Below are 57671 nucleotides of genomic sequence, written 5' to 3' on the forward strand. Positions count from 1 at the left end.
CGGACAATTAAAACTTAAATAAGATGCCAAATCCGAAACGCAGACATTCTCAGCAAAGATCAGCTAAGAGAAGGACGCATTACAAGGCCTTTGCGGATACTTTAAGCACTGATAGCGCAACTGGTGAAGTGCACCTGAGACATCGTGCTCACTGGGTAGAAAACAAACTGTACTACAGAGGAAAAGTAGTATTGGAAAAACAAAGCAGCACTAAATAATTTTACTATTTTTACCCCCGACCAAACAGACAAACCTAAACGTTCATGAGAATCGGGCTTGATATGATGGGTGGCGACTTCGCTCCCCTCGAAGCAGTAAAAGGAGTAAAACTATTTTTAGAAACTGTTGCTAATGAAGCGCATTTGGTGCTGATTGGTGATGAGGCAGCTCTAACGCCTTTGTTGTCAGATGCGCAGTTAGACCAATCAAAATATTCAGTTGTTCATTCATCTCAGGTAATTGGGATGAATGAACATCCTACCAAGGCGCTGAAGGAAAAACAGGAATCTTCTATCAGTATCGGTTTCCACCTGTTAAAGAGTGGTAAGGTCGATGCGTTCATTAGCGCTGGTAACACAGGTGCTATGATGGTAGGAGCCCTCTATTCCATCAAAGCAATGGAAGGCGTGCAGCGGCCAACTATATCCACTCCCGTTCCAAGGGAAGATGGATCTTACGGGCTTTTACTGGACGTTGGTATCAACGCTGATTGTAAGCCTGAAAATCTGTTGCAATTTGCCATTCTCGGCTCCCTTTATTCCAAACACATCCTGGGTGTAGACAATCCAACTGTTGGCTTGTTGAACATAGGTGAAGAAGAAGGTAAAGGAAACCTGCTGGCTCAGGCAACATATCCCTTGCTCAAAGAAAATCCACTGCTGAACTTCATCGGTAACGTTGAAGGACGTGATATCCTCACCAATAAGGCAGATGTGATTGTTTGTGAAGGCTTTACCGGTAACATAGTGCTCAAAATGGCTGAATCTTTCCATACTATCGCCGCAAGACGTGGTATCCAGGATGATTACATGCAGAAATTTGACTTTGAAAGCTATGGTGGTACCCCAGTTCTGGGTGTTTCTCAACCGGTGATCATTGGTCATGGTATCTCTCAGGCTGTCGCCTTTAAGAACATGATCTCTCTGGCTCAACAGATGCTTACTACCAAGCTCCTCGACAAAATGCGCGAGAGCTTCGTGAAATAATTTACATCCTATTTGAAAAAGGTATTGATACCGGATTGTAGTAATACAGCCCGGTATTTTCTTTTTTAATCAGGAATTAGGAATTGAAATGCAGCAGAAACTCATTGCTTACACTTTCTCCAGCGGCAGCCTCACATAAAACGTCGTTCCTACTGTCAGTTGTGTTTCAAACCAGATCTCTCCCCTCGCCTGCTCAACAATATTCTTACACATAGCCAGCCCAAGCCCGGTACCGGAGTTTTTGGTTGTAAAGTTCGGGACAAAGATTTTAGGCTGTATTTCAGGCGGAATACCCTCTCCGTTATCCTCTACACTAACAACCACCCACCCGTCTTCTGCCTGTGTCATAGCAATGGTTACATGCCCCTCTCTTCCTTCCGGTAATGCCTGTACTGCGTTCTGCAACAGGTTCGTAAATAGCCTGTTCATCTGGGTTTTATCCGCAAATACATAGAATGCCCTGCCGGGTGCTGCTAAATGAATATTACAATGCTCATGGCTCTGGTAAAGGTCCTTCAGTGAATGCAGTACTTCGTTCAATAGTAATACTTCGCTGTTAGCTTCATCTATACGCGAAAACGCAGAGAAATCAGAAGCAATGTTCGCCAGGTGCTCTATCTGTTCCACCAGTGTATGCGCAACATTCTTGGAAAGCTGCTTTACGTTAGGTGCATCATTGTCGATAGCACGTTGCAGGTACTGAATGCTCAGCTTCATGGGAGTCAGCGGATTCTTGATCTCATGTGCGACCTGTCTCGCCATCTCTCTCCAGGCACCTTCTCTCTCACTCTTTGCCAGTCTGGCGGCACTCACCTCCAGCTTACGCACCATCTTATTATACTCCTTCACCAGCGCGCCAATCTCATCATCCTTGTCCCACTCTATCTCATCATTCTGTCCCAGATTTACATGACGCAGTTTCTCCGTTACCAGCGAGAAAGATTTGGTAATGGAATTAGTGATGAGCAATGCGAGTAAACCTGCTATCAGGAATATAAATGCGTTGAAATTGATCAGCGCTACGAGGAAATTGGAGATCTGCTGATTCAGTTCTGTCTGCGTAGCGAAATAAGGTACGTTCAGGTAAGCAAATATCTCTCCGTTACTGCCTCTTAAAGGTGCATATCCGGACAGGTATTTCATGCCACCGATCTTCTCTTTCTGTATCCACTGGATCTTGGGTTCCCGGTACAACTGCAGGAAGGCATCCGGGTTAATCTTTTTGGACAACAGCCCTTTCTCTGTGATCAGTGGCTGCGTTGTTACCTGCAGATTGCCATCCCTGTCATAAATATTTATATCCAGCGCACGCTCGTCCGCAATCTCCGCCATTGCCGATGTCAGACTCGCCTGGAATATCGGATCATAGAGGTCTTCCAGGTCATCAAACATGCGTTGGTTCTCAAAGACCTTTTCCACATCACGGGACACCTCGTTAATGGTGCGGCTGAGCCTTTCCTTGTTCTCTCTTTCCGAACGGTCAATAAAGAACAGAATGGTGGTAAGACCCAATATAATAAAGGCAAATACGACAATAAAGATGATCGTACCGTGTACCTTCTTACGTATGCTGATATTGACCAGTGTACGCAGATTACCGATACGCATCCTCGCTTTTACCAGCAGGTCCAGCACCCGGTAGACGGCAATGATCAGCAGAAAAAGACAGAACATCCAGGCAAACAGTGTGATGAACTCGATGAACGTCCTCGTTTCCTTCACCACGATCACCACTTTATCCTTTGAAGCTTTGTAGATCAGGCGGGAATAGCCCTTTTCTGATGCAACCGTGATCTCTTCCTTCGGAATATCGGAAGCATATAGTTTGACCGGAAAAGCAAAATCGTTGTTGTTACTCACCAGTTCTCCCTGGTCATAAATCGCATATGAATAGGCAGTAGATGACTCCTTCTCCGGATCGTAGATATCGCCGTCTACCAGCAGTTCCGGGTAGAGCCGCTGGGTGTTGATCACAGCCGGTGTCAGCTCATATATCAGATAACCAGCCGGCACGCCGTTACGATAAAAATCCTTCCGCCCGATATAACTGTAATCGTTAAAACTGCGTTCATTGTAATACAGCTCATTCCCTATCAGCTCAGACCCCATCAGCATTCTACGGCTAAGGGTCGGAAAGGTAGACGTATCACCGCCATAGATAGGCTCGAAGTATTCATTGAAGGGATAAAAACCTACGTTGAAGCGCCCCAGGTAGCCTTTGAAATATTTCTGTTTCAGCTCATTTTCCAACATACTTCTAGGCACACTTCTGCCGGTACTTTGCTGAAAAAAGAGCTGTAATAGTTCATCTTCTTCCATTTGCCGCGTTACATCGGTAAGCAGCATTTCTACATACGGGTCCTTCTGTTTCGACAATTCCACTGCCATACGTTCACGCAGGCTTACTTCTTTTTTATCATTGTAGTATACCAGTGCCGCAGAAGTGGTGATCGTGAGCAGGAAGAGCCAGAACAGGAAAGGCACCGTAGCCAGACTGTTCTCAAACCGGTAAGACAATACATCCAGCACTACCACATACAGGATCAGCCAGATCACCATCGCTACCGAATAGTAGATATCAGGGTTCTGTAACCGGAAGGCCAGCCATACAACGCCGACAATAGCCAGGAAGAGGTACTTTGTACGATGCCGGAAATTGGTCAGCTCATTCAGCAGATAGTTAATGATCTGTGAGAAAAACAGGAAGCTGAAAGAGATAAAACCGAGTATGATAAAGCCAATGATACTATATTCATTCAGACTAAACGGATTCGCCACATCAAACGAGATCCTGGAGTCGATAACGAGACTCTGTATCAGTTGTGACAGGAACTCTCCTACCAGGTACATAATAAAGCTGGCAAGGATAATGACCACACGCTGTTGCCCCCGGTTAGTCACTTTGGGGGCTTTGATCGTCTTTACGTGTTCCCGGAAGAACAACAGTAGCCAGAAACCCAACAGGACGTTCAGCAACAGGTCGCCCAATGAGCGGAAGACTTCATCCTTGGCATAGATAAGGGGGGTAAAAATGTTAAGTGTACGCAGATTGAACGGGAAGGGATATATATAGCTCAGCGTACGACAGAAGATAATGACGGCAAAGAGAAAAAAGAAGCCGTATAGCGGGTTCTTTTGTCTCGCCAGCATAGTAGCAAAGAGATTAACAAAAATAAGTACACAGATACAACCTAACACGCGCAGTATCACGCTGAGCAGATTAGGTGGACCTGTATCCAGGGTACGATCGTAGTAAAGATAAAACAGGATGAGGTGCTGCGCATTCAGCACAGGGATGCCAGGTGGTTTCAGGTGGATGGTATATTCCATCCCCAGGGCAGGTTTATCAAAGAAATGATCAACCAGGTAATTGTTGCTGAGACTGTATTCCATCATAACAGGAATGACAGCCATAAGGTAGCGCTCATGCCCCTGTTGCCTGGATGGAAGCTTTTTGCAAATCACTTCATAGTAACCGTTTCTGAGCTTCAGGAAACGGATACCCGGCTCCAGGGGCGCCTGCCATTCTTCCGGTAATACCAGATTAGTACTCCAGTAAACGAGCCAGCGGCTGGCAGTGCTGCTGTCATATGCAAAGACATAAAATCCCTGCCGGGAAAGCATTTTTTCCTCCTGTTCATTATGATCGCGGGAAAATATGTGTTCCATCAGGGTCGTATCTTCCGATAATTCCTGAAAAGCCTCTTCCCGGGTATGGATACTTTTCTCCAGACTGCGTTTTACGCCCTGTGGAGAGGAATAATAAGACCAGTAGTTGCTGAACAGGAATGAAAAGGTAAATAACCAGGCAGCAATGATCAGTAAGTATCCATGGCGGATGAAAAAAAATCTTATTTCTTTGATATCCAGCAACTTCTTTATTTTTCTGATTTTTTCACTTCGTCCCAGAGCGCATCCATTTCTGTGAGGGACATTTCATCCAGGGCTTTCCCCTGTGTGGCAGCCATCTGTTCCATCTGCTGAAACCGGCGGATGAATTTCTTATTGGTGCGTTCCAGCGCGTTTTCTGCATCGACTTTAAGGAAGCGGGAATAATTCACCAGGGAAAACATGACATCTCCAAATTCATCTTCAATCCTGTCAGGATTGCTTTCCTGTACCACTTCATGCAGTTCGTCCATTTCCTCTTTCAGCTTATCCCATACCTGTTCTGCATTATCCCACTCAAAACCAACCTTCTGGGCTTTTGACTGAAGCCGCATAGCTTTGACAAGAGCAGGGAGTGATACCGGTACACCGCTAAGCACAGAGTCTTTTCCTTCTTTCAGTTTCAGTTTTTCCCAGTTCTGTTTGACCTCTTCTTCTGTCTCTGCCTTTACGTCGCCGTAGATATGCGGATGACGGTAAATGAGCTTATCACAGATGCCGTTAATGACATCGTCTATTGTAAACTGTTGTTGTTCTTTACCTATTTTAGCATAGAAAACGATATGCAGGAGCAGATCACCCAGTTCTTCTTTGATTGATTTCCAGTCCTGATCAGTGATCGCATCTGTCAGCTCGTATAATTCCTCTATGGTTTGCTGGCGAAGCGTCTGGATAGTCTGTTTCCTGTCCCAGGGGCATTTTTCACGTAAATCATCCATGATTTCCAGCAGGCGATTGAAGGCCGAATTATTTTCCATCTGTCAAATATAAAGAATTCCCGCAGGGGGAAGCCTGTAAGGGATTTTTGTTAATTTCTTTTTATTAAAGGATAGGGCATTTTAGTTACATTTGCCGCCGGTTTTGGTTAACCGGAAAACGATTAATTTTTAGTTCATGAATAGCAAACACATTGCGCTAATTTCAGCGGAGCTGAACATCTCAGCGCGACAAGCGGAGAACACCATGAATTTACTGGCGGAAGGGTCCACCGTTCCCTTCATCAGCCGCTACCGTAAAGAAGTGACCGGTAGTCTGGATGAGGTACAGATCGGAAAGATCGAGGACCTGCAGAAACGCTACAAGGAAGTGGATGAACGCCGCGCTTTCATCATCAAAACCATCACGGACCAGGAGAAAATGACTCCTGAGCTGCTGGAAAAGATTGAAAGCACCTGGGCACTCACCGAACTGGAAGATATTTATCTGCCTTATAAACCGAAACGTAAGACCAGAGGTACGCAGGCTATTGAGAAAGGGCTGGAGCCATTGGCAAAACTGCTGTTTGAGCAGCAGGAAGGCGCGCCACTGACAGCGGCGGAAGGATTCCTGAATGAGCAGGTAGCTTCTACTGACGAGGCACTGAAAGGCGCCCGTGACATCATTGCTGAGTGGATCAACGAAAATGCTGAGGTACGTGACAAATTGCGTAAACTCTTTACCCATACTTCCAAACTGACATCGAAAGTAATTGAAGGAAAAGAGGAAGAGGGAGCCAAATACAAAGACTACTTCGATTTCAGTGAAGAGATTCACGCGATCCCTTCTCACAGGGCGTTGGCGATCCTTCGGGGTGAAGCTGAGGGATTCCTTTATGCGACCATCAATCCGGTGGAAGAAGAAGCAACCGATATCATCAACAAACAGTTCGTCAAAGGCAACAATGAAAGCAGCAAACAGGTAGAGAAGGCTGCTGCTGATTCCTACAAACGACTGCTGCGTCCTTCCCTGGAAAATGAATTCCGTGCGCTGACCAAAGAAAAGTCAGATACGGAAGCGATCGAGGTGTTTGCAGAAAACCTTCGTCAGCTACTCCTGGCGGCTCCGTTAGGACCTAAGCCAGTAATTGCGATCGACCCGGGTTACAGAACAGGTTGTAAAGTTGTAGCGCTGGATAACCAGGGTAACATGCTGGACAACGATGTGATCTACCCGCTGGAAAAAAACTACAAAAGAGACGATGCGGAAGCCCTGCTGAAAAAATGGGTGGAAAGATATGATACCGCTGCCATTGCCGTAGGTAATGGTACTGCTGGTCGTGAAACAGAAGAATTCGTGAAGAAACTCGATTTCGGTAAGAAAGTGAACGTGTTCATGGTGAATGAAAGCGGTGCTTCCGTTTATTCGGCATCGGAAGTAGCGAGAGAAGAGTTCCCTGATTTCGATGTCACTGTTCGTGGCGCTGTATCTATCGGTCGCAGACTGATCGATCCACTGGCTGAGCTGGTGAAGATAGACCCTAAAGCGATCGGTGTAGGTCAGTACCAGCACGACGTCAACCAGTCAAGCCTTAAACAGAGCCTGGACAGAGTGGTGGTAAGCTGCGTGAACAATGTGGGTGTAAACCTGAACACGGCTTCCAAACACCTGTTGGCATATGTATCCGGTCTCGGGCCATCCCTGGCGGAAAACATCGTGAAATACCGCAAGGAAAACGGTGCATTCAGAAACCGTACGCAGCTGAAGAAAGTAAGCCGCCTGGGGGATAAAGCATTCGAACAGTGTGCGGGTTTCTTACGCATTGAAAATGGAGACAATCCGCTGGATAACTCCGCTGTACACCCTGAGCGTTATGCCCTGATCGAAAACATGGCTGCAAAACAACAGTGTACTGTACAGGACCTGATGGCGAAAGAAGAACTGCGCAGGAAGATCAATCCAAAAGAATATGTAAGCGAAGAGGTTGGTCTGCTGACGCTGGAAGACATCCTGAAAGAGCTCGACAAACCAAGCCGTGACCCACGTGATGAGATAGCTATCTTCGAATATGCGGAAGGTATCCACAAGATGGAAGACCTGAAAGTCGGCATGACACTGCCTGGTGTGGTAACCAACATTACCAATTTCGGTGCATTTGTGGATGTTGGCGTAAAACAGGACGGTCTGGTGCATATTTCTCACCTGAGCAACCGTTTTATCAGCAATCCTAATGAAGCAGTAAAACTGAACCAGAAAGTGACTGTGACGGTACTGGAAGTAGATCCTTCCCGTAAGCGTATCTCATTATCCATGAAGGATAACGAAGCGCCACAGGCAGGGGGCGGTCAGCGCAGGGAAAGAAGAGAAGGTGGTAACAACAGCGGCAACAACAGCAAACCTGGTAAGCAGGGGGCGCCGGCACCACTGAACGACTTCCAGGCGAAACTGGCGGAACTGAAGAAGAAGTTCAACTAAGTAATGCAATGAAGCAATAACAAAATAGGCTGTCCGCGATGTGTGGACAGCCTGTTTTCTTTTCAGATAATTTCCGTTAAGTAAGATGCCGTGATCAGGACGGGAACTTCATTTTCCAGCGTTTCAGCTTCTCAGGAAAGGCAGAATCCCCCTTCTCACTATATAGTTTTACGACGCCGTTTACGGCAATACCGATATAAATGATATCCCGGCGCATATCAATCGCCAGCGCTGCTTCGTCGGCTCCGCAAAAGTGGCGACGGCACCCCTGGTTATAGAGCAGGTCATTTTCCAGTTCTACAGGCGGCGTCACATCAAAACGCTCTGTAAAAGCAGGATTTTCTGCATCCAGCAATGCCTTTATACGCGAGCGGAGTGGTTCCTGCTGCAGCATGCCTGTCTCAACAATATATTTACCTTCAAACTGTTCGAATGATTTCCAGGAAGCAACCTGGGTGGGTTCAACGGTATCAGCGATGGTTATCATGGTGTCTGTTGCAGGCGGAGGTGTGTTTCCTTTCTCCTTACTGTCTTTATTGACAACCGGTTCTTTGCATCCTAGAATACAGGCAGCGACGACATATAATACTGCCAGATGTTTGTTCATGGTCATGATCTCAAATACGAATTGCTTGCTGCGCATTACGATGAAACTTCCTGAGCATGATTCGGCTCGTGATACGCAGGTTTATTTTCCTTTAAATACGGGTGTTCTCTTATCAACAAAAGCCTGCATGCCTTCTTTCTGATCTTCCGAGGCAAACAGGAGATAAAAATTTTTACGTTCGAATTGCAGTCCTTCTTCAAGGGTGCTGTCAAATGCTTTCAATACAGATTCTTTAGCCATTTTCACTGCCAATGGACTAAGTGCAGCTACTGCTGATGCCAACCGGATGGCTTCATTCAGGAAAAGTTCCACCGGTACGACCCTGTTGATAAGACCTGCATGTAATGCTTCTTCTGCGGTGATAAAGCGACCTGTTAATACCATCTCCATGGCCAGGGCTTTTCCTACTGCACGGGTAAGCCGCTGTGTCCCGCCGGCTCCCGGCATCACGCCGATCTTTATTTCCGGCTGTCCGAATCGCGCTGTTTCACTGGCTACGATCATATCGCAGAGCATGACCAGTTCACATCCCCCTCCCAGCGCGAAACCGCTTACTGCCGCAATCAACGGCTTTTTCGTTTTTTTTATTGTGTCCCATGTACTGAATTGATCAATATTATACATGTCTATGGCAGTCTTTCCCGCCATTTGTTTGATATCGGCACCTGCGGCAAATGCTTTTTCATTACCGCTGATGACGATCGCACGTACATGATCATCCGCGTCCAGCAACTTTAATGCGTCCCTGAGTTCTGCCATCAGTTCAAGGTTGAGTGCATTGAGTTCTTTGGGGCGGTTTAACTGGATATGAGCCACGTGGGGGGCTACCTGCTGGTGTATGATTATAAACTGTGGTTGCATTCCGTAATTTACGGATTTAATACCGTCATTATTACCATAAATCCGATAAAAACGATCAGGAGTGTAACCAGGTAGGTAAGTGTCATCAGGAAGCCTTTCAGCAATGATTTCCCCCATGACTGACCATATGTATTTTTCAATGCTACTACCAGATATGCAAAGATAACAAGCAGTCCGATATCACTGATAACATGTGTATGGAACAGCCTGTCCAACGCCGCACAAAACAGGTAGAAAATAAAAAAGAACACATGAATATGTATAGAAAAAACGGCATGGTCTGCATAAAACCATTTCTTTTTATCGTACATCCATCTAAGATAGAGGGCGAAGAGTGGTAACAGCACAAACATCATCTTCGGATAATTGTGATGAAACAATTCCTCCTGTACTTCCGCTGCATGTTTACTTTTCTCGTCATCCGCAGTGATTCCGTTGGCTGACTTAAAATAATAAGACGCCATTCTACGTTGAATAATACCATCCCTGTACTTTTCGGGCAATGCTTCCTGCAAGGAGTCGTACTGTTCCAGGGTTGTAAAGGTATAAAGTCTTCTGAACCAGTCTTCTGTGGAAAGGTCGCCTGTTTTTACAGAATCAGGCAGGCTGTCAAAAGATTCCCGGGCCTCCTTGCGGTTGATTTCCAGCTGAACTTTGGTTTTGTCGTCCAGCTTATCTGTATCCCCTTTGGAGGTTAATACAAAATACAGGAAGAAGAATACGAAGGAAGAAAAAATGTACAGCTTGATAGGATGTACGAATTTCACCCTTTTACCGGCGGTATATTCCTTCGTAATATGTCCCGGCCGGGTTAGTAAATACTTGAAAGTCACCAGTGCTTTGGAGTCATAGTGGACCACATCAGCCACAAATTCCTTCACGAGATGAGCGAAAGATTCATGGGGCATAATATTTTCCTGTCCACAGTTTGTACAATATCTGCCGGGAACATCCGTTCCACAGTTGAGGCAGTTTGTTTCTTTCCTGATAGGTTGCGTGTTCAAGTGGTTGATAGGTTGATAGGTGAAAGGTTACAGGTGGTAAATATAAAAATTATCTTTACAGAAATGAACTGCTGAATGTTCCCTAATCATTATTTTTGTATCTAATATGTATACTAGACGAACCATTTTTTCGCTTGTTATAGCATTGTTTGGGTTAAACTTGTCTGTTTCCGCCCAATACTACTACCAGGATATCCTCAATACCGAACGTACAGAGGCTAACATGGAACTGTTAAAGGAAAACAAGATTACAGCCCAGCTGGTACAAAGCTTTGATGCCGGTATGGGAAACGACGATGATTTCCGTTGTACACGTGAATTATCGTCTAATTACCGTCAAATACGCTCAGTAACGGTATCGCGCGCTACTGGTTATTCGGCTATGACCTCGTACTTTAATACAAAGGGGAAATTGACAAAAACCATAGACAGTACCCGGAATATCATTACGACTGTCATTTACATGCGTAATACGAATGATACCAGTGGTAAGCTAAGGGAGGTATATCTGACCTCCTATGAGCCTAAAACCAAGTATAAATTTACCGAAACCCGTCGTTATGTGTATGACAGTTTGGGCCGTTTATCTCATATGATCCATTTCCATGGGGATAAAGTAGAGGATTCCACTACAGTCACCTTCACCCTTGATTCGCTGGGCCTGGTAGCGGAAGAGATCGAAACCGGCAAGGGCGCTAACGGACGCCGTATTTACTATAAATACAACGACCAGCAACTGCTGACGGATATTGTCCGCTACTCTCCTACGCGTAAGAAAATGCTACCGGATTATATCTTCGACTATGATGCACAGAACAGGATTGGCGCCATGACCACCGTAAATGGAGAAACGGCTACCTATACCATCTGGAAGTATTCCTACAATGACAAGGGATTACCCATTCAGGAAGAATGTTACGGTAAGAAAAAGGAACTATTGGGAACTGTCCGGTATAAGTACAGAAAGCAATAAATAAAACGGCCGCATCTGCATTTGATGCGGCCGTTTTATTTAAGCTCACCTGGCAGGAAACCCTTCCGGCTGTGCTTTTCAGTATAAGATCTGGCAATTGGTACAGAAAAAAGTACGTCTTTTCGTTGTGCCGACATAAGCTTTATGAAAGGGTATATTACAACGCGGACAGCTCTTTTTAGTGTGCGCCTCCCAATGCTCCTTTAACCTGTATTCTTTCTTCCAGCGCAGGAACTCAAAACTGTATACAACCACCTCTCTCACAAGTTCCCGCTTCTTTTTCAACGGCAGCGCTCCTACCTTACTTTCAGGATGCACCCTGATACGGAATAGTACCTCATTCTTGATGATATTCCCGGAACCGGAAAAAATATCCTGGTTCAGCAAAGCATCTGCTACCAGCATATCAGGCGCCTGCTTTAACTTAGCCATCGCCGATTTCGGGTCCCAGGCTTCATTCATCACATCTGCCGTCCAGTCATATACTTCATCCAGTGGACCGTCAATAACTTTGACCGCACAGGTATAAAAATTGAGCTCTCCCTGCTGAAAACGGAGATGCAGGGCTGGATTACTATCCTTCTGCTCATTGATCCTGTAGGAGCCAAACATCAGCAGGTGGATCCTGACCGTAAATCCTTTGAAGCAGATAAGAAAATGTTTTCCCCAGCTTTTGAGATCAATGATCTTTTTATTCCGGATTCGTTCGAGATCTATCTTGGCGTATCCAGCCACATCAATGACCTTTTTCCCTTTGAAAGGAGCCACCGCCTCTTTCAGTATAACAATGGATGGACCTTCTGGCATGTTCTATACTGTTAATACTATAACAGCATACAATATCTGCGCCATTCAAAAGATCAGGCGCCCGCTTCCTGTAACGTATGCAGCGCAAAATGGTCATACAGGGCAGCCAGCCGTTCCAGGTGTGCAAGGTTTCTCGTATTGAAGTTCTCTTTCTGCACAACGAGAATATATCCCCCGTCGGCGCGCTTCTCAATCACTTCGAATGGCGCCTCCTTGACCCTCTCTTCTCCCACAGCTTTTACCTGATCTTCATTCCAGTAGTTAAACCAGTAAATGGCCGGTGGTATTTCCAGGGGATTGAACAATTCCGGAGAGATCACGGTGCCGATACGCGCTGTCAGATAATCTGGCGTAGCAAGTACAATTTCAGGCGTAGACACTTCCTCATCCATCTCCACCTCACCATAAAAGGAAGCAAAGGAGACGAGCGTTTCCAGATCGCTATCATATACCGCGGCATACCGGGCTTTGTAAGCGTCTATAGTAGCAATAAAAAAGTCGTGAAAAGCTTCGTAAGAAAAGTGTCCGTGGGGTTTCAGTAATGGTGTGCCGCCATTGAAAGTGAACGCCGCAGTATCCTGACCGGTATACTCAAACGGATCGGTATGTACGAGCGAAAAAAGCGGATGTTCCCTGTCGGTAAAGAGGATCACATCTTTATCATAATCACCTTCATTCCAGTGTTTCTCCAAATCAGTAAAAGCCTGTGACAATGCCGTCGCGGAAGTATAATCATTATAAGCATTCCCATCAAAGACGTATTGCAGCCGGGTAGCTTCACTATGATCATTACAGGTCTGTACAAGGTCAAGGAAACGAGGCAGGGATGCTGCTTCTTTTTTGCGGAACAGTTGTAAGGTGCTTACATGTAACGGCATCGGGCAACGGGGTTGTTTATTGTAAATCTAACTAAAAAGTGCATACAAAAAAGATGGTACGGAAAACTTAACATACGCATGCAGGAGGCCGGGAATTAACATAAAATTGCCTCCGGATTAACACCGGAGGCAATTCATGTTACTGCCAAATATTTAATATCTGTCTGTTACAAAACCAGTTGTTCGTGCAGCCTGGTAAGTGCTTTCAGCGGATCATCACAAAAACCAGGATGCACTTTACCTGCCTGCACAACGGTGCTGCGGGTGGCTGTCAGCCAGCGGAAACGGGAAGCAGCATCCAGTTCTCCGATAGGCCCTGCCTGTTTGCCTCCTTTACAGATGCATTCAAATGCATTGAGGTAAGATCTTACTTCTTCAATATCTATAGCTGGAGAGAAGGCGCGAAGGCGTTCTTCATTGAGCGTAACAAGCGCCTGCAGGAAGCGCTGCTGTTTGCAATAGAGAATGACACCGGCATTGAGAAACTCTTCCCTTTCCACTCTCGGCATAACGCGGATAACGGCGTACTCAAATAAGTGTTTTTCTTGCATTTTGCGCTTCATTTAAGAATATTCCGGTGTGTGCTAACCGGGTGATTAAAAAACCTGCATATACTTCTCTGATCTCTTCTGGTGTGCCATGATGTGATAAGGTCAGCAGCCATTCGTCAGGTATCACGGCAACGATTGCACGTATCTGTTCCGGTGTCAGTATTTGCCGGAAGGCAAGATCTACTTTTTCCAGTTCCGATGCCTGCGGCAATAATACATGATCTTTCACCTGTACAAACGGGCGTTTGGCACTATCTTCCCAGTTCTGCCAGGAGTGGTGAAAATACAGGGATGCTCCATGGTCTATCAGCCAAAGCTCTCTGTGCCACATGAGCATATTCGTATTGCGCGGTGTACGGTCTACGTTGGTCAGCAGGCAATCCAGCCATACGATCTGAGAGGCTGTCAGCGGATCGATCACTGCGACCGTCGGATCATAAGTGATCGCACCTGACAGGTAATGTAGTGCCAGGTTCAATCCAACACTTGCTTTCAGCAGGTCCTGTATCTCCTCATCCGGTTCTGTACGTCCAAAGGCGGTATCCAGACTGGCAAAAACGATTTCAGGAACTTTTATACCTACCCTGCGGGCAATCTCTCCTCCTATCAGTTCAGCGATCAGGGCTTTAATGCCTTGCCCTGCGCCACGAAATTTCAGTACGTACAGGAATCCATCATCTGCTTCTGCAATGGCCGGAAGTGAACCGCCTTCACGCAGCGGCGTCACATACCTGGTCACATTGACGGTTCTCAGTTCGGGTTGTTTAATACTCATTGATACTATATTTATGCAAATGATGACCGGCATACTACCATGCTACCGGCTATCAAAAGACGCGTGAAATTAAGGCTATTTAAGATGACGTACAAGATATGCGGCAGTACGACTCTCCGTATGTTTTGCCACACTGGCCGGCGTTCCGCTCACCACTATACGACCACCTTCCTCGCCCGCGCCCGGGCCAATATCAATAACCCAGTCACTACCAGCAAGTACACGCATATTATGCTCTACCGCAATCACTGTATTACCGGCATCTACCAGCCGGTTTAACTGCATCATCAGCTTTTCGACATCCGCAGGATGTAACCCTGTTGTTGGTTCGTCCAGTATATACAAGGCATTCCCCCGCCCCATCCGTTGCAGTTCGGTAGCCAGTTTAATACGCTGGGCCTCCCCTCCGGACAATTCCGTCGCTGGTTGTCCCAGTCGCAAATAACTGAGCCCCACTTCTCTCAACACCTCCAGGGAATGATATACTGTCGGCTCTTCACTGAAAAATGCCGCGGCCTCATTGACAGTCATCTGTAATACATCAGCAATAGATCTACCCCGGTATTTGACCTCCAGTGTTTTCGCATTATACCTGGAGCCTTCACAAACAGGGCAGGGAGCATATACACTGGGCAGAAACAGTAATTCTACCATGACAAATCCCTCCCCGTTACAGTTTTCACAACGTCCTTTTGCGATATTGAAAGAGAACCTGCCGGCATCGTAGCGGCGGGCCTTCGCCATTTTTGTAGCGGCAAAGAGTTTTCTTACATGATCAAACAAACCGGTATAGGTCGCCAGGTTGGATCGTGGCGTACGACCAATCGGCTTCTGATCGACCAACACAAGTCGTTTGATATGCTCCATGCCTCCGGCGATATACCCTTCGAGTGTGACAGGCGCTTCCTGTTCTAACAGGTCAGCATCCTCCTCTTCTCCCTGCTGATTTTGTCCGAGCTTTTCCAGTACCAGTTCTACCAGTGCCTGGCTCACCAGACTGGATTTACCGGAACCGGAAATACCGGTAACAGTGGTGAAGACACCTAATGGAAAGTCAGCCGACAACTTATGCAGGTTATTACGCGTGATATCTTTCAGTTGCAGCCAGCCCTTTGGCTTACGTGGCTGATGTGCAACAGCTGTATTTTCTTCGAACAGGTATTTACGGGTAACAGAATCTGCTATGCCGGCAAGTCCTTCCGGCGGACCACTGTACAGGATTTGTCCGCCGTGTTCTCCGGCCGCCGGCCCCACATCGACGATCCAGTCAGCATGCCTGATTACGTCCAGCTGATGCTCTACCACAAACAGAGAGTTCCCCCCGGTTTTCAGTCTGTCAAGTGCACGGAGCAGGGCTTCCGTATCAGCTGGATGCAGACCGGCGGAGGGCTCATCCAGCACATACACCACACCGAACAGATTAGACCGGACCTGCGTGGCCAGGCGCAACCGTTGCAGTTCTCCTGGAGATAAAGTAGGTGTGCTGCGTTCAAGCGTAAGATAGCCTAGTCCCAGTTCCATCAATACTTCCAGACGGGCTGCCAGATCGGTGGCAATACGTTGTGTGACGAGGGCTTTCTCCGGATGACTATGATCCGTCGTTCCGGAACCGGCAGATGTTGTATAAGGTTGTATAGTAGCATACAGACGGGCCAGCGGCAGTCTTGACATCTCCGTAATGTCCATCCCTGCAAACTTTACAGAAAGGGATTCTTTCCGCAGTCTTTTACCTTCACACAGCGGACAATCTGTTCCGAGCATATACCGGGTAACGCGCTTTTTCATCATGGCACTCTGTGTATTGGCAAATGTGTGCATGACATAGCGTTGTGCACTCATGAAGGTGCCCATATAGTTAGGTTCTTCTTTGCGTTTCAGGGCGGCTTTCACTTCCTGCAGCGTATATCCGGGATATACAGGTACAACAGGTTGGTCTTCCGTAAAGAGTATCCACTGACGATCTTTTTTTGATAACTCCCGCCAGGGTTTATCCACATCATAACCAAGCGTTGTCAGGATATCACGAAGGTTCTGGCCCTGCCAGGCAGTGGGCCAGGCAGCAATGGCCCTTTCCCTGATGGTCAGGGAATCATCAGGCACCATAGACTGTTCGGTCACATCATAGATACGTCCCAGACCATGGCATTGCGGGCATGCGCCTTCGGCAGTGTTGGGAGAGAATGCTTCAGCATAAATGACAGATTGTCCAGGCGGATAATCACCCGCCCTCGAATATAACATGCGCAGCAAATTAGATAACGTGGTCACACTTCCGACAGAAGAACGGGTTGTTGGTGTACCCCGTTGCTGTTGTAGGGCTACCGCAGGTGGCAATCCATCTATTTCATCTACTTCCGGCACAGGCATCTGGTGAAACAACCGGCGGGCATAAGGAGATACGGACTCGAGATATCGGCGCTGCGCCTCTGCGTACAAAGTACCGAAAGCCAGGGACGACTTGCCCGAACCGGATACACCAGTAAAAACGACCAATGCATCACGGGGGATCTGCAGATCGACATTCTTGAGATTATGTTCCCGGGCGCCTTTTACCTGTACGAAACCGCTCATGCCTGAACGGTCAGGCTGTATAGATTTATCTGACATGCCTGAACCGCACAAAGATTATGCCCTGACATATTTGTCAGGTTATTTCTGGAAGCGGCTTTTCAGGTAATCGTAGATCTGCTTTTCTTCTGTGGTCTCACCTTTATACAGCTGAATATAACGCTTATAATACCGGGTAGCCTGGGCTTCATTTTTCAGGTGTGCATCATAGATACGACCGATGCTATACTGCTTCAATGGCTGATGGAACATGTAGTAGGCAGTATCCAGGCTAGCAATAGCAGGTTTGTACTGTTTCATGGCTTCGTAGTTGACCGCCATGCCGGAATAATAATTATCCAGGCTGGCCGATTTAGCCATATCTATGCAGCTCTGAAGCAGTTCATTGCTTTCTTTATATTTTTTTAATTGAGTAGAGGCCATAGCAGCGTAATAGATGATACTCTCCGAGTTAGCCTTACGTACCACGAGGTATTCATATGTGGCGAGACAGTCCTGATATTCGCGGAGATTGTAGGCAGCAGCAATGATGTAAAGGAACGCATTAGGAGCAGCCACATTCAGCTGTTTGAGTTTATTCCCCATTGTCAGTGTACGCTTATAGTCTTTCAGCAGATATGACACCCGGGCCCCTGTCATCAGAATAGTGGCGGTTCCGGAATCATTCGCCAGATATGTATTGACCAGTGTATCTGCCCTACCGATACGTTTCCTGTCAATCCATTCCTCTGCCAGCCTTGATACCACTTTGGCATCCAGCGGATTAAGCGCATATGAATTATTGAGCCATATAAAGGCAGAATCAGGCAATTGGGCATTGAAACCAGCCAGGCCCAGTTGTTTCCATGCAGCAGCGTTCTGTGGTCGTAACTGTACGATTTTCTGGTAATGTGCAATAGCAGCTAGTGGTTGCTCCTGTTGCATGTAGGAAGTCGCAAGGTACTGGTGGGCGGTGATGTGATTACTGTCCAGTTGTAGTACCCGCTGGTACCGGCTGGCAGCATCACTGGTCCTCCCTGCCTGGTAATAAGTATAGGCCAGCAGGGACAACTGCTGGATATTATTCGTATCCACTATGGGCTGTAAATAAGTAATGGCCTCATCATACTGCAGGTTCTGAAGATGCTCCATCACGCGGTCTTTATCTACAGCAGATTGAGCTGTGAGCCTGCCAGCGATGCTACCTAGTGATAACAGGCATAAAATAAATCTCAGGTTATTCATCTGGTCACCTATTTTTCGTTAAAACTAAGTATTTAGTTTTAAAAAGAAAAACTTAGTTGATATCATTTAAGGAGATTCATTCCGAGGTGAGGCGGTTTATTACCTATTATCAAGAGGGCCTTACAATATTAGCATCATACAGATCCAGGGTATCAAAGCATTCACAGCAATAACCGTAAGTATTGCAGTGATCCATAAAGTGTGGAGTGCTTTCATACCATTGCATATAAGCGTATCACTTCCTCCCTTTATAGATGAAAAACCAGTTTAAATTCTTTCAACATGAAGCAACCAAATGGCTGATTCATTCGTATTAATTAATAAAAGTCTCCCCAGACATTAAATCTCACGATATGAAAAAAAGCAGCTGGCTACTAGCTATGATGTGTGCGTGTGTCATGTCATGCAGCAACAATGATGACAATAATCCTACGCCAACAATCGATCCTCAGGCACCTACAACAGGCACATGGCGGGTGACTTTATTTACCGACAGTGGTAAAGATGAAACCAGCGATTTCACTGGTTATTCATTCACATTTGACAGTAATGGAACGGCCGTCGCGACCAAAGGAAGCACAAGTAAAGACGGCACATGGAGCATTGGTAGCAGTTCCAGAGACTTTAATCTGAATTTTGGCGCAAAGAGCGATGCAAATAAGCCATTGGGCGAGTTGACTGATGACTGGGAAATCATTTCTGTTACGGCGACAGAGATCAAATTAAAAGACGATAATGACGACAGTGACGAGTTTTTGACCTTTAACCAGAACTAAGAACCCCACCTATGTCTAATCAGAAACAGGCTGCTTAAAAAATAGTAGCCTGTTTTCTGCGTATGGACTAATTTTTGGAGTAAATTCAGAAAACCAAATTTTTTATGCACATTATACTTGGCGCATCAGGACGTGTTGGTTCTGGTATCGTTGCGCATCTCAGAAAAAAAGGCGACTCCGTTAAAGGTATTATCAGAGATGAAAAGAAAGCCCCTCTACTTGAAAAGCTTGGAGCAAAAACAGCAATTGCAGATGCAAATGATCTTCCTGCGCTGGTAGCTGCCTTCCAGGACGGCAGCACATTGTTTGCCATTACTCCGGAAACAGGACATGAGCGCAATGTACTCGGTGAAACAAGCGATATTCTGGAGAATTACAGAAAAGCACTGGCCAACTCTCCCATTAAAAAAGTGGTAGGTCTCTCTTCTATTGGTGCACAGTACGAGTCGGGCACTGGTAACCTGGTGATGTCCTATCTGCTGGAGCATGCATTTACAGCGATGCCGGTAAAGCAGGTCTTTGTACGTCCGGCCTATTATTTCAGCAACTGGCTGATGTATATGGATACTGTAAGGGAAACTGGCGTCCTGCCAACATTCTTTCCGGTGGATCTTTCTATTCCGATGGTGGCACCTGAAGAGGTTGCAGCATTTACAGCTGATGTCATACACAAAGAGGACGAAGATGGCGTGATATATGAGCTTACCGGTCCGGCATCCTACAGCAGTAATGATGTGGCAAAAGCCTTTACGGCAGCACTGGGAAAAGAAGTAAAAGCAGTACAGATACCAAGAGCTGACTGGGAAAATACATTACGCGGTATTGGTTTCACGACCGATGCGATCAGGAACTTCGTGGAAATGACGCAGGCCGTTATCAGTGGCAAGGCTATTCCGCAAAAAGAAGGCACTGTGCAGGTTGAACTGAAGGCAACATTATCCACATATATTCAGGAGCACATACCAGCACAACAACTGATCGTCCCTCCGGTAGCAAAGACAAAGACCAGAAAGAAAACTGCCAGCCAAAAAGCAGCCTGATAAGCACACCTTTCTTCTTTTTTCCGCCAACCTTCAACTCCATCGTCTGAATAAATAAACTGAAAACGCCTGTAGCAAACAGGTAAAGGCATTGTTATGTACCTGCGTTTCCATTCACTTATGATCAGGATATGTATATCATCAGGGAAAGTAAAATAACGCTACTCTACCTGATGATATGTTTTACCAATGCCTGAGGCGCATGTATCATCATCGTACCAGCACACTACGATCTTTTGCGATAGCACTCAGCAAATGCAGGTCTTCTGCTTTCGCCTCTGTGAGCAGGTCATTAGTGTCGAATAAGGATTTGGTAGCTGTTGGCCGTTTCAGAATAACGGTCTGCAGTCCATAGCGGATGTCCAGTGAATAATCTTCTGAACTGGTATATAGCGATCCGTTCAGATTCACTCCAAACGCCCCCCCTTTGGCACCAGCAGTGAACTTGGTGTATTTGCGGCGGATGATATACTTCTGCACAAAACCAATCACAGCATATACATAACACACTGCAGGATCATCGATCACACTGACTTTATTATCTGTCATCCAGGACTGTACTCCCTTGTTCCAGCTGTCATCATCACGATTCACAAGCCCGGTGGCCTGGTCAAAGACCATAAGACTAAAGGAGGACTCTCCGGAAAATTCAGCTGTCAGGTAGTTCAGGAAGCTCACCTCTATCGCCAGCTTCTGGTCCACAAGAATAGACTGTCTCTTAATAGGCTCTTTTATCTTCGATGATTCATCCACCTGGATACCGGGAATCTTAAATGGAGAAAACTCAATACTGGAATTTTCGGTATTGGCAATGGTCGGACAATCAGCAGTTGTCTTTCTTACCTCCAGGACCGTTCCCAATAAGGCATACGGATTGCCAACATAGGCATCTGCCCCGATATACAGCATGTTATTCTGTAAGGCCAGTAATTTCTGCGCCTCGGCGACAGAAGGTACTGTCTTAGATTCAGCAACGTCCTTATTCATTGCTTCATTAATGTGTTCTGTGGAATTATTTCCCATGATGAAATGGTTTAAATGTGTCAAAAGGGGCTACCCCGTGGCCGGGTATCATTGATTTTGGGGTGAGACTAAAATACGGTTTTCTGATGGGGTATCCAAAAGGAGCGAACGCCACTCAATATTTGTCTTTCCGTCGTTGCTGATCATCGATCTCCCTTTCTACCGGATCATCCCGAAATAATTTCTGTCTGTCTTTACGGTTTCTGATGATGATAAAGACGATCAGTGCTAGTGCAAGGAACAGGATAATAACGAGTGTGATCATGTGAATGTGTTGCATGACTAGGTTATTAACTGTGACAATATACCAGATAACCTGCCAAAAACCATATTATGCTTATATGACCAACTGCGGACATCGCTGGTGTTTATTCGCTGGCTCCTAACTAAAATGGGGGGCTATTGAGTAACTTCATATCCTACCCTCATTAATACCTTATGCCATGCATCCATTATTCGTGACCCTTTGTTGCCTGCTGAGTCTTTCATCTTTTGCTCAGCCACCGGCTGACACCCTCCATGAACAACAATTGAAAAAGATCTTCCATGAGGAGGTTCTCCCCTATCTGCAGGCATGCGACAGTACGCCGGACTGGGCTGGCCTGGGCAAACGCCTGATCAGTCGTTATGGCGACCACGGAGAAGAAGCCGTATTACTTAGCCAGACGCTCTACAGTATGCAGCGGGATGACTGGGCCAATTTCTCTGCTGCCATCATCCCCTATGCAAGAAAATATGGTATGGGTATTCCAGCTAAGCAACGGTATGCGTTCAGCGATTATATGGTGCGTAATGCGCAGCTATTATATCAGTCCGGTTATAAGGAGGAAGGACTCCGCTGGGAGATCCTGGCTTTACCGCTGGCCAGAGCCGGGGATCATGCCGGTATGCTCGAAACGATCGAGCGGATGAAAAAGGGAGAGTAAAACACACTGACAGGATGTACACATCCACTAAAATTTTGACAGTTTTTCTGAAAAAAAAGCAGTTAGAACCTTGCTGGCATTGGGTTTGAAAATTATCAACCAGATAGGTTGGCCAACCTGATTTAAGTTAAAAATATTGTTTTACTTATCTAAAAGGAGGTTTATTATGTCACTCATTAAAAGAAATGGAAACTTATTCCCAGGCGTACCATCCCTGTTCGACGACTTTTTCAGCCGTGAATTCTTTAACTGGGGCAACAATAACTTCTCAGCAACCCAAACGACAGTCCCCTCAGTAAATATCAGGGAAAGTGCAGATAGCTATGAAGTCGAAGTAGCAGCTCCCGGCATGGAAAAAAAAGATTTTAACGTCACCCTTGATGGTAATCTCCTGACCATCTCTTCTCAGAAGCAACAGCGCCAGGAGAAGAAAGAAGAGAATTACACGAGAAGAGAATTCAGCTATCAGTCATTCCAGCGCAATTTTGAACTGCCTAAAGATGTGGTTGATGCAGATAAAATAAACGCCCGCTATGAGAATGGGCTGCTTCACCTGACTATTCCGAAAAAAGAGGAAGCTAAACAGCAAGCGCCACGAATGATTGAAATTGCTTAAAAATTATCACATAGGGCTGCGGTTATGGCAGCCCTTTTTCTTAACTTGTGGTAGCAATGGGATTTTCTACAGATATTTTCTTGCTAAGACTTGCTGCTACAGGGCATTTACATCTGCAGATTAAAATAAATTCAAAAAAAGTTCGATGACTTTTTGGTTAATTAGAAACAAATCCTATCTTTGCAATCCCAACGAAAAAACAACGGTTCGCTCGAAGGGAAAAGTTCTTACACATTAGCGGAAGTAGCTCATTTGGTAGAGCACGACCTTGCCAAGGTCGGGGTGGCCGGTTCGAGCCCGGTCTTCCGCTCAGTAACAAGAGTTCCAAATTGCAACGCAGTTTGGAATTTTTGTTTACAGGATACCTAGGTGGTGGAATTGGTAGACACGCCGGACTTAAAATCCTGTGAGCCGCAACGCTCGTACGGGTTCAACTCCCGTCCTGGGTACAGACAAGAGCAGACGCTCTGAAATTAGTGAAGGCATCGACGCAAGTCGGTGCCTTTTTTGTTATATGTTTGTTGTTGGCACCTTGAAACAAAGCCTTCATTAAATATGCCATTTGTCAACGTAACTATTGAGCGGTTTCTCGAAGAAGGACAACCTGGATGGGTAGAGACTTCAGTTAACGACGCCTGGAATAAAACCCATCTGTTCATAGATAACACAATTAGTGTTTGCTGCTAGTTATATAAAAAGTGGACTCTTATCAAAATATCCCCAAGCAGTCTAATCCCTTCCGAATGCTATATTTGCTTAACAGGCAAAGCCACCGAAATATCAGTGGCCTTCCCCATTAGTTAACAGTCGCTATCTAGCATTTACAATCTGGCCTTTATCATCTAAAACTGTATCCCCTTTATCACCTTCGCTAACAGCTCCGCAATAATCGCACATCCTTTATCCGAAGGATGTATTCCGTCATAAGTAACATCCATTGCCTTTACCGGATAAGGATACTTATCTCCCACAGTGAACGGTATGTCAATATAATCAGGATAAGTATATTCCTTATACTCGCGCGTTTGCGGATCTCTCACATATTTAAACTTCACCGCCTGTTTTATACCTAACCTCGGCTCACTATAAAGATCTACCACTTCCATATTATCAGCCTTCGCTATTGCTTTCACCACATTCACGAAAGACTCCAGGCTCTGGCCTTCCTGGTCTTTATACGATCCCCAGCTATGCACCTTGTTGTCAAGAAGGTATACAAAATCGCCACGCTGCATAGGTGTCATCAGTATAATATGTGCTTTGGGGTTAAGGCTACGTAGTCTGTCAATAATGACCCTGAACGCGCCGCTCATAGTCCCAATACCCGTGCTGTTCATATAGTCATCTACGGTACCAGGTTTTACACCAAGCCACCAATCGTTGGTACCCAGGAATATGGTATAAATATCCGATGCGCGAAGATCAAACTGATCTATTTTATAAGCAATTTCAACGCTGGTCCAGTAATTATGCCCATGGTTGATATAACTCAGTCCCGGCACATTTTCAGTAGTCCTTGTTATCCAACCCTTTTCAACCCTGTTATCAGTTTCTTCCAGATGATCATTAAAATAAGTAAAGGAATCGCCAATCGCTGTCCAGGTAATCCTTTTATAAGGCACAAAAGAGCCTAGTACCACTGGTAACAGCAGTAATAATAGTCTACAAACTTTCATATTTACTTTTCTAAGTATATACGGAAAAATATGTATATAGATTGCAAGTTCGGGCTACTAACTATTCCCTTTGCCTATCTGCCATATGATCAGAATTTTACGCGGGATACAACTTGTAAAAACACCTGTATTCAGGCATTTATAGCACATTTTTTTGCGTCTGAATACGACAATTTACAAAACGTTAACATTTTGCTGGTTTACTAAGTATATCTAGTTGTTAAACAAGGTCATATATCAATCATCCAAACGAGCAAACGCGCCACCAGTAATGATGTGATTGTCAATGCGGTTAGTCAGCAAAAATGCCTTTCTACGCAACCAGCTTAATTGAAGCATTACAAGTAACCAGACCAGATTTCAACTTATATCCTAAAATTGGACTAGCCTAAAGAACAACACTACGGACCAACCATATCAATTAAAACTAACAGCTGCATTCTTTCAGCTGGAATATTTCCGCTATGAATACTTAAACAACGTTAAGAAACTTCGAGGATCTCTATCTCTTTTTTATTAAACAGAAAACGCTCACCTGCCTTTTTATGCAGTAATACCTTCGCAAGTGGCGCATACGGCGAAAGGAAAAACACCGTCCGATGCTCAAGCAGTTGTTTACCCAAACCTGCGGCAATGAAAAACGAATACTCAGCACAACGCACCAGGGCGCCTGGCTGAGCATCTATATAAATAGTAGCGGTGTTTATTTTCTGCAGCTGGTCCAGCTCCTTCAAATTCTCCGCCTGTTGCCGTGCATACATATCTTTTTCCAGATGCCCCATCGCACGACCTGTCTCATACTTATCTCCCGCGGAGCTCTTCCCTTCATTATTAGCCGCTTCCTGCGCATTATCGATCGCCGCTTTAGTCATGGCAATACGCTGCTTAATAAGTAACTCTCCTGCCTGTTTCAGCCTGTTTTTAAAGGCGATCATCTCCTGGCCTGTCATGTCATACTTTTTTTGCCCTGCGGGTGATAACAAGTACTAACTGATATCGTTAACCCTTAATATAAGGGTGATACTCTTTTGATAGTTTAGTACCTACCTGGAAGAACATATCTACATAGGAATTTTCATATTCCATATCCAGCATTTCTTTATTAAAATAAGCCGTTAGTTCTTCGATACTATGCGCACTCCAGTCTGTCTTCTTCTGCGCATGTTTTCCTCTGTCTTCCGTGGCATAAATAAACGGAAACGAAAACGCTTTCCGTATGGACACGGTATTACTCTTTATCTCCGCATCTGAGAGATTCACCATTGTGTGAATGTCCGCTTGTCCCATCACAGAAAGACAAGTTGTCTTTTTAAGACCTTTTCCTTCAATAAAAAACACTTCTTCCACATCAAGATCACCCGTGATCTGCGCCAGACTGTCTTTATGATCAGGATATCTTGTCCACATGTTCCTGGTTTGCACGTCACCTGCTATCAGGCCCTGATAAAAACTCAGCACTTTGGTATGCACGTTTCCTAATATAACCGGCTGCGACAAACGTAGATCCGCCATTTCATTTACATATTTGTAAAAGACGCCCCAGTAAATATCATCGGAAATATTGAGTGTGTCTGTTTCAATATCACCATCGTAAACAGGAAAAAGCTGCCCATCAAATACGCTCTTGTCCTTTGATCCTTCATATAAGGTTGCTAGCTTATTGCCCGCCGGTAACATGGATTTTAAGTCCCTGTAAGCTATAATTTTCAATTGTGCTTCGTGAATCATTCTAGTATGTACTTAGGAAGTATAGGTTTTCAATGAAATACCAATTGCGTCTGTATCAGATCACAAACCAAATATATCAATTTTTATATCTACCATTATTCATTCTCCGTACACCTGCACCTGTTTCTCCCTTCTACCTGATAGACTATACCATTTGTCTTGTAATTCCGATAAAAATATTATTTTGTATCTACAATCTCTAATTAACCTCGTATGCTATCCATTGAAGCCATTATAAATTCGGCAACCTATATGATAAACACACGGAAAAACGTATCCTGATAGAAGCCGGTGCTGCCGTATCCATTACTTTATCACGGATGCTTTACTTCAGCAGGGCCCTAATCTTCTATACCAGTAAGCCCACTGCTTACTGATCGGTTATTTCGAATTCAACCTTTACATTTGCACCACATCCAACAACCAAACAATGCAACCACTCCATATCATCACTTCCCGCTTGCTCATCCGGCACCTCACTCTTAGTGACGGCGCTGACTTTCACCGCTATCGCTCCAATCCCGAAGTGACAAGGTACCAGGGTTTCGATGTCATGACCATGGAACAGGCCACCACCTTCATCACCAATAATGCAGTAAAAAATTACGGCAAAGCGGGCGAATGGGTACAATACGCCATCGAGCATACAGCTTCAGGAAAGCTTGTCGGAGACTGTGCCATCAGACTGAAAGAATACGATGCACGCATCGCAGAAGTCGGCATTACGATCTCACATCTTGCCCAAAAGAACGGTTTCGCCAAAGAAGCCATGCTCGGTATCCTGGCCTTTCTATTTGATGAAAAAGGTATCCATAGAGTAGTCGAAACGGTAGACGCAGAAAACACAGCCTCTATTCATTTAATGAATAGCATAGGCTTTCGTCAGGAAGGACACTTCATAGAAAATATTTTCTTTAAAGGTAAATGGGGCAGTGAATTTCAGTACGCAATGCTCAAAAGAGAATGGGACACCATAAAAGTAAGATGACACTATACATGATCCACTGCCGGTATAGGTTCTTCTACCATAGTACCTCCGTTAGCGTCAACATATGTACACACCATTTTCTCTGTATCAATTACCCACTTCTCCACTCCTGCTGCCGCGGCCTGGACACAGAAGGTCATAAAGTCCGTCTGCCCCTGCTGATGAATCGCGATCGTATGCCGCAGGTCCGCTGCTGATGGCTTCTCCGCTATTGCCAGTGGCGCATACATAGGCTGTGAGGCAATCTTTGTTGCGGCATCTCCATAATAAACAGTCTCCCCGTTGCTCACGAGAAATTCATACCGCCGGAGACCCAATGTCCTGATCTCCTGAATATACTTCGGAAAATCAGCGCCTGATCTTACTTTTGCATGTGCTGCCTTCACCTGCTCTAATGTGAACATAGCTTTATGATTTATAAAACGAATTTACATCTATTACCCACTATCTTCCTACCCCTTCATCTGTCATCACCACTTTCTTCATTTCGCCATCCTCTCCGTAGCTGAGATGATCCATACAAACAGACCTTCTGTGACTGCTGCCACCCATTAATACACCATTATGATATACAAACAGGTACTGCCTCTTAAAGTCAATAATACATGGCCTGTTCGTTTCACATAAACTCCCACGACCATGAACACTTCGACGCATCGCATAAGCCACTTTCTCCGGCATTCAAATTCAATTTATCCCCTTATTCTCCATGTATATGTATGTTATGATGTAAAGAGCTGTTTCACTTTTGAACCCATCTTCTTCAATGATCGCTGCCAGCCACTATCTTCTTTCTTATCCTGTCCCAGTAAATAGGCATATGGCTCCATCACCGGTATATGATCAAAGATCACCTTCAACATGCCCATCAATGGGATCGCCATCACCATGCCCGGAATACCCCATAGTAATTCTCCCGCTACCAGTCCGACGATCGTCGCCATCGGATTAAGATCCACACCCGCACCGACTACCAGCGGTTCCAGGAGATAGGTCTGTATAAACTGCACCAGTCCATATGTCAATAAAATACCTACGATCAGCGTCATATCTCCTCCCTGTACCAGCGACATCAATAACGTCAGCGCTGTTCCCGTCAGGTTTCCTACAAAGGGTATGATCTCCAGCAGTCCGCAGAGTATCGCAAAGAAGAAAGCGTTCTTTACGCCTGCGATTGAAAATCCTATGGCATACATCACCCACAGGAACAGGATCATCAGGAACAGCCCTTTCAGATACTCCTGTGCTGTTTTTTGTGTCTTGTGAATACAGGATACTGCTTTCGTTCTTTCATCCTTCGGTACGAGCCGGACGATATACCCTTTTATCTTTCCTCTGAAAAAGATAAAGAGAAAGGTATACACAAGGACCAGTAACAGATTAGTCAGAAATCCGCCCACACCACCGATGATCGCCGTTATCACCGCACTCGCCTTACCTGAAGAGGACTCCTGCTGCTCTTTGAGCATCTGCTTCTGCTTCTCCGGACTGATACCATACTCTGTACTCAGGAACTCGCGTAACTGCTGATATTTCTGCATAAGCTGCTGTTCCAGTTGCGAGGCGTTTTCAGCAATGTCAGATACCTGCCAGCTAATGAATACTATCACCAGTGCAAAGAAACCGACAAACAACAGCAACGACAGCAATACCCCCACCGCATGATTCACTCCTTTTGACTGCAGCCATCTGGTAACGGGTAATAACAGCATGGCCAGCAGGCCTGCAAATGCAATGGGTACAAAGAACGGTTTCCCATATACCAGGATCACAACAATCAGTGTCAGTATCAACAAAATAGCAGCTGCATTGAATACTTTAGTACGAGGCATCATAGTTAATGAGATGAATATATGCATCAGTTACAACAACAATGCCTGCTATTCACTGTCCGGCACATCCAGCTCTTCCTGTTCCACCCTGGCAATCTTTTCCCCACTCACTACCCCGCATGTGCAAAAATTGTACAGTCTCCTATAGATGAGGTCATCAATATAAAAGATCGTAGCTTTAATACAAACATCCATCATTTTGAAAGCCATCATCACTTTGCTGAAATTGCTGTTGCTGCATGACTATCCATCCGGATCTGCTATTAACTATTACAATGAACACCTGTATATTGTTGGAGACGACGCCAATCAATTACTCGTTCTTGACAGTCACTACAACCAGGTAAAGCGCATTCCGCTATTTCACTATGAGGAGAAGCGAATCCCGAAAGCCCAAAAGCCGGACCTGGAAACAGCTGTTATTATCCATAACGACGGCCAGCCCAATCTGCTGGCAATAGGCTCCGCTGCCACGAAGGAAAGAGAACTCTTTGTCCTGCTTCCGCTTCAGGCAACTGACAGCCCCCGCTATATTTCCTCAAAGGCATTTATAGAACGCCTGCAGCAACTTCCTGAGATCAATATTGAAGGAGCTACCATCGCCGGTGATCATCTCATACTTGGCAATCGTGGCAATGAAAGCCATCCTGTTAATCAGCTGGTCGTCACTACTCCCGATTGCTGGCAGCACCCTGCTGACGCTCCGGTCAGTATCGCCACGCTGGACAATCCATTCTCACTCCCTGGCTTCGCCGGCGTATCGGAGCTATGTTATGTTGAACAACAGGACGTATTACTCCTCACCTTATCCAGTGAGGCAACCACCAATGCGTATGATGATGGCATCATCGGCGACAGCTACATAGCATGGGTAACGAATTTCCGCAAGCAACTATCCACCGGAAAAATAACTGTAAATGGTATTGTGAACCTGTCAGATGCAGCCCCTGCATTCAAAGGAGAAAAAATAGAAGGCATCTGCCTGTCTGCCATCAAGGAAGACGGATGGTATCTGCACCTGGTCGCAGACGATGACCAGGGTGCAAGCAAATTATTTCACATCAAACTGCTACTTCCATAAACTATTTTTCCAATTAGAAAATACCTAATTTCCGTTATATCTTCCTATCGGAAACGTATATATCTTTGTGACTTTAATTAATAAACGGATCACTCCTCATTTATTAATTACAATTGAGAACCATGAATGTACCTTTTATTGAGATCCTGGAATGGACGGTAAAGGACCCCAATCTCCTAATGTGGAAGTTCCCCTCTCAGGATGCCGACATAAAAAATGGCGCTAAACTGATTGTCCGTGAATCCGAAACCGCACTATTATTAAGTGAAGGAAAGCTGGCTGATGTATTCGGTCCGGGAACCTATACGCTGACAACAGAGAACATCCCCCTGCTGACCAAACTAAAAGGCTGGAAATACGGTTTTCAGTCCCCCTTTAAAGTTGATGTCTATTTCCTCTCCACCAGACAGTTTGTGAACCTGAAATGGGGCACGCCGGCACCTGTGATGCTGTCCGATCAGAAATTCGGACAGGTACGTGTCCGGGCATTCGGCAGCTATAACGTACGTGTGGCCGACCCTGCCAGGTTCTTCCGTGAATATGCCGGTACACAATCCGTACTCTCTGTCCTGGAGCTACAGCACAAACTGCGCGATTACATTGCTCCGCAGTTTGGCGAGGCACTGGCAGCTGCCAATATACAGATATTGGATATCGCCGGTAACCTGCAGTCACTCAATGCCCGCATCCGACCTTCCATACAACCTTATTTCGATGCTTTTGGCATTGAAGTAACGGAGTTTGTGGTCACCTCTGTCACCCTTCCCGATGATGTTGCCAAACACTTCGATACCGTTACCAACATGAATATGGTCACCGATATGGACGCCTATCTGAAATTCAATCAGGCGGCGGCGCTGGGTAAAGAAGGTACTGTCATGAGCGACGCGGCACAACAGGGGGCTGCCATGGCTTACATGATGACCGCCATGCAGGCACAAAAACAGGAGGCAAGACCTGCCGAACGTTCCGACGATCCGGAGACAAAACTCAAACAGCTGAAAACATTGTACGACGGCGGACTGATAGACGCGGATGAGTACAAGGCAAAGAAAGCAGAGATCCTATCCAAACTGTAGCAGCATGCAGGAAGAAAACAAACCGCTATCCTTTATTGAGCGCATGAAACAGCGGGCTGTTTCACAACAAACCTATGGCGGTAAGCCGGATGAAACAACGGCTGGCACTAACGGTGCAGCCTGTCCTAACTGCGGCGCGGGCCGCGCTAAGCAGGATGGATTAACCCACTGTGCCTACTGTGGACATACCTTTATTACTACATCGCTGACTGATGGACACTATATCCGGAAGTCAGACAATTCTAACACTTAGTTATGGGCTTATTTAACTGGGGAAAAACGGCAGACAAACAACCTCCTCCTTTTGCTGCTGAACTCGATGCATTGGAAAACAGACTGGACTCCTTCCTGGCGAAACTGAACGAACGGATTGACGTACTACTGGACGGCTTTATGGAAGAAGCGCCCGCTATCATTGCCAGTGACGACCGTTACGGACAGGCATATTACCGCTTCTCTTCTGCTATGCAGGGACAGGCAGGTAATATGCGTGAAAAAGTAAGAGAGGTACGTGAGAAACAAATTGAACCTGTCTTCCAGCAATATATAGACACCGTTGCTGCAGGCAGCGACGGCTATCGGCTGCTCTACGAATGGCGTAACCGCTGTGGAAACAAAACTGATAGCTGGGAAGAACGCCTCCAGCAACGTATTGATACAGCCATCGGGCAGGTAGAGAGAAAAGATTATGAACCTGTCTTTCAGCAAATGCTGGATACATACTGGCAGCAGTGTAAAACGGTTAACTGCCGTCAATGTGGCGGTGCGCTCGATATACAACAGGTATATTACCACAGTGCCTACGTATCCTGCACATCCTGTCAGACGCAAAACATCTTCGAACCAGGTGTCATCGCCCGTGATATTGAACATACCGCCCGGAAACTGGCAGAACAGCGCAGTAAACATTTCATGGATGCACATGAGCAACAGCAAAAGGAAGAACAGGACCTCTATCAGCAGATGCACGCATTGCAATTAGCCATGAGCTTCGAGGAACGGACGGCTAAAAAAGGTCCGCGATACGATCAGCTCATCATGCTGGAAGCCAGACGTGTGCAGGCTGAAAATAATGTACATGAACTGCTGGATAAATACTACAGAGGCATCTTCAATGAACTGAACCTGCTGCTGCCCGATCTGAAAGAACATCATGAGAAATTCTTCCTGTCTTTACAAACGAATTACCAGCGTTCCCTAAGCAAACGAAGCACAAATATTTAATCTATTATAAATAAACAAACCATGAGTCAGAACAACCCCCTTTTTGAACCTATTCACGGTATCAGCCTGTATGATTATTCAGCTGCCAACGCTAAACTGGCCAACGGTGTAGCGGTTGATGCTATTTGCAGCGCGCTGGGCGTGGAAGCACCTGTATGGGAAGACGCCAGCCAGGGGTGGGCGCAGCGTATGCAGGAAGACCCTACATATACCGTTATTGCAGAGATGGGTACTTTATTCGGACAGGCAGATCAGCATCCGAAATTAGGCAGTCTTCAGTCTGCCGGTGGCGCAGGTAATACAGAGAACCTCCAGCGTCTGGCTACAGACCGTTACTTCTATGAAGAACTGAACGGTGCCCGTACTGCTGCCTACGAAGCAGGATTAGATGGTGCTCAGTGGATTCAGGATAACTATGGCCTGTCACTCGGTGACTTCCAGCAGGTAGCGATGCAGTGGATGGAACTGCAGAAGCAGGAATCACCTGAGGAGACCTTGGAATATGTCAATCATATGGACGCCAAGAGACAGGAGTACGGAAGAATGTTCGCTGCCGAAAATGGCGGCAACATTGCTGATGATGTTGATTTTTAACAGACAGCCAGTTGTCAGCCCGAAAGCCGTTTCCGCGGCCAGGGTATATAGAAGGAACCCGTTTGCTGATCAGGCAGGCGGGTTCTTTTTTTGAGGTAGTATTCATATGTTCTAAAAAGAGCGTCCACATTTGAATGCGACGACCCGATAGCGGTATACCTTATCCGTATCAAAAAAAATTAAGTGTCTAAACAACATTTCGTCGTTCAGACACCTAACCTTCATCATTACTCCATCTTCAATAACCAATCACTTCTTCTCTATTACCATATTTACTACAGCCATAGGTGGCAGCGAGACCTTAATACCTCCAGCGGCCGCTGCACCATATGGATCCAGTTCTTTATAATTGTCAGGTCCTCCTGATATACCGGAAGGTCCTGCTCCATTTACAAATACTTTTCTGGAAAATCCGGTAACGCCTTCTCCTCCTGTTAATACATACCAGTAGAATTTTGCACCCGGATTAAAGTTCTTAAAACTAACGGTTACATTCCTTGTCATACTTGCTCTGTTGACTAATGTCACTCCTACTTCTCCTGAACTGAATGTAGAAGCATATGCACTGATATTCGCATTACTATCAGCTACAGTAGCATTGATCCCTCTGTCACCCAGAAATTTCTGAAAGAAATACTGATAAAAGAATGCGGGTCTCGCCGTCCATCTGGCTTCTCCTGATGCTGCCTCTCCCTGGCTGAATAACCCATGATCATTTCCGTTCTCCCATGCATTCGCGAGATCCCAGCGACTGGACATACCGAATCTATTTTTTATCAGTTCTCCCCATACCATTACAGCGTGCATTCCTGCCACCTGAGAAACCATCTGCTGTGAACCCACTGCAAAAATGTTCCATTCTGTCAATGCGAGTGGCTTTGCTGCTACCCCATTTGCGGTAAAAGAGGTGCTGACATGATCGTAGATAGCGCTGGTAACAGTAGCAGCAGATGCGAGTATCTCCTGTGGATTTGAATTGGTGTTATAAGGGGTAAAATAACTATGTACAATATAGTAATCTGCTGTATTCCCTGCCTGTTGCAGTACACCACTATTCCACCTCTTATCTGTTTCCGTCGCCCATATTGCCGGCTCATGTTCGAGTAACTGAGCGCCTATATAGATCTCCTTTCCGATCTCTGTCGCTGCCTTCCGCATGGAATCAACAAACACCCTGTAGTGACGTCCATATAACTCTCCGCTGATCAGCTGTGGCTGGCCATCCTTATTCTGTGAAACATCTATGCGGTATCCTGCCTGCCATGTGCCATTACTTTCATTACCGATCTCCCAGTATTTCGTGCGCCCATTATCGTACCGCACCCAGTCTGCCGCCAGATGGGCGGCAGCTGCAACAGGATTAGCGGCCGTACTGTATCGTGCATAACCATAATTCACCGTGATCATTCCTTCATTGCCTGTCTGCTGTAACATACGATAGTAATTATCGAGCGACAATGTCCATTCTGCTGTATTCCCTCCATACCAGTAACCCGGGTCGATCTTATTACCGTCCGCATCTGTGAGCTGCGCAGGAGCATCTGCCGGCGGATTACCAGGTTGCTTATTCCAGAAGTAGACACTACTGATATTGCCACCCGGAAACCGGATGATACGGGTCGGCAATTGTTTCAGCTGATCCATCAGTTTAGACTGATCCACCATCTGCGTCATATAGGGGTTACTGTTATTACCAAACAGCGCCGGCGATATCTTCGTTGTGATCTGTGATGCATCAACGGTGACCTTGTAAGGTGCAGCAGATGGCGGTGTCGCTGTTGTATAAGCTGGCGCCGTGAACCTTCTGGCGGACCATGGTGTCATAAAAAAGCCTATACTTGTAGCCAGCGCCGGGTCTTCGGGTACTATCACTGTCGTTCCCGTTGTATCTTCTTCTTCCTTATACTTCTCACCGTTGCTTTTATTGCAGGCCGTGCACCATAATATTTCCATGCATAAAAAAAACAAGACCAAAATGCGCTTCATTCTCAAATATGTATTAATGAGTGGATCTTTGAATCAGGTCTGTAACTGTATTACAGACCTGATCACTGAATACTATCTTATCTTCACAATTCTGAAGTTATCATACGCAGCATTGTATACATCCACCGGATCCTCTTCTGTAATGAAGCGATAACCAAATGCGACTACACCGCCAGCCTTTAACAGATCTCCCATGACGGAAGCACCTGCACCCGTACCTTCCACACCGTCTGCCACCGTCTTAAACAATGATAGCGGAATGGTGACCGTCCTCCACTGTCCTTTGGTTTCAAACTTAGCCCCATCTGCACCAGACCATGGCATAAAACGGTACGCATAAGTATCACCGAAGCGTAACACATTGATCCCCGCAGTCCAGGGTTCCTTTGTATTTATCTCAAACTTTAACGCATAGTTAGCTGCCTGCTCCGTCATGATAGCGGCTGTGAACATAGGAACCTCGTTGAAGTTACCGGAACGGTTACCATTCCACCAGGCGCCATCTTTCTCACCTACTCCGCCGAAGATGTTCTGCAGATAACCACCTCTCGTGCCAGGGAACAAATTCGGATCAGTTGTTCTGTTAGCCCCCCAGTATGCCCAGTTAAATATTGCCTTCTCTCCTGTTTCCCCGTCGGCCGTCAGGTTACTGATCACATTCCCACTCTGATGGTCATTCAGTGGTCCGTCAGACATCGCGTTACCATATTTAGCGTAAATCACCAGTCTGCCCGTATCATCCCCCAGCGCCGGCATGATCATCCCTAACCGGGTGCCGGCATCATCTGCAATAAAGTCGGTCACTTCCCGGCCTCCGGGAAACACGATCTTATCTATCAGCCACAGGCTTGACCCGTACACGATCAGAGAGTCTCCTGCCAGCGCATTTTCGTTCGAGATGGCGGCAATCGATGGAGGAGGTATTTCTATTGTAAAAGTGTAAGTAGCTTCTCCATGGTTCGTAAGAATATATAGCTGATTAGGCACATTCGGATCGGTGGCTTCTGTGGGTGTCTTATCAGGTATCGTTACGATCAGGTGCGTACTCGTATTGTAAGTCGGATTAAAATAAGCATCCAGTCCGTTGAAGGATACTTTCGTAATGCCATCCAGGTGCTGCCCGGTGATCAGCACGAGTACGCCGGGTAATGATGTAGTGAAAGTACTGTCTACACTGGCAGAGTCCAGCAGGCTCACACCCGTGATGACTGGTGGTGCACTACTTCCGCTCTCGTCTTTCGAACAGGCAGTAAAGAGTGCCAGCAACGATATGCAAAGAAGGGCAGGTAACCGTTTTAGTTGGCTGATAGCCGTCATTATATAGTTAGTCATGATCAGTCAGTTTTAATTAAAATACATAAGGCACCGGCGGTTTTCTGAGATTAGGCGCCGCCGTTAGTTCTGCAGCGGGTAGTGGCAACAGGAAATTACTTTGTGTAACGGTGTAGAATGCCGGCACATCAGAAGTGACCGTCCAGGAAGTAGCATTTGTTGCAGCATTGGCCACTACCCTATATGTACCGCGATCCTGTGCATTTACCTTTGCAATCGCTTTCGCAGGATCGTAGTAATATAGTCTTACGAGATCATACCAGGCTTGCCCTTCCATCGCAAATTCCAGTCTTCTTTCCACATAGATATCTTCCCATGTCAGTACTGTCTTTTCCGGCACACCTGCTCTTTTACGAACTTTATTAAAATACAGTAGTGCCTGCGGATCGCTGGTCGTTGCGCCACTTCCCAGTTTTGCTTCTGCATATACCAGGTATACATCTGCCAGACGCAGCATATAGGTATTGATCTCTGTATGCTGCTGAGTTACCTTACCATCATTATCTTCCGGCCGTCCCACTACATATTTCTTAACCCATGCTCTTGTATTATAGCGATCGCTGCCCACATAATTCCAGGGCACCTGTAACTCCTGAATGATCTTCTTGCCAGGATTGTTCGGATCATCTACAGACTGATGTATATAGGAATAATGATCTCCCGGGAACATGAAAGTGCCTTTACGGCGCTTATCATCCACACGATAAAGTTTCAACTGGTCCAATGACGCACCCAAGTCACCTCCCCAGCCATCTCCGAAGCCTGTGATCTCAGAACCATATGCGAGGAACGCCTGCACACTGTTCTGTGTTCCCCAGTCACCATCATACTTCCATTGCAAGGCAAAAAGACTCTCCGGATTGTTATTATTCTTCATCATGAACAGGTCTTCATAATTATCCATCAACGCCGCACCGCTATTGACGATCACATCATTCGCATAATATGCCGCACTATCCAGATCGCTCTGTTTACGGGTACCTGAAATACCCGCGCGTGTCAGATACATTTTCGCCAGCATACCTTCCGCAGCCCACCTGGTAAGGCGCCCTTTCTGCATAGGCGTAGCAGGAAGGTGTTCCGCTGCAAAACGGATATCCCGGATGATGAATTCCCATACTGATTCTACCGTATTACGGGCAACAGACGTATCTGTCAGTAACACCTTATTATCAGCAATGATCGGCACTGGTCCCCAGTTCTGTACAAGGAAAGAGTAGGCCAGTCCTCTCATAAAGCGGCCTTCCGCAATACCTGCCTGTTTCACATTATCGGGTACTGACGGTGCAGTATAATTGGTCAGGTTACTGATGATCTGATTAGATTGTGCCACCACGTTAAAGAAGGATGTCCAAGAACTGTATACTTCTGGTGTAACGTCTGTGGTCTGCATACGGATATTATCCACCTGATACGAACCAGACATCAGGATGCCGGCCCTTCCGTCTCCTATTCCGTGAGAGGCTTTATCGTTGTAGGCAAACCATACAATATTGTACAATGGCGCCGTACCAGCCAGGATCTGCTCTCTGGTCTGATAGAAGTTCACGTCAACGATCGCATCTTCCGGCGGTCTGTTGAGAAAGTCTTTACTACAGCCTGCGACAAACAAGGTGCAGACGAGCGAAATGATATGCAGATAATGAGTTGTCTTTTTCATAGTGTCTGTTTTAGTGTTCATTAAAAATCAACCGCTACGCTTGCACTATACAGGCGGGTCAACGGATAGCGGCCGGCATCCACACCATTCAGCTGATTACTCAGCTGTACTTCCTTTCCAAGGTATGCGCCTACTTCAGGATCATAACCTTTGTACTTTGTGAAAGTGGCCAGGTTCTGCACACCAGCAGTCAGCCGGATATTTTTAACGATCGTCTGTTGTCTCAGCAGGGAATGCGGAATGTTATATCCCAGTTGCACATTCTTGATACGGATATAGGAACCATCTTCCACATACACATTGGTAAAGCGGTTGCCATTACCATTCACATCTGTAGCAACGATCCTCGGAACGTTTGTACCGGGATTATGCAGAATGGTCTTACCCCCATCTTCCCCGATACGGGCATAATTAAATGACTCCTGTAACAGGTTTCGACCCAGGTTGACGTTATTGGGATTTGTATTTTCAAAACGGAGATAGTTGAATACATCATTCCCCTGTGAACCTGTAACCAGTACACTCAGGTCAAACCCCTTCCAGGAAAAGGTATTGGTAAACCCGAAAGTTAGTTTCGGCCATGGATTACCGATAAAGGTCTGGTCACGGGAGTCAATGATATTGTCTCCGTTCAGATCCTTATACTTGATATCTCCTACCCATACACCACCGTCTTTGGCCACCGGCAGGCGCGTACCATCTGCCTGTGCAGGAATAGCACTGTTGTTGATCTCATCCACAGACTGGAACAGTCCTTCTGATACATAACCATAAAACAGCCAGGGGGCCTGTCCTATCACAGAGCGGGAGGTGAAGTTGTTGAGGAACCAGGCTGACCTTGACAGGAAAGCGGCATCAGAATAGAAGTGTGTGATCTTCGTTCTGAAAGAAGATACGTTCAGGTTACTCTTCCAGGTGAAACCGTTCTTATTATCCACATTCACCGTATTCAGGGTGATACCAAACCCCTTGTTCTGCATCGCTCCGATATTTACAATAGGAGCATTGATGGCGCCCTCTCCCTGTGTACCCATATAGGCGGGCAGCGGATTAGGCATTAACAGGTTATTGGTCTTTTTGATATAGAAGTCTCCTTCCAGTTGCACACGATCTTTTAACACACTCAGGTTAAAACCGATGTTCTTTGTTTCGGTAGATTCCCATTTGATACCGGAGTTACCATACTGTCCTGTACGGAAACCGGCACCCCAGGGGGTTGTTACCGATGTCAGCGAAGAGAACTGTGCACCACCACTTCCGTTATTACCGGTAGTACCATATTCAGCACGGATCTTCAGTTCATTGATGAATGGTACAGCCTTCATAAACTCCTCACCCGTTACACGCCAGGCAGCAGATACAGAAGGGAAATAACCCCATCTGTTTTCCACACCGAAGTTGGAAGAACCGTCTGCTCTACCGGCCAGCTGGATGATGTATTTATTATCGTAGGTATAATTGATACGTCCCAGGTAAGACTCCAGTGCACCTGATCCTTTATAGCTACCAGTGGTTTGCCCCAGTGCATCGCCCAGGTTCAGCGATGGGATGCTGTTGCTGGCGAAACCTACACGTTGTGCAGAGAAGCCCTGGTAGTTCCATGCCTGTGCCTCATGGCTGGCCATCACCCCAAAACTGTGTTTACCGGTCTCACGGGTGTATTGTAACAGTTCATTCAGGTTCCAGTAAAAATTTCTGCCGTTGGACACGCTGAGTGATGCCTTTTCATTGACATTGTATCCCAACTGGTAGGTAGGTGTGAATTTGCTACCATCGGTATACTCAAAGTTTCCGTTGAAGCTGGTCCGGAAGATGAGCCCTTTGATGATACCTATTTCCGCACTGGCGCCACCTAATCCACCTGTACGTTTATAATCATTATTCACAAGACTTGATATTGCCACGGGATTGAGCGGCGCGAATTTCGCATTGGAACCGTACTCATTTTCCGTTGCGCCACCCCAGCTACCATCTGCATTTCTCACTGGAATATTGGGCGCGAGGTTGATGGCATTCCTGATCACGTCCTCACTGGTGGAAGCCAGTTTTTCCTTCGTCTGATAGAAGTTCAGGGAAGTGCTTAGCTTCAGCCATTTAAAGGCCTGGTTATCCAGGTTGAGGCGGAAAGAATAACGGTTGAAGTCAGAACCAATGGCTACCCCTTCCTGTTTGAAATATTCACCGGACATATAGTAGGTGGTTGTATTGGCACCGCCACTGATATTTACCTGGTGCTTCTGTAATGCTGCGGTGCGGAACAGTTCCTTCTGCCAGTTGGTACCCTTACCTAATACACTGGGATTCTGGAATTCCGGTGTAGGTGTACGATTCAGCAATACCGCAATCTCATTGTTCATCTGGGCGAACTGCTGGAGGTTCATGGTAGTGATGTCTTCCGGTTTATCCTGCAGGGAGTAGAGATAGTTATAGGACAATCTCAGCTGTCCCGCCTTTCCTCTTTTCGTTGTAACAAGTATTACCCCGTTGGTCGCCCTGGAACCATATACAGCGGTGGCGGAAGGCCCCTGCAAGATCTCGAGCGATTCGATGTCGGAAGGGTTGATCCCTGCCAGCGGATTGACAGAGCTGCTGGCGCCATAGGAAACGGTCGCCGGCTGCATCTGCACACCATCTATTACATACAGTGGCTCGTTGGTACCACTCAGGGTATTTACGCCGCGTATATTAACAGAAATCCCCCCACCAGGCTGTCCTGAGTTCTGGGTCACATACACCCCGGCGGCACGTCCCTGTATTGCCTGATCGATAGTCGTGTTAATGGTGCGGTTCACCTCTGTGGAAGTAATGGATACCTGGGCGCTGGTCTGGTCTGTTTTTTTCATTTTGCCGTACCCGACCACTACCACATCATTTAGTTTGCGGTAGTCTTCCTGTAACACAACGTTCACAGAACCGGCGTTGCCCACTTTGACCTCCCGGGCAATAAAGCCCATAGATGCCACATGGATCAGCTGACCAGGAGCGGCGGCGATGGTGAAATTACCCCCGGCGTCCGTGGCGGTCATTTTCTTTGTTCCTTTAACAGTAATAGAAGCCCCCGGAACCGGACTGCCCGTTTCACCGGCGGTTACGCTGCCCGAAACTTTCCGTTCAGGATCAGACTGGCTTTGTGCCTGCGCAGGCATAGTGATAGCCCAAAAGAAAATCATTACCCATACCGTCAGGTACGATTTTCCAGTAATACTGGCTCGTTTCATAGCGTGGAAGAATTAAGTGTTTAGATTAAATGCGCGAATCTTTGATTTTGGTTATCATGTTCATACGTGTTCCCCTTAATAGGATAAAAGTATCACGCCTCCCTGAAATACAGGGCTGTAGAATGTTTATTAAATGGGATAAAATGTTGCAGGAGGGGTATCAAATGTAGCTTTACCTGCCTCTTTTATTACATTTCCTACTTCCTGGCAGCAGTTGCATAGGCAGAAGGAAGCATATTGTACGCCATTTTGAAGTACTTGGCGAAGTATTTAGGGTTATTGAAACCTACTTCATAGGCCACCTCGGTGACGTTCATTTCTGTTTTGGTCAATAGCTGGGCTGCCCTTTTTATCCGGATCATCCGTATGAACTCCACAGGTGTCTGACCGGTCAGATTAAAAATGCGCCGGTACAGGGACACCCGGTTCATAAATAGTTCCCTGCTGAGTTCCTCTACAGAGAAGCCGGCATTGGAAAGGTTCCGCTCCACGATCTCCAGCGCTTTCCGGAGGAATTTTTCATTGGGAGATAAAGTATGATCCCCGCCGGCAGGTTCGGCAAGACTGACCTGGTGCCTGGCAGCTCCCGGCCGTACCAGCAGGTTGCGTACCCGGGACAGCATGATCTCAAAGTTGAACGGCTTCACCAGGTAATCGGCTGCTCCGGCTTCCAGTCCGCGGAGCTGTTCATGTTCACCGGCGGCAGCTGTGACCAGTATCACCGGTATATGTTTGGTACGGCTGTCGTTCTTTATCTTCCGGCAAAGTTCTATACCGGTCATTCCTGACATGTTTACATCACTCATGACCAGGTCCGGATGAGCGGACAGGGTTTTCTGCCACCCCGCGTTGCCATCTGCTGCCTCAATAATATGATAGGTGTCTTTCAGGTTCTCTTTGAGATAAAAGCGGAAATCTTCATTATCTTCTATCAGGAGAACCGTTTGTTTACCAGACTGACCGTCTTCTATCACTTCCGTTACCGGCGCAGGCACCAGGGGGGTGTTTACCTGGGATTCTCCGGGAATGACAGCTCCGGTCACCATCCCTTCCGGTTGCTCACAGGTCTCCAGTGGCAGTCTGACGGTGAAGCAGCTTCCTTTATTGACTTCACTTTCTACGGTGATCGTTCCGTTATTCAGTTTGACAAACTCCCTGGTGATGGCCAGCCCGATACCGCTGCCGCGGCTCATTAAACCACCCGGCATCTCATGCTGAAAGAACTGCTCAAATACTTTTTCCTGTCTTTCAGCAGGTATACCGATACCAGTATCCTGCACCTTTATTTCCAGCCAGGTGCCATCTTCCTCTCTGGTACTGGTGACCACGACTGTTACACGGCCTTCCCGGGGGGTAAATTTAAAGGCATTGGATAAAAGGTTAAAGAGTATCCGTTCTATCTTATCATTATCAAAATAGGTATAGATATGAGGAGAATGACTTTGGTAGGAAAAAGTGATGCCTTTTCTTTCCGCCAGGTCGGTAAATGAACAGGCCACCTCGTGAATGAATGCCGATATATCTCCCCAGGCAGGGTTGAGCCGTAACTCCTGCATCTCCATCTTCCGGAAGTCCATCAGCTGATTAACAAGTATCAACAGCCGTTTGGCATTCCGGTAGATCAGCTGAAACCTGGTCTTCTCCTTCTGATCACCTGTCTGCTGCATGATCTCTTCCAGTGGTGAAAGGATCAGAGATACCGGCGTCCTGAACTCATGGCTGAGATTAGTGAATAAGCGTATCTTCAGCATATCCAGTTCATGCATGCGCTGTGCCTCCTGTCGTTCCTGCTCGAGTATAAACCGTTTGTGTGCCCTTCTGATCACGCTGCGTCTGAGCAGCCACAATACCACCAGCACTAACAGCACATAGATGATATAGGCCAATGGCGTTTTCCAGAAGGGAGGTTGTACACTTATTTTCAGGGAAATGCCTTCTTCGTTCCAGAACCCATCTTCATTGGCAGCACGGACCTGCAGGGTGTAGGTGCCCGGACTGATATTGGTATAGGTCACCCGCCTGGTGGCACCATCAGCAATCTGCCAGTTATCGTTGAACTGGTCGAGCCGGTAGGCATATTTGTTCTTTTCTGTGTTGATGAAGTTCAGGGCAGCGAATTCAACAGAGAAATCATTCTCGTTATGTCTCAACACAATTTCCTTTGTTTCTGTCAATGCCTCCGGCAATAAGACCCTGTCATGCACCTTTGCATTGACGTCTATATTCCGGTCAAATAACCGAAGACCGGTAAAGACGATATTAGGGCGGGATCTATTCTGCGGTAAAGACGATGGATCGAAGAGGTTAAAACCATCCGCCCCACCAAAGAGCAGTTCTCCGGTACTGAGTTTAAAGGCAGCATTGACATTAAAAGCCTTTCCCTGCAACCCATCTTTATCATCGTAGTTCCTGCAATTAAGTGTAATACCTTCAGGCCCTTCCTGCACCGCAATGCGACCGAGTCCATTGGACGTAGCCACCCACAGATACCCTTCATTATCTTCCAGCATGGTAATGATATTGTTATCCGGGAGTCCGTCTTTTACGGTGAAGGAGCGGAAGCGCTGTTCCCTGGGGTCAAATACATTCAGACCGGCCCGTGTTCCCGCCCACATCCGGCCTTTTTTATCATATAACAGGGAACTGACATTGTCATTGCTCAGCTGATGGGAAGCACTTAGATAATGTACGAATACACCTTTTGAATTATCCAGTACATCTATCCCATAGGCAGTGGCTATCCACAGGTTGCCGCTGTTGTCCTCCGCAAATCCGGATATATAATTGCAATGCACCGATGCCGGCATATTCACGTTATTGTGGTAGAAGATGCCATTGCCCGGATCAAATCTATCCAGTCCTCCGCCTAATGTACCTACCCAGAAATTGTTCCTTTTATCGCGGTAGATCTTCCAGACGGATTTATTCGCCAGACTATTCGGATCGTCCTCCTCATGACGGTAATGGTTGAATTTACCATTCCGGTAAAAGTCCATCCCGCCAAAATAATATCCTATCCACAGGTCGTCATAGCTATTAACATACAGACTGACTATAACATCCTTACTGATACTGTTCTCATTTGCAGGATCATGCTGAAAGCGTTTGAATATCTGGTTCACCCGGTCGAAGTAGATCAACCCTCCCCCATTGGTACCGATCCAGATGTTCCCTTTTTTGTCTTCCGCAAAACAGTTCACATCATTGTAGCTGAGACTCCGCCCATCAACCGGACTATGCTTATACAACGGGAATTTCACCATGTTTTCTGTGAAATAACTGATCCCTCTTTTATACGTTCCGCACCAGATGATACCAAAATCATCCTTGTAAAGTGCATAGACCGCATTTTCGGCAACTGTTTTAGGATCACCTTCTTTATTGAGCAGGAAGCGGGATTTAAAGTTGTTTTTTTTGTCGATGAGGTTCACCCCTCCATGGTCAGTTCCTATCCAGATCAGGTTTTTATCATCCTCCACAATACTGTTGACAATATCATTATTGAGATAGCCGGTTTTACTGCATAGTTGTTTCACACTCCTGTCGGCGTTGTTAACATATACCACCCCGAAATCACTTCCAGGCATATAGACCCACATGTCTTGTGCGGCGTCCATAAAAATACGCAGGGCGATTGGCGGTTTATTAATAAACTGCCGGATACCGGTATGACGGTAAACAATCTTATTACCGGCCACGTCCAGCTTTTCAATATCACCGTTCAGGTAAAGAATGACCAGCCTGTTTTGCGGGTCTGTCTGGAGATCAGCAACCGGGGCATTCTTTATACCAGGCAGGAGCACTTTAGTGGTCCTGCCTGCGCTATCAATACGGTAAAGACCGTCAGTACTGTGAGCGATCCACCAGGTATGGCCGTTCTTAGCAACACTGGTGATCCCGATTTCCGGTACTCCTTTCTTTTTAAACCAGGACGCGGCGTCTGAAAACTGTTCCCTGATGGGATTATAAAAATTATCCCCGTTACGGGTCCTTATGAAAAGCTGATTATCGGGTGCGGGATAGATGCCGGTGATGTAATCATCGTTAATGGCGCCTGGTTCGTTGCTATGCCGGAATGTCTTAAAGGTATATCCGTCATAGCGGTTCAACCCACTCATGGTACCGAACCACATAAATCCCCTGGCATCTTTATAAATGCAGTTCACCTGGTTATTGGATAAACCATTGTTCACATCTAAAGAAGAGAACTGGTAAGATGGTTGTGCATAGGCATAACTTACCAGCAATAACAGCGGTAGGAGCAATTTTTTCATTAACATGGAATGCGACTCAGTGCTTAATACTAAAATAAGGTTTTCCGGCCATACATAGGGCCTTTTTTAAGAGAGGTAAAAAAGTGTTATTAGCACTGGCTGCTTAAATATTCACATTTGTTATTATATTAATTATCCTGTGAAGTGATAGTAAATCCGGTTTGCCGTAATCCGGCGGTCATCGTTTCCAGCAATGTGGCAATGACAGGATCAGTAATACTATCAGTATGGAGTAACATGATCTCCTTCCCTTTGACTTGCGCCCTATCCAATAAATCATCACCTCTTTAAATTTCCGGCAGCTCCTCTTTCTGATACCAGAACTGTGCAGGATTCACGCTACCGGCTATTTCATTGCTATACACTACGTGTTTGTTCTTCGGATCCTTTTTATCTGTTAATACTAGTTTCGCTCTGATCTTTGTAGTTATTTCCCCTTCGTAATCCGGCATTACAAAACGCCAGTAGGAATATGGATCAAGCACTATTTTATGAGAACATTTGTCACAGGAAGCAGTTGGTGGCAATAGGATATCCTTCCATTCTCCTTTGCTGTTCAGAGCCTGCAGGATCATATTGATACAACTGTTCTTTGCGGAGAAAATAACGTCACGGCCGGTGGTATTGCTGACAAAGATCTGGTAGCCGCGATACTTGTCATCATACATAGCCATCTTCGTAGTATCAATGGTAACAGCCAGTGTATTCAAAGGGAACTTTTCGTCTGCGATCTTTCTAGGATTATTATCTGTTTGATACCACATCTCGCTTTCTATGTTATGGCCAGGTTTGGGCGTAGCAGTGGCTAAGAAGTATCCTTCGGATATATACTCAGTGTTTAATCGTTTGATAATGGGTGTATTCGCAGCTGTTTGCTGCCAGACGATCTGTCCCTTCCTGTTGATATAACAGGGTTTATCTTCCACCAACGCTTCCAGGAGACCATTCTTAAATCCCTCTTCGTCAAACCTTTTCATGAGTGGTGGCAGTACAGTATCTCCTTTCAAACTGGCAATACCGTACAGGTCAACAAACTGATAGCCGCCATCTCTTGTAACGTTCTTAAAAAAAAAGTACCCATCAATGACACCCGCATTGTGTATGCCCATGTATTTAGGTGGTACGACGAATTGACCGGTTGTATCGACAATCCCCCAATTGGCATTGTTATTCAATCCCACGACCGCATAACCGTTCACAAATTTCTCCCGCTGTACCTTGCTGAACTTCGTTTCGACAACCGGTTTAAATTGTTTGTCTATTAATGTTACCAGTTTATTGGTGTCCATTAGAAATGCCCGTCCTGCTGAAAATCCGAATGCATATTTATACTGAGGATCATCAAAGACTTTCCGCCCTTTCAGATCTGCAAATACCTGATAGATAGGGTCCGCATCCCCGCTCCGCTTTCTAGACATAGCTGGCCTGTTGATATCTACGCTGATAAATCCCTCATGATAGTCCTCACCATATGCGATATGCATCTCATCCGGCCAGACAGCGATTACCTGACCGGTGCTATCAATTACCCCACTGGTATATCTCGTTCCTTGCGCATACATCACAACCGTAGCATATCCTTCTGAGAATGAGTGTATTGCTGGATATTTGCCGAATGGTACAATGATGCGACCAGTTGTATCAATAACCGTTGACCGCGGCCTCCATTTTATTTCGCCCGGACCAGCAGCTTCTGTAGCAATGACCAGTCCCGAGCCGGATGGCTCAATGGATCCATATAGGGTATCAATGAGCAGTTTACCGGATGGAATATCCAGCAGCCCCTGTTTTCCGCTCTTACTGGTCACGATTGCCTTCATATTACTGATAAAGTCCAGTGCATAGAAGCTGAAAGGCAGGATTACATTTTGCTTACTGATAAAGAACGGTACACCATCTTTAAACACCTGGGCAATGCCCCCGGAAAAAGGGCGGGCTATATCATACTGCGGTTGTATCACGAATGCGCCTGTCTGGTCTATAAAACCGTAATGGCCATTCAGCCTGACAGCAGCCAGACCTTCGGAAAAGTTAGTACCATTCTGAAAAACAGGTTTGATCACAATTGTGCCGCTGGTGTCTATATAGCCGGCTTTGTCATCTTCTATGATCTTGAAAAGAGCGGGCCGCTGCGCTTTCGCCAGACCAGCTAATAGCAGAAAAAAGGTAATAAGGATACTTTTCACATGTACAGGTTTGGGTTGGGCGGATCGTCTGTTATCCAGCATTAAATGTAGGATATAATTTTTTTTCCTCCTACCCAACCCTTTGCCCCTTACCGGGGGTATTAAGAGTACAATCTGAGTAAAACAGGATGGACAATAATTATAATAGGTTCATTTCCAGCATCATTAACAATAACCCGCTGGATAAGCCTGGTAATAATTATTCACCACCGATTCCTTTAATTTTCTAATATTGAAGAATGAGACGCATATTTTTACCTATACTGCTTGCATTGACAGTCTCCTGTAGCACCACAAAACTGGCCGTACCTGAAAGGTTCAGTAGTCAGGCCACCCGTTATCCCGTGAAAGGACTGCAAGGCTGGATGATCAACCAGCACCTGAAATTTGGTAATTACACCACCTCCCGCATCAAGAGAGGTTGGGGGGTTATGTCCAATGTGCGGTATAATAATATCCCCATGCCCCCCCAGGACATACTAAGTCAGATATTTGGCCTGGAAACGATGCAGGCAGGAAAGAATGAAAAAGCGAAAATAAGGTATACGCTGACTAACGCTCATAACAGTGCAGAGATCTTCGGTATAGAGACTTACAACAGCGAGAACATCGTGGTGAACGCCCGCCAGATTCCTGTAATAGGCGGCGAATACACGACCTTACTTAATTCCAGTTATCTTTATAAGGCAGCTATTGTGCCCACTGATACCAGCGGTACCGGAATATGGTCTATGGTGATGGCGCGGAACTATGACGTTAGCAGAGATACCGCCCGTCGCATCTTCGATGCCAGCTACATAGACGAAATAGGGTATGCTACGAATGGCCGGGATACTATAAAAATAAGACCATTGAATCTTAATACCTTTGAGGCGAAAAGCGGCAAGGTATCTCAAACATGGTTGGGAATTAAGGTGCTGTCGGGATATGAACTGAGTACAGCCGACGGTGTGGTCGGGATCATCGATACGATTGATGAGGCAATGTGGTTCTACAATGAACAGGAAGAAAAGCAGCAATTTATTCTCGCTGCGATGGGATGTGCCATCTTTTTGAAACAAATCGAAAAACTGTAAGCGAACACTCTTATCCAAGCCACATTGCAAAGCCAGGAGCAGGACATATCACTACTCATTGAAGGCTGCCTTGCTAATAACCGCAGGGCGCAGGAACAGCTATACCGGCAGTTCTATGGCTTTGCTATGGCTATTGCGATGCGTTATTCCAGGAGCGAACAGGATGCGGCCGATATACTGAGCCATGCCTTTGTGAAGATCTTCAAAAGTATGCATACCTATGATCCTGGTAAAGGATCCATGCATGCCTGGATCAAACGCATTGTCGCCAACGAGGGACTTGATCATATTAAAGCCCAGGGAAAATTCAATCCTGTTGAACTGGAAGATACTATCGCGCCGTCCATTGACAATACCGTTATAGCCCGGCTGGAAGCGGAAGATATCATGACACTGATCCAGCAACTACCCCCTGCTACACACGCCGTATTTGTGCTATATGTCATAGAAGGTCATACACACAAGGAAATAGCCACTAAACTTAATATCAGCGAGGGCACGAGCAAATGGCACCTGAGCGAAGCACGAAAAACACTTAAACAAACATTGCAGTTACAAACTGAATGAATAAAAAAGAAACATATGAGATCATTATCGCCGAAAAGCTGGAGCAGCTGCCTGTTCCCGCTTTGGAAGACGCTATCTGGAACAGGATAAGCGCACAGCTGGACATTGACATGCCTGAAACACCGGCACAAAACCCTCCGACTCCGCCCAATAACGCATTCCTGAATAGCGTCACACTTTTTGTATTACTGACAGCACTTGCCACCTGGCTGTTCATCCACAATTATCCACCAGCTGCTCCGACACCAGCAGGGCACCAGGACAGCCTCTACCAGCAGTATCCGCCTCCGGTAGTAACACCACCACCTGCTCCTACACCGCCTAAAACAAGAGCGCCTAAAACGATGACAGCTACCCCGGATACACTCAAGGCGGCAACACTGGCTCCTATACTCATTCCTGTAACCAGGGATAGCCTGCCTTCTGCTCCTCCTGAGCTGATGGCATCTCCTCCTGCGGCCATCATGCCTCCGGCAGATGTACCGGCGAAGAAAAAGCCTGCAGGCGTACCTGGATTAAAGGATGATGATTATAAAATTGCACCCAAAAGATAAGGGGACTTTATGCTTTATATCTGGCCACAAAAACTGAATACCTACTGCGGATCACATCGTACCTCCGCTAGCCTACAAAAAGAATAGGCGCGGTATACACCAACGCCTACACTGCATTTATTTATGTACTATCCGGTACAATATAACCTGCTAAAAAACTACTTCACATTTCTGGTCAGAAAATCATCTATCAGGGAAGCGATCACGGTACCATCTTCTTCGAGTGCGAAATGCCCGGTTTCCAGCAGATGTAATTCTGCGTCAGGCAGATCCCTGAGATAAGCCTTTGCACCGCTAGCCGGGAAGATCTCGTCATTAGCACCCCAGGTGATCAGGGTGGGTGGCTGATAGGTGCGGAAGAACGCTTGCCATTCAGGATAACGTTCCAGATTTGTTCTGTAAGAATAGAACAGGGCGAGTTGTATATCCACATTGCCGGGACGGTCTAATTTATGCTGGTCATGTACCCATGTATCCGGATTAATTTTTTCCGGTTGTCTAACACCAGTCAGGTACTGCCATTTGGTAAAGTCCAGCTGTGATGTAGCCTTCATACCGCTCCTGATCGCTTCGTTTTCCGGATCAGCCCAGAATGCTTTGATGGGTTCCCAGAAGGGAGACAGCCCTTCCTCATATGCGTTACCATTTTGGACCAGTAGTGCCTGTACGCGTTCAGGATGCCTGGTGGCAATACGGTAACCGACAGGCGCACCGTAGTCCATCACATACAAGCTATATCTGGTCAGTCCTTTTGCAGTAATAAACTGATCTATGATATCGGCCAGGTGGTCAAAGGTATATTCAAACTCACTGACCAGTGGCATGCTGCTGTTACCGAAGCCGGGATAGTCAGGCGCGATCAGGTGGTATTTGCCTGACAAGGCGGTAATGAGGTTACGGAACATAAAGGAAGAGGTAGGATAACCATGCAGTAACAGGATGGTGGGATCCGCCGGGGAACCTGCTTCGCGATAGAAGATCTCCTGTCCTTCGATAGTCAGGGTTTTATATACAACATTGCTGATGTCAATACCCTGTTTGGCAGTTATGTGTGTCATTGTGATATGTATTTATGTATGTATACATTATGTACTATTCAGTACAATATTGGATAAAAAAATTTATTGCAGTACCTGCAGGCTCATTTCGAGCATTTCTTTAAGGGTCTCGTAATCCGGCCGGCTTCTCCTGGTTACATTCACGCCATTCCATAGATTGATCAGATATTTACCGATCACGGCTGGTTTCGCTTTATTAGCCAGCTTGTTGTCTGCCTGCGCCTTCCTGACCACCTCTGTGAAGATCGCCTCTGTCCTGGCCAGCAAATGAGCTGCGACCGACCTTGTGTCCATATCGCTGTCAGAAAGCTGTACAAGTGCATTACCGAGATAGCAGCCTTTCATGATCTTCGCGTCAGGTGCATCAGCCAGCGACATGAAAAAGTCTTTAATGAACTGTACAGGATCTTTACTTTCCGCCAGATCCTGTTTTAACTGCCTATCATACATGTCTGAGAACAGTTGCAGCGACTTCTCATATAACTCCTTTTTACCGCCTTTAAAGGCCAGATAAAAGCTTCCCTTGCCTATATGCATCGCAGCCAGTAATTCATCAGCCGAAGCGGCCTCATATCCTTTTTTCCAGAATACCTCAACTGCCTTCTCTACCACTTCTTTCTCATCAAATATTTTTGGTCTGCCTGCCATGTCTGATCATTTACGTCACAAAAATACATATTGTACCATTTAGTACAAAACATATTCTGTTTTTTTCTTCCCGGAAATTTTCTTACTTATCTATACAAAGGGGGAATTGTCAAAAATGATCAGAGGGGGTAATTATGGGACATTATCCTGGCCATCAGGAGGACAGGAAAGCCTGTTTGGACGAACAAGCGACGGCCAAGCGACGAACAAGCGACGAACAAGCATCCTTCTAACGTCGGACTAGCAAGGGTTTCAACGCATTTATATATCTTTAATAAGTACTAAACGCCTTCGGTCTGAGCAATGAATTGAAGCAATATATCAGCCGAAGATCTGTTCTCTGCGCCTGCTGATGCCTGTCCCGCCCACATATTGGTGAACTCTTTTCTGTCAGCCTGCTGCGCTTTGGCTCTCAGTCCGGCCGTGATGATATGCTGTATGGGATAAGGAGGGATGCGCAATCCAGAAGCCTCCACCGCCTCCATGAACTGATTCCGGATGCCTCTGGCCCAACGCCCTGAGAAGGCCCGGGTCAAGGCACTGTCAGTCACCTGTGCCTTTGGTAATGCCGTTTTATAGGAAGGAATAGCCATGCTCTCATGACTCGCTATGAAAGCTGTTCCGATCTGCACAGCCTGTGCTCCCAACTGGAAGGCTGCCCTGATCGTACGCCCACTCTTAATGCCTCCCGCTGCGATCACTGGAATGTCCACATGGGCGGCGATCTCCGGCACAAGCACAAAAGTACCAACCATGGGTAATGGCGCCTCTTCCAGGAAACTACCCCTATGTCCGCCCGCCTCAATACCCTGTGCGGCTACCGCATCAGCACCGGCCTGCTGCACCAGTACTGCTTCCTGTACGGAAGTAGCAGTACCAACCAGTATAATACCTTGTTGCTTCAAGGCGGTCATACTCTCTGCATCTGGAATACCAAAGGTAAAACTGACGATAGTTATCGCTTCTTCTATCAGTACACTTAACTGCTCTTTGTAATTGTAAAACCTGAGTGCATCCAGCGATAATCTGTCAAATACCAGCTGATTGTCCCGGGCGAATGTCTCCAGGAAATCCTGCATCGCTTCAGCATCGGCATGGCTGTACTCAGGTACGCCGTTTGTGAACAGGTTCACGGCAAAAGGCTTGCTGGTGAATGATTTTGTCTTACGGATCAATTCCCTCGTTCGCTCCGGCGATAATCCACCAATCGGCAGAGAACCCAGTCCTCCGTTCTGCGAAACAGCTGCCACCATTTCGGGCGTCGTAATACCCAGCATAGGGGCCTGAATAATGGGGTAGTCAATTTTCAGCTGCGCTGTCAATTCGTTTTTCCATTCCATAATCCGTGCTTTTAGACCTTACAAAAGTAAGCCAAAAAGACATGCATGATCATTGCTCTTCCCGATACAACACCATACCCCCATGATACAGGACACCTTCCCTGAAATCGCCGTCAGCAGTAAAACCGGTATCATCTCTATAGTCAATGTGATCGCCGGTAATCGTATAACTTCCCTGATAGGCACTTTTCTTCTTACCTCTTGCTTCATCATACCTGCCACCCGGCAGTAATTCATGACGGACATAACCATCTGCGGTCACCCACATACCGATATATTTGTGTTCTTTTTCCATTGTATATTTATTTTGTGTGAATAACATTATTGCTGCCATTACTCCCCTTCGGCGCTGCTCCACTATTCAGCTGCACCTTCATGGCCAGATGCAACAGCTGACTGATATAGTTCCTTAGCAGGTCATACTTGTACATGTAGTCGGATGATATTTCTTCCAGCATATGCACAAAGATGTCTGTCACTATTTTCTCCTGTGCGCCGGTGAGATAATGCACTGGCTGTCCACCCGTCTTAAACATGGGAAGTGCCTTTATCTTTTCTTCCATCTGCACGGTAAAAAAAGGCATGCTGAACATACAGCAGAATCCTTTTCTATCTACCGGCAACGATCCCCATGTAAAAGACGTATGTGGATTAAAAAACACCAGTGTGGTACCTGGCAGTACCATATTGTCTGCGTGGTGATAGTGATCACTTCCCCTTATCAGGCCTATGCTGTAAAAGTCCCGGCGTTGTGTCATCTGTACTGTATGCGGCTGACATACGTCCTCCAGTCTGAATACGGCAATATTACCTGCCTGCTTTTCCGGATGTATGTCCTGTCGTTTAAAGACACGCTTACAGCATTGTTTCAGCTGTTCTACTTTCGTTCTCAGGCATACCACTACCGCTGTTGATAAAAGGAAGTTCATAACCTACGCTTCTATTGCTGTAGATAATGTCAGTTCCTTCCATGTTTCCAGCTCGTGCTTAATGGTGTCCAGCTTCTGCTGCGCAAGGCCATATGCGTCTTCGCCGAGGTATAAGTATAACGGTGGATTATCTACTGCTGCAATCTCAATCACCGCGGCGGCTGCCTTTTCTGGATCACCTGGCTGATTGCCATCAAGGGATTGCTGATGCTGTAATTGTGACTCACGTACATTGGTATACGCTTCGATCATGTTCTCGGGAGCGACCAGTGAATCAGATGCCAGGAAGTTTGTTCTGAAATAACCAGGTGCTACAATGGTTGCGTGTATACCGAATGGTTTTACTTCAGCAGCCAGGGCTTCTGTCAATCCATTTACGGCAAATTTAGTAGCACAATAAATACCGAATCCGGGGAAGGAACCTACGAATCCACCGATGGAAGAGAAGTTGATGATATGACCAGTCCCTTGTGCTCTCAGGTAAGGCAATGCCTTTCTTACCACATGCAGTAATCCAAATACATTTACATCAAAATTCTTACGGCCTTCTGCATCGGTCAGCTCTTCCAGACCACCTACCAGTCCATATCCTGCGTTATTCACAACCACATCTACACGTCCGAATCTGTTCACGGTAGTGGCCAGTGCGTCGGCAACGCTTTTCTCCGAAGTAAGATCTACGGCAAGTGGCAGAAAGTTATCATCTTTACCAACTGCTTTGATCAGTTCTTCCACGTTTCTTGTCGTGGCCGCAACAGGTATACCCTGTGCGAGTAACTGTTTTACAATAGAGAGGCCAAATCCTTTAGAGGTACCGGTTACGAACCATACTTTTTGCTGTTTCATACTTTGTTTCTTTTGTTTGATACAAAGTTACAGCGGCATCACAGGGGCATTATTACATCATTCAAAGCATTACTTATATCTTTCAAACAGCAGTTATTCTTTATAAATTTCTGTAGGCAGTAGGCGTAGTATCCAACTGTTTACGGAAGAATTTATTGAAATGTGCAGGCTCTTCAAACCCCAGACAATAGCTGATTTCAGAGATATTCCAGTCTGTATGTCTCAATAATGTCTTTGCCTCGCTGGCGAGCCTTTCGAAAATATGTTCGGTAGTGGTACGTCCTGTCGTTTCCTTAATAGCACGGTTCAGGTGATTCACATGGACGGACAGCTGTTTGGCAAAATCGTTGGCAGATCTCAGTTCAAAACGCTGGTCCTGTGATTCGATCGGGAACTGACGTTCGAGCAGTTCTGTGAATACGGATGTAATACGCGTCTTTGCATCACTCTGGTGATACAGTTTTTCAGATGGCAGCAACTTCAGTGCATAATGAATGACCTCTGTCACGTAGTTCATCAGCAGATCATATTTATGAACATAGTCCGACTGGATTTCTTCCAGCATTCGTTCAAAGATGGCGCTGACCTGCTGGTCCTGGATGTCATTGAGAAAATAGGCAGGTTTTCCGCCTGGTGCGAACATAGGAAAATCAGTCAGACTACCCCGCATTCTTTCCGTAAAGAAGCCTTCTTTAAAAATGCAGAAGTAACCGGTGGTATCGGGAGAAAGAGACTGCCAGGTATAGGGTACATTCGGATTAAAGAACATCAGTGTCGTACCTGATACTTCAATGCTTTTATCTGCATAGTGATAAAAACCGCGTCCCCGGGAAAGAGCGATCTTATAGAATGACCTGCGGCTATAGCGGGGCGCCTGGCCACTTGCATGCACCTTCATATTAAATACATTGAAATGCCCCGTTTCCCTGCCCAGGTTCGCCGGCACTTCTTTTATCTTATTCTGATAAAACTCTTCAAGTGTTTCTGTCTGCATGAGTGATGTTATAAACTTAAGAAATGGTCTGAATGCCAAAAGGGGAATTACCTGGCTGAAAAAATCCTGGTTGTTATTTTATGCGAAATTAAGACGTAACTGCCCGGCAAAAATTACGAGAAACAAAGCATTACTTATAAAATTCAAACAATTGAGACTTTCAGCAATAGCAAGTTTCGGGTTTTCCACCCCTTGGGGCTTTTCTATATTTACAGAAAAGTACGATGGAGAATATAGCAGAACGCTTACACAGCAAAGACTGGGAGCAGGTACATACACATATGCATGAGCATGGTTACGCATTGGTAAAAGAGGTGCTTTCCGACACAGCATGCGTTGAACTGATTGAATTATACAATAGTGATAATACCTACCGTAAAACGATCTCTATGGAACGCTATCGTTTTGGTTCGGGAGAATATAAATACTTCCAATATCCGCTGCCGGACCTGATCAATACTGTCAGGGAAACGGTCTATCCTTATCTTGTTCCGGTAGCGAACAAATGGATGGAGGTATTACAGTCTGATCACCGCTTTCCTTCCGCCCATTCCATGTTAAGAGAACAATGCAGAGAAAAAGGACAGGATAAGCCTACGGTGCTTATATTAAAGTATGGCACCGGCGGCTTTAACACCCTGCATCAGGACCTTTATGGTGATGTCTGGTTTCCGATGCAGGCGGTCCTTTTTCTGAATGAACCCGGAGAAGATTATCATGGTGGGGAATTTGTTTTAACAGAACAGATCCCACGAGCGCAATCAAAGGCGAGTGTCATTCATGGGCACAGAGGGGACATGTTGTTGTTTACCACTAACTTCCGGCCGGTGAAAGGCAGCAGGGGATATTACAGGGTGAATATGAAACATGGAGTAAGTCCGTTACATAGTGGCAACAGGCATACACTGGGTATCATTTTTCATGATGCGCAAAGCTGAAGGAATGCCATCATCAGGAATTGGGATGTAAGAATTGTCAGCTACTACCAGCTAGTCGCCAGGATTGTCGTATCAACTCCAGCTCATACAAAAAGGCGCCTGCGATATGCGGGCGCCTTTTATTATTTCCAATGGAAAAAAATGTCTTATATCTCTACGACGATATTACCTGTTTCTCCTTTGCGTACGATCAGGGTCAGTGCCTGATCTGCCGTTTGCAGGTGAAAGTGACGGGGGTCTAATAAAGGCAGTATCTGTCCTGCTTCCGCCATTCTTGTAGCTTCTCTTAAAATGGCACCATGATGTTCTCTTCCCATACCTGTCAGCATTGGCAGCAAGGTGAAGACACCCGAATAGGTGGCAGCCTTGAAGGACAATGGCGCCAGGCTATGTGAGCCCCAGCCCAGGGAACTGATCACGTGTCCGTTATTTTGTTTGATGGCTTCAAAAGAAGCATCCAGGGTATTGCCTCCTACGGTATCAAATACGATATCAAATCCGGCACCACGGGTATACTTGTCCACATATTCCTGTACATCGACTGTATGCTCAATGAATGTTGCGCCGAACCATTCAACGATAGCCTGTTTATCGTCAGTATCAGTAGCGTATACATCTGCGCCGAATGCCTTGGCGATCTGTATGGCCATCTGTCCTATTCCACCAGCACCACCATGGATGAGCACTTTCTGGCCCTCTTCTATTCTGGCTTTATCTACCAGTCCTTCCCATGCGGTCACGAATCCGAAGGGGATTGCTGCCGCTTCGCGCATAGTCAGATTTGCAGGCTTTCTTACTATCAGTTCTGCATCTACCGCTACATATTCTGCAAGTGAGCCTTTTAAGCCAGCCACACCACCAGTCATACCAAATACCTTATCGCCAGGGGCAAAGCTGGTGACACCCTCTCCTACTTCTACTACTATACCCGCCATATCAATACCCAGTATGGCTGGTAATGGTTGTTTTG

Annotated in this window: 52 protein-coding genes and 2 tRNA genes (1 of these 54 only partly in view); 21 read left to right on the forward strand and 33 right to left on the reverse strand. The window is 46.1% G+C overall.

Translation table 11 applies throughout. The features are described 5' to 3' along the window. Positions 1–23: 23 nt before the first annotated feature. The gene (gene rpmF, locus GWR21_RS11240) at positions 24–218 is read left to right on the forward strand and encodes a 50S ribosomal protein L32 (RefSeq protein ID WP_012793868.1); all 195 of its coding nucleotides are present in this window, start codon (positions 24–26) and stop codon (positions 216–218) included. Positions 219–263: 45 nt separating this feature from the next. Then, on the forward strand, positions 264–1205 hold the full coding sequence (gene plsX, locus GWR21_RS11245; RefSeq protein WP_162331842.1) for a phosphate acyltransferase PlsX: 942 nt from the start codon (positions 264–266) through the stop codon (positions 1203–1205). Positions 1206–1313: 108 nt separating this feature from the next. Here the strand turns inward: plsX and GWR21_RS11250 are convergent, their stop codons facing one another. Continuing rightward, complete coding sequence (locus GWR21_RS11250) at positions 1314–5078, reverse strand: sensor histidine kinase (RefSeq protein WP_162331843.1); 3765 nt, start codon at positions 5076–5078, stop codon at positions 1314–1316. Positions 5079–5083: 5 nt separating this feature from the next. Beyond that, positions 5084–5851 (reverse strand): nucleoside triphosphate pyrophosphohydrolase, encoded by a 768-nt coding sequence (gene mazG / locus GWR21_RS11255; RefSeq protein WP_162331844.1) that lies wholly within the window; start codon positions 5849–5851, stop codon positions 5084–5086. Positions 5852–5987: 136 nt separating this feature from the next. On the opposite strand from mazG, the gene GWR21_RS11260 reads away from it, so the two are divergent. Further along, entirely contained in the window at positions 5988–8264 is a 2277-nt protein-coding gene (locus tag GWR21_RS11260) for a Tex family protein (RefSeq protein ID WP_162331845.1), read from the forward strand. Between the two features lie 94 nt (positions 8265–8358). On the opposite strand, the gene GWR21_RS11265 is transcribed toward GWR21_RS11260, so the two are convergent. From GWR21_RS11265 to GWR21_RS11275, 3 genes are read right to left on the reverse strand one after another with little or no spacing between them, the layout of a single operon-like run. Continuing rightward, positions 8359–8907, reverse strand: coding sequence for a hypothetical protein (locus GWR21_RS11265; RefSeq protein ID WP_162331846.1), 549 nt, complete (start codon positions 8905–8907; stop codon positions 8359–8361). A gap of 45 nt (positions 8908–8952) precedes the next feature. Further along, a complete protein-coding gene (locus GWR21_RS11270) occupies positions 8953–9732 on the reverse strand; it encodes an enoyl-CoA hydratase-related protein (protein WP_162331847.1) in 780 nt (259 codons plus the stop codon). Between the two features lie 8 nt (positions 9733–9740). Then, positions 9741–10640, reverse strand: a complete 900-nt coding sequence (locus GWR21_RS11275) for a DUF3667 domain-containing protein (RefSeq protein WP_162331848.1) — start codon at positions 10638–10640, stop codon at positions 9741–9743. 256 nt (positions 10641–10896) lie between these two features. Between GWR21_RS11275 and GWR21_RS11280 the strand changes: the two genes are divergently transcribed. Further along, entirely contained in the window at positions 10897–11709 is an 813-nt protein-coding gene (locus GWR21_RS11280; RefSeq protein WP_162331849.1) for a hypothetical protein, read from the forward strand. A 78-nt stretch (positions 11710–11787) separates the two neighbouring features. Here GWR21_RS11280 and GWR21_RS11285 read toward each other — a convergent pair whose 3' ends face one another. From GWR21_RS11285 to GWR21_RS11310, 6 genes are all read right to left on the reverse strand, one after another. After that, entirely contained in the window at positions 11788–12516 is a 729-nt protein-coding gene (locus tag GWR21_RS11285) for a DNA-formamidopyrimidine glycosylase family protein (protein WP_162331850.1), read from the reverse strand. A gap of 53 nt (positions 12517–12569) precedes the next feature. Beyond that, on the reverse strand, positions 12570–13394 hold the full coding sequence (locus tag GWR21_RS11290) for a hypothetical protein (RefSeq protein WP_162331851.1): 825 nt from the start codon (positions 13392–13394) through the stop codon (positions 12570–12572). A 167-nt stretch (positions 13395–13561) separates the two neighbouring features. Continuing rightward, positions 13562–13945, reverse strand: coding sequence for a DUF3037 domain-containing protein (locus GWR21_RS11295; RefSeq protein WP_162331852.1), 384 nt, complete (start codon positions 13943–13945; stop codon positions 13562–13564). Further along, on the reverse strand, positions 13923–14720 hold the full coding sequence (locus GWR21_RS11300; protein ID WP_162331853.1) for a HipA family kinase: 798 nt from the start codon (positions 14718–14720) through the stop codon (positions 13923–13925). The genes GWR21_RS11295 and GWR21_RS11300 overlap by 23 nt, the downstream gene beginning before the upstream one ends. Before the next feature lie 75 nt (positions 14721–14795). Beyond that, positions 14796–17327 carry an excinuclease ABC subunit UvrA gene (gene uvrA, locus GWR21_RS11305; RefSeq protein WP_162331854.1) on the reverse strand — a complete coding sequence of 844 codons (2532 nt, stop codon included), beginning with the start codon at positions 17325–17327 and terminating at the stop codon, positions 14796–14798. A 42-nt stretch (positions 17328–17369) separates the two neighbouring features. Continuing rightward, entirely contained in the window at positions 17370–18512 is a 1143-nt protein-coding gene (locus GWR21_RS11310; RefSeq protein WP_162331855.1) for a tetratricopeptide repeat protein, read from the reverse strand. A gap of 353 nt (positions 18513–18865) precedes the next feature. On the opposite strand from GWR21_RS11310, the gene GWR21_RS11315 reads away from it, so the two are divergent. Continuing rightward, positions 18866–19288: a lipocalin family protein gene (locus tag GWR21_RS11315; RefSeq protein ID WP_162331856.1), complete on the forward strand. Its 423-nt coding sequence runs from the start codon at positions 18866–18868 to the stop codon at positions 19286–19288. Positions 19289–19392: 104 nt separating this feature from the next. Continuing rightward, on the forward strand, positions 19393–20328 hold the full coding sequence (locus tag GWR21_RS11320; protein ID WP_162331857.1) for an NmrA family NAD(P)-binding protein: 936 nt from the start codon (positions 19393–19395) through the stop codon (positions 20326–20328). A gap of 210 nt (positions 20329–20538) precedes the next feature. Here the strand turns inward: GWR21_RS11320 and GWR21_RS11325 are convergent, their stop codons facing one another. Together GWR21_RS11325 and GWR21_RS11330 are read right to left on the reverse strand one after the other, a co-directional pair. After that, positions 20539–21351 (reverse strand): hypothetical protein, encoded by an 813-nt coding sequence (locus tag GWR21_RS11325; protein WP_162331858.1) that lies wholly within the window; start codon positions 21349–21351, stop codon positions 20539–20541. 115 nt (positions 21352–21466) lie between these two features. Next, a complete protein-coding gene (locus tag GWR21_RS11330; RefSeq protein WP_162331859.1) occupies positions 21467–21631 on the reverse strand; it encodes a hypothetical protein in 165 nt (54 codons plus the stop codon). A gap of 163 nt (positions 21632–21794) precedes the next feature. Here GWR21_RS11330 and GWR21_RS11335 point away from each other — a divergent pair, with 163 nt between their 5' ends. The 4 genes from GWR21_RS11335 to GWR21_RS11350 all read left to right on the forward strand — a co-directional run bounded on the left by GWR21_RS11335 (position 21795) and on the right by GWR21_RS11350 (position 23342). Next, the gene (locus GWR21_RS11335; protein WP_162331860.1) at positions 21795–22277 is read left to right on the forward strand and encodes a hypothetical protein; all 483 of its coding nucleotides are present in this window, start codon (positions 21795–21797) and stop codon (positions 22275–22277) included. A 166-nt stretch (positions 22278–22443) separates the two neighbouring features. Further along, positions 22444–22893: an Hsp20/alpha crystallin family protein gene (locus GWR21_RS11340; RefSeq protein ID WP_162331861.1), complete on the forward strand. Its 450-nt coding sequence runs from the start codon at positions 22444–22446 to the stop codon at positions 22891–22893. 237 nt (positions 22894–23130) lie between these two features. Next, positions 23131–23203, forward strand: a tRNA-Gly gene (locus tag GWR21_RS11345). A gap of 53 nt (positions 23204–23256) precedes the next feature. After that, positions 23257–23342: transfer RNA gene (locus GWR21_RS11350), tRNA-Leu, on the forward strand. Between the two features lie 393 nt (positions 23343–23735). Here the strand turns inward: GWR21_RS11350 and GWR21_RS11355 are convergent. The 3 genes from GWR21_RS11355 to GWR21_RS11365 all read right to left on the reverse strand — a co-directional run bounded on the left by GWR21_RS11355 (position 23736) and on the right by GWR21_RS11365 (position 26297). After that, positions 23736–24569, reverse strand: a complete 834-nt coding sequence (locus tag GWR21_RS11355; protein WP_162331862.1) for an SGNH/GDSL hydrolase family protein — start codon at positions 24567–24569, stop codon at positions 23736–23738. A gap of 482 nt (positions 24570–25051) precedes the next feature. After that, positions 25052–25519 carry a GreA/GreB family elongation factor gene (locus tag GWR21_RS11360; RefSeq protein WP_162331863.1) on the reverse strand — a complete coding sequence of 156 codons (468 nt, stop codon included), beginning with the start codon at positions 25517–25519 and terminating at the stop codon, positions 25052–25054. Positions 25520–25568: 49 nt separating this feature from the next. After that, complete coding sequence (locus tag GWR21_RS11365; RefSeq protein WP_162331864.1) at positions 25569–26297, reverse strand: hypothetical protein; 729 nt, start codon at positions 26295–26297, stop codon at positions 25569–25571. A gap of 430 nt (positions 26298–26727) precedes the next feature. Here GWR21_RS11365 and GWR21_RS11370 point away from each other — a divergent pair, with 430 nt between their 5' ends. Continuing rightward, the gene (locus tag GWR21_RS11370) at positions 26728–27285 is read left to right on the forward strand and encodes a GNAT family N-acetyltransferase (protein ID WP_162331865.1); all 558 of its coding nucleotides are present in this window, start codon (positions 26728–26730) and stop codon (positions 27283–27285) included. A gap of 2 nt (positions 27286–27287) precedes the next feature. Here the strand turns inward: GWR21_RS11370 and GWR21_RS11375 are convergent, their stop codons facing one another. Genes GWR21_RS11375 through GWR21_RS11385 form a run of 3 tightly spaced genes read right to left on the reverse strand, consistent with a single transcriptional unit; the run spans position 27288 to position 29120 of the window. Then, positions 27288–27689 (reverse strand): DUF1398 domain-containing protein, encoded by a 402-nt coding sequence (locus GWR21_RS11375; RefSeq protein WP_162331866.1) that lies wholly within the window; start codon positions 27687–27689, stop codon positions 27288–27290. A gap of 40 nt (positions 27690–27729) precedes the next feature. Then, positions 27730–27966: a glycoside hydrolase family protein gene (locus GWR21_RS11380; RefSeq protein WP_162331867.1), complete on the reverse strand. Its 237-nt coding sequence runs from the start codon at positions 27964–27966 to the stop codon at positions 27730–27732. A 41-nt stretch (positions 27967–28007) separates the two neighbouring features. Then, the gene (locus GWR21_RS11385; protein WP_162331868.1) at positions 28008–29120 is read right to left on the reverse strand and encodes an AI-2E family transporter; all 1113 of its coding nucleotides are present in this window, start codon (positions 29118–29120) and stop codon (positions 28008–28010) included. 18 nt (positions 29121–29138) lie between these two features. Between GWR21_RS11385 and GWR21_RS11390 the strand changes: the two genes are divergently transcribed. From GWR21_RS11390 to GWR21_RS11415, 6 genes are all read left to right on the forward strand, one after another. Further along, entirely contained in the window at positions 29139–29360 is a 222-nt protein-coding gene (locus tag GWR21_RS11390; RefSeq protein WP_162331869.1) for a hypothetical protein, read from the forward strand. Then, positions 29317–30198, forward strand: a complete 882-nt coding sequence (locus GWR21_RS11395) for a DUF6929 family protein (protein ID WP_162331870.1) — start codon at positions 29317–29319, stop codon at positions 30196–30198. The genes GWR21_RS11390 and GWR21_RS11395 overlap by 44 nt, the downstream gene beginning before the upstream one ends. A gap of 122 nt (positions 30199–30320) precedes the next feature. Next, complete coding sequence (locus tag GWR21_RS11400) at positions 30321–31277, forward strand: SPFH domain-containing protein (RefSeq protein WP_162331871.1); 957 nt, start codon at positions 30321–30323, stop codon at positions 31275–31277. Between the two features lie 4 nt (positions 31278–31281). Beyond that, entirely contained in the window at positions 31282–31530 is a 249-nt protein-coding gene (locus GWR21_RS11405; RefSeq protein WP_162331872.1) for a hypothetical protein, read from the forward strand. A gap of 2 nt (positions 31531–31532) precedes the next feature. Beyond that, on the forward strand, positions 31533–32501 hold the full coding sequence (locus GWR21_RS11410; protein WP_162331873.1) for a hypothetical protein: 969 nt from the start codon (positions 31533–31535) through the stop codon (positions 32499–32501). Positions 32502–32522: 21 nt separating this feature from the next. After that, positions 32523–33095 (forward strand): DUF6620 family protein, encoded by a 573-nt coding sequence (locus tag GWR21_RS11415; protein ID WP_162331874.1) that lies wholly within the window; start codon positions 32523–32525, stop codon positions 33093–33095. 249 nt (positions 33096–33344) lie between these two features. Here the strand turns inward: GWR21_RS11415 and GWR21_RS11420 are convergent, their stop codons facing one another. From GWR21_RS11420 to GWR21_RS11445, 6 genes are all read right to left on the reverse strand, one after another. Then, positions 33345–35081, reverse strand: coding sequence for an alpha-L-arabinofuranosidase (locus GWR21_RS11420; RefSeq protein ID WP_162331875.1), 1737 nt, complete (start codon positions 35079–35081; stop codon positions 33345–33347). 72 nt (positions 35082–35153) lie between these two features. Continuing rightward, on the reverse strand, positions 35154–36413 hold the full coding sequence (locus GWR21_RS11425; RefSeq protein ID WP_162331876.1) for a glycan-binding surface protein: 1260 nt from the start codon (positions 36411–36413) through the stop codon (positions 35154–35156). A gap of 16 nt (positions 36414–36429) precedes the next feature. Further along, the gene (locus GWR21_RS11430) at positions 36430–38073 is read right to left on the reverse strand and encodes a RagB/SusD family nutrient uptake outer membrane protein (RefSeq protein ID WP_162331877.1); all 1644 of its coding nucleotides are present in this window, start codon (positions 38071–38073) and stop codon (positions 36430–36432) included. Positions 38074–38093: 20 nt separating this feature from the next. Beyond that, entirely contained in the window at positions 38094–41291 is a 3198-nt protein-coding gene (locus tag GWR21_RS11435) for a SusC/RagA family TonB-linked outer membrane protein (protein ID WP_162331878.1), read from the reverse strand. A gap of 197 nt (positions 41292–41488) precedes the next feature. After that, complete coding sequence (locus GWR21_RS11440; RefSeq protein ID WP_162331879.1) at positions 41489–45565, reverse strand: hybrid sensor histidine kinase/response regulator transcription factor; 4077 nt, start codon at positions 45563–45565, stop codon at positions 41489–41491. A 287-nt stretch (positions 45566–45852) separates the two neighbouring features. Then, positions 45853–47751: a WG repeat-containing protein gene (locus GWR21_RS11445; protein WP_162331880.1), complete on the reverse strand. Its 1899-nt coding sequence runs from the start codon at positions 47749–47751 to the stop codon at positions 45853–45855. 239 nt (positions 47752–47990) lie between these two features. On the opposite strand from GWR21_RS11445, the gene GWR21_RS11450 reads away from it, so the two are divergent. The 3 genes from GWR21_RS11450 to GWR21_RS11460 are packed head-to-tail and all read left to right on the forward strand — an operon-like array spanning position 47991 to position 49948. Next, positions 47991–48827, forward strand: coding sequence for a hypothetical protein (locus GWR21_RS11450; protein WP_162331881.1), 837 nt, complete (start codon positions 47991–47993; stop codon positions 48825–48827). 24 nt (positions 48828–48851) lie between these two features. Then, positions 48852–49394 carry an RNA polymerase sigma factor gene (locus GWR21_RS11455; RefSeq protein ID WP_162331882.1) on the forward strand — a complete coding sequence of 181 codons (543 nt, stop codon included), beginning with the start codon at positions 48852–48854 and terminating at the stop codon, positions 49392–49394. Then, entirely contained in the window at positions 49391–49948 is a 558-nt protein-coding gene (locus tag GWR21_RS11460; RefSeq protein WP_162331883.1) for a hypothetical protein, read from the forward strand. Before GWR21_RS11455 ends, GWR21_RS11460 begins: the two co-directional genes overlap by 4 nt. Before the next feature lie 158 nt (positions 49949–50106). Here GWR21_RS11460 and GWR21_RS11465 read toward each other — a convergent pair whose 3' ends face one another. The 7 genes from GWR21_RS11465 to GWR21_RS31765 all read right to left on the reverse strand — a co-directional run bounded on the left by GWR21_RS11465 (position 50107) and on the right by GWR21_RS31765 (position 55763). Continuing rightward, complete coding sequence (locus GWR21_RS11465) at positions 50107–51006, reverse strand: alpha/beta fold hydrolase (RefSeq protein WP_162331884.1); 900 nt, start codon at positions 51004–51006, stop codon at positions 50107–50109. A 63-nt stretch (positions 51007–51069) separates the two neighbouring features. Further along, on the reverse strand, positions 51070–51654 hold the full coding sequence (locus GWR21_RS11470) for a TetR/AcrR family transcriptional regulator (RefSeq protein ID WP_162331885.1): 585 nt from the start codon (positions 51652–51654) through the stop codon (positions 51070–51072). Positions 51655–51935: 281 nt separating this feature from the next. Beyond that, positions 51936–52994: an NAD(P)H-dependent flavin oxidoreductase gene (locus GWR21_RS11475; RefSeq protein ID WP_162331886.1), complete on the reverse strand. Its 1059-nt coding sequence runs from the start codon at positions 52992–52994 to the stop codon at positions 51936–51938. 49 nt (positions 52995–53043) lie between these two features. Next, complete coding sequence (locus tag GWR21_RS11480; protein WP_162331887.1) at positions 53044–53289, reverse strand: Atu4866 domain-containing protein; 246 nt, start codon at positions 53287–53289, stop codon at positions 53044–53046. 7 nt (positions 53290–53296) lie between these two features. Next, entirely contained in the window at positions 53297–53923 is a 627-nt protein-coding gene (locus tag GWR21_RS11485) for a hypothetical protein (RefSeq protein ID WP_162331888.1), read from the reverse strand. A 3-nt stretch (positions 53924–53926) separates the two neighbouring features. Further along, positions 53927–54769, reverse strand: a complete 843-nt coding sequence (locus tag GWR21_RS11490; protein WP_162331889.1) for an oxidoreductase — start codon at positions 54767–54769, stop codon at positions 53927–53929. A 100-nt stretch (positions 54770–54869) separates the two neighbouring features. Further along, positions 54870–55763 carry a helix-turn-helix domain-containing protein gene (locus GWR21_RS31765; RefSeq protein ID WP_162331890.1) on the reverse strand — a complete coding sequence of 298 codons (894 nt, stop codon included), beginning with the start codon at positions 55761–55763 and terminating at the stop codon, positions 54870–54872. Between the two features lie 224 nt (positions 55764–55987). On the opposite strand from GWR21_RS31765, the gene GWR21_RS11500 reads away from it, so the two are divergent. Beyond that, the gene (locus tag GWR21_RS11500; RefSeq protein ID WP_162331891.1) at positions 55988–56701 is read left to right on the forward strand and encodes a 2OG-Fe(II) oxygenase; all 714 of its coding nucleotides are present in this window, start codon (positions 55988–55990) and stop codon (positions 56699–56701) included. 146 nt (positions 56702–56847) lie between these two features. Here GWR21_RS11500 and GWR21_RS11505 read toward each other — a convergent pair whose 3' ends face one another. After that, positions 56848–57671, reverse strand: the 3' portion of a protein-coding gene (locus GWR21_RS11505; protein WP_238430304.1) for a zinc-dependent alcohol dehydrogenase family protein. It continues 154 nt past the right edge of the window; the window shows 824 of its 978 coding nt (coding positions 155–978); the start codon falls outside the window, past its right edge; it ends in the stop codon at positions 56848–56850.

Source organism: Chitinophaga agri (assembly GCF_010093065.1).
Taxonomy (GTDB): Bacteria; Bacteroidota; Bacteroidia; order Chitinophagales; family Chitinophagaceae; genus Chitinophaga; species Chitinophaga agri.

Coding starts and splice junctions, on each gene's coding strand:
- GWR21_RS11475 (WP_162331886.1), bottom strand. CDS start 52,994: ATGGAATGGAAAAACGAATTGACAGCGCAGCTGAAAATTGACTACCCC.
- GWR21_RS11440 (WP_162331879.1), bottom strand. CDS start 45,565: ATGAAAAAATTGCTCCTACCGCTGTTATTGCTGGTAAGTTATGCCTAT.
- GWR21_RS11375 (WP_162331866.1), bottom strand. CDS start 27,689: ATGTTCACATTAGAGCAGGTGAAGGCAGCACATGCAAAAGTAAGATCA.
- GWR21_RS11420 (WP_162331875.1), bottom strand. CDS start 35,081: ATGAAGCGCATTTTGGTCTTGTTTTTTTTATGCATGGAAATATTATGG.
- GWR21_RS11340 (WP_162331861.1), top strand. CDS start 22,444: ATGTCACTCATTAAAAGAAATGGAAACTTATTCCCAGGCGTACCATCC.
- GWR21_RS11330 (WP_162331859.1), bottom strand. CDS start 21,631: ATGCAACACATTCACATGATCACACTCGTTATTATCCTGTTCCTTGCA.
- GWR21_RS11265 (WP_162331846.1), bottom strand. CDS start 8,907: ATGCGCAGCAAGCAATTCGTATTTGAGATCATGACCATGAACAAACAT.
- GWR21_RS11315 (WP_162331856.1), top strand. CDS start 18,866: ATGAAAAAAAGCAGCTGGCTACTAGCTATGATGTGTGCGTGTGTCATG.
- GWR21_RS11290 (WP_162331851.1), bottom strand. CDS start 13,394: ATGCCGTTACATGTAAGCACCTTACAACTGTTCCGCAAAAAAGAAGCA.
- GWR21_RS11370 (WP_162331865.1), top strand. CDS start 26,728: ATGCAACCACTCCATATCATCACTTCCCGCTTGCTCATCCGGCACCTC.
- GWR21_RS11325 (WP_162331858.1), bottom strand. CDS start 21,351: ATGGGAAATAATTCCACAGAACACATTAATGAAGCAATGAATAAGGAC.
- GWR21_RS11320 (WP_162331857.1), top strand. CDS start 19,393: ATGCACATTATACTTGGCGCATCAGGACGTGTTGGTTCTGGTATCGTT.
- GWR21_RS11500 (WP_162331891.1), top strand. CDS start 55,988: ATGGAGAATATAGCAGAACGCTTACACAGCAAAGACTGGGAGCAGGTA.
- mazG (WP_162331844.1), bottom strand. CDS start 5,851: ATGGAAAATAATTCGGCCTTCAATCGCCTGCTGGAAATCATGGATGAT.
- GWR21_RS11335 (WP_162331860.1), top strand. CDS start 21,795: ATGCATCCATTATTCGTGACCCTTTGTTGCCTGCTGAGTCTTTCATCT.
- GWR21_RS11415 (WP_162331874.1), top strand. CDS start 32,523: ATGAGTCAGAACAACCCCCTTTTTGAACCTATTCACGGTATCAGCCTG.
- GWR21_RS11465 (WP_162331884.1), bottom strand. CDS start 51,006: ATGACACACATAACTGCCAAACAGGGTATTGACATCAGCAATGTTGTA.
- GWR21_RS11360 (WP_162331863.1), bottom strand. CDS start 25,519: ATGACAGGCCAGGAGATGATCGCCTTTAAAAACAGGCTGAAACAGGCA.
- GWR21_RS11485 (WP_162331888.1), bottom strand. CDS start 53,923: ATGAACTTCCTTTTATCAACAGCGGTAGTGGTATGCCTGAGAACGAAA.
- GWR21_RS11480 (WP_162331887.1), bottom strand. CDS start 53,289: ATGGAAAAAGAACACAAATATATCGGTATGTGGGTGACCGCAGATGGT.
- GWR21_RS11450 (WP_162331881.1), top strand. CDS start 47,991: ATGAGACGCATATTTTTACCTATACTGCTTGCATTGACAGTCTCCTGT.
- GWR21_RS11310 (WP_162331855.1), bottom strand. CDS start 18,512: ATGAATAACCTGAGATTTATTTTATGCCTGTTATCACTAGGTAGCATC.
- GWR21_RS11400 (WP_162331871.1), top strand. CDS start 30,321: ATGAATGTACCTTTTATTGAGATCCTGGAATGGACGGTAAAGGACCCC.
- plsX (WP_162331842.1), top strand. CDS start 264: ATGAGAATCGGGCTTGATATGATGGGTGGCGACTTCGCTCCCCTCGAA.
- GWR21_RS11260 (WP_162331845.1), top strand. CDS start 5,988: ATGAATAGCAAACACATTGCGCTAATTTCAGCGGAGCTGAACATCTCA.
- GWR21_RS11295 (WP_162331852.1), bottom strand. CDS start 13,945: ATGCAAGAAAAACACTTATTTGAGTACGCCGTTATCCGCGTTATGCCG.
- GWR21_RS11390 (WP_162331869.1), top strand. CDS start 29,139: ATGCATCAGTTACAACAACAATGCCTGCTATTCACTGTCCGGCACATC.
- GWR21_RS11435 (WP_162331878.1), bottom strand. CDS start 41,291: ATGAAACGAGCCAGTATTACTGGAAAATCGTACCTGACGGTATGGGTA.
- GWR21_RS11470 (WP_162331885.1), bottom strand. CDS start 51,654: ATGGCAGGCAGACCAAAAATATTTGATGAGAAAGAAGTGGTAGAGAAG.
- GWR21_RS11410 (WP_162331873.1), top strand. CDS start 31,533: ATGGGCTTATTTAACTGGGGAAAAACGGCAGACAAACAACCTCCTCCT.
- GWR21_RS11430 (WP_162331877.1), bottom strand. CDS start 38,073: ATGAAAAAGACAACTCATTATCTGCATATCATTTCGCTCGTCTGCACC.
- GWR21_RS11425 (WP_162331876.1), bottom strand. CDS start 36,413: ATGACTAACTATATAATGACGGCTATCAGCCAACTAAAACGGTTACCT.
- GWR21_RS11300 (WP_162331853.1), bottom strand. CDS start 14,720: ATGAGTATTAAACAACCCGAACTGAGAACCGTCAATGTGACCAGGTAT.
- GWR21_RS11460 (WP_162331883.1), top strand. CDS start 49,391: ATGAATAAAAAAGAAACATATGAGATCATTATCGCCGAAAAGCTGGAG.
- GWR21_RS11490 (WP_162331889.1), bottom strand. CDS start 54,769: ATGAAACAGCAAAAAGTATGGTTCGTAACCGGTACCTCTAAAGGATTT.
- GWR21_RS11355 (WP_162331862.1), bottom strand. CDS start 24,569: ATGAAAGTTTGTAGACTATTATTACTGCTGTTACCAGTGGTACTAGGC.
- GWR21_RS11270 (WP_162331847.1), bottom strand. CDS start 9,732: ATGCAACCACAGTTTATAATCATACACCAGCAGGTAGCCCCCCACGTG.
- GWR21_RS11275 (WP_162331848.1), bottom strand. CDS start 10,640: ATGCCCCATGAATCTTTCGCTCATCTCGTGAAGGAATTTGTGGCTGAT.
- GWR21_RS11380 (WP_162331867.1), bottom strand. CDS start 27,966: ATGCCGGAGAAAGTGGCTTATGCGATGCGTCGAAGTGTTCATGGTCGT.
- rpmF (WP_012793868.1), top strand. CDS start 24: ATGCCAAATCCGAAACGCAGACATTCTCAGCAAAGATCAGCTAAGAGA.
- GWR21_RS11385 (WP_162331868.1), bottom strand. CDS start 29,120: ATGATGCCTCGTACTAAAGTATTCAATGCAGCTGCTATTTTGTTGATA.
- GWR21_RS11285 (WP_162331850.1), bottom strand. CDS start 12,516: ATGCCAGAAGGTCCATCCATTGTTATACTGAAAGAGGCGGTGGCTCCT.
- GWR21_RS11365 (WP_162331864.1), bottom strand. CDS start 26,297: ATGATTCACGAAGCACAATTGAAAATTATAGCTTACAGGGACTTAAAA.
- uvrA (WP_162331854.1), bottom strand. CDS start 17,327: ATGTCAGATAAATCTATACAGCCTGACCGTTCAGGCATGAGCGGTTTC.
- GWR21_RS31765 (WP_162331890.1), bottom strand. CDS start 55,763: ATGCAGACAGAAACACTTGAAGAGTTTTATCAGAATAAGATAAAAGAA.
- GWR21_RS11405 (WP_162331872.1), top strand. CDS start 31,282: ATGCAGGAAGAAAACAAACCGCTATCCTTTATTGAGCGCATGAAACAG.